The organism is Bradyrhizobium sp. SHOUNA76 (assembly GCF_023006445.1).
In the GTDB taxonomy this organism is placed as follows: Bacteria; Pseudomonadota; Alphaproteobacteria; order Rhizobiales; family Xanthobacteraceae; genus Bradyrhizobium.
On record NZ_JALBHA010000005.1, the window covers coordinates 1 to 57,671 of the forward strand.

The 57,671-nt window shown below is 61.5% G+C and carries 47 protein-coding genes and 1 pseudogene (1 of these 48 running past the window's edge); 25 read left to right on the forward strand and 23 right to left on the reverse strand.

All coding sequences use genetic code 11. From position 1 onward, the window contains the following. On the forward strand, positions 1–709 hold a 709-nt coding region (locus tag MOV74_RS01675), incomplete at its 5' end, for an AMP-binding enzyme (RefSeq protein WP_246917003.1). Here the strand turns inward: MOV74_RS01675 and MOV74_RS01680 are convergent. Then, positions 706–1,593, reverse strand: a complete 888-nt coding sequence (locus tag MOV74_RS01680; RefSeq protein WP_246917006.1) for an RNA polymerase sigma factor — start codon at positions 1,591–1,593, stop codon at positions 706–708. The two genes, MOV74_RS01675 and MOV74_RS01680, sit on opposite strands and share 4 nt — an antisense overlap. 410 nt (positions 1,594–2,003) lie before the next feature. On the opposite strand from MOV74_RS01680, the gene MOV74_RS01685 reads away from it, so the two are divergent. Beyond that, a complete protein-coding gene (locus MOV74_RS01685; RefSeq protein WP_246917008.1) occupies positions 2,004–2,717 on the forward strand; it encodes a TetR/AcrR family transcriptional regulator in 714 nt (237 codons plus the stop codon). A 353-nt stretch (positions 2,718–3,070) separates the two neighbouring features. Continuing rightward, positions 3,071–4,552: an NCS1 family nucleobase:cation symporter-1 gene (locus MOV74_RS01690; protein WP_246917010.1), complete on the forward strand. Its 1,482-nt coding sequence runs from the start codon at positions 3,071–3,073 to the stop codon at positions 4,550–4,552. 121 nt (positions 4,553–4,673) lie between these two features. Here MOV74_RS01690 and MOV74_RS01695 read toward each other — a convergent pair whose 3' ends face one another. After that, positions 4,674–5,180 carry a hypothetical protein gene (locus MOV74_RS01695; protein ID WP_246917013.1) on the reverse strand — a complete coding sequence of 169 codons (507 nt, stop codon included), beginning with the start codon at positions 5,178–5,180 and terminating at the stop codon, positions 4,674–4,676. A gap of 181 nt (positions 5,181–5,361) precedes the next feature. Here MOV74_RS01695 and MOV74_RS01700 point away from each other — a divergent pair, with 181 nt between their 5' ends. Beyond that, positions 5,362–6,267 (forward strand): helix-turn-helix domain-containing protein, encoded by a 906-nt coding sequence (locus tag MOV74_RS01700; protein WP_246917016.1) that lies wholly within the window; start codon positions 5,362–5,364, stop codon positions 6,265–6,267. 505 nt (positions 6,268–6,772) lie between these two features. Here MOV74_RS01700 and MOV74_RS01705 read toward each other — a convergent pair. Continuing rightward, positions 6,773–7,720: a LysR substrate-binding domain-containing protein gene (locus MOV74_RS01705; protein ID WP_246917020.1), complete on the reverse strand. Its 948-nt coding sequence runs from the start codon at positions 7,718–7,720 to the stop codon at positions 6,773–6,775. 141 nt (positions 7,721–7,861) lie between these two features. Between MOV74_RS01705 and MOV74_RS01710 the strand changes: the two genes are divergently transcribed. Together MOV74_RS01710 and MOV74_RS01715 are read left to right on the forward strand one after the other, a co-directional pair. Next, positions 7,862–8,959: a mandelate racemase/muconate lactonizing enzyme family protein gene (locus MOV74_RS01710; protein ID WP_246917023.1), complete on the forward strand. Its 1,098-nt coding sequence runs from the start codon at positions 7,862–7,864 to the stop codon at positions 8,957–8,959. Positions 8,960–8,986: 27 nt separating this feature from the next. Continuing rightward, positions 8,987–9,970 carry a tripartite tricarboxylate transporter substrate binding protein gene (locus tag MOV74_RS01715; RefSeq protein ID WP_246917026.1) on the forward strand — a complete coding sequence of 328 codons (984 nt, stop codon included), beginning with the start codon at positions 8,987–8,989 and terminating at the stop codon, positions 9,968–9,970. Between the two features lie 327 nt (positions 9,971–10,297). Here MOV74_RS01715 and MOV74_RS01720 read toward each other — a convergent pair. After that, positions 10,298–10,573: pseudogene (locus tag MOV74_RS01720) on the reverse strand (acyl-CoA dehydrogenase family protein); the annotation flags it as partial. Between the two features lie 569 nt (positions 10,574–11,142). Between MOV74_RS01720 and MOV74_RS01725 the strand changes: the two are divergent. The 7 genes from MOV74_RS01725 (at position 11,143) to MOV74_RS01750 (ending at position 19,020) form a co-directional block, all read left to right on the forward strand. Then, a complete protein-coding gene (locus MOV74_RS01725; protein WP_246917029.1) occupies positions 11,143–12,468 on the forward strand; it encodes a 4Fe-4S binding protein in 1,326 nt (441 codons plus the stop codon). Positions 12,469–12,520: 52 nt separating this feature from the next. Next, positions 12,521–12,820 carry an acetyl-CoA carboxylase biotin carboxyl carrier protein subunit gene (locus MOV74_RS01730; RefSeq protein WP_246917032.1) on the forward strand — a complete coding sequence of 100 codons (300 nt, stop codon included), beginning with the start codon at positions 12,521–12,523 and terminating at the stop codon, positions 12,818–12,820. A 21-nt stretch (positions 12,821–12,841) separates the two neighbouring features. Beyond that, positions 12,842–14,395 carry an acyl-CoA carboxylase subunit beta gene (locus MOV74_RS01735; protein WP_246917035.1) on the forward strand — a complete coding sequence of 518 codons (1,554 nt, stop codon included), beginning with the start codon at positions 12,842–12,844 and terminating at the stop codon, positions 14,393–14,395. A gap of 813 nt (positions 14,396–15,208) precedes the next feature. Next, on the forward strand, positions 15,209–15,343 hold the full coding sequence (locus tag MOV74_RS40720; RefSeq protein WP_258719479.1) for a hypothetical protein: 135 nt from the start codon (positions 15,209–15,211) through the stop codon (positions 15,341–15,343). A 2-nt stretch (positions 15,344–15,345) separates the two neighbouring features. Continuing rightward, entirely contained in the window at positions 15,346–16,590 is a 1,245-nt protein-coding gene (locus MOV74_RS01740) for an alpha-hydroxy-acid oxidizing protein (protein WP_246917038.1), read from the forward strand. A gap of 327 nt (positions 16,591–16,917) precedes the next feature. Beyond that, entirely contained in the window at positions 16,918–17,940 is a 1,023-nt protein-coding gene (locus MOV74_RS01745; RefSeq protein ID WP_246917041.1) for a fumarylacetoacetate hydrolase family protein, read from the forward strand. A 150-nt stretch (positions 17,941–18,090) separates the two neighbouring features. Then, positions 18,091–19,020 carry an enoyl-CoA hydratase-related protein gene (locus tag MOV74_RS01750; protein WP_246917045.1) on the forward strand — a complete coding sequence of 310 codons (930 nt, stop codon included), beginning with the start codon at positions 18,091–18,093 and terminating at the stop codon, positions 19,018–19,020. Positions 19,021–19,228: 208 nt separating this feature from the next. Here MOV74_RS01750 and MOV74_RS01755 read toward each other — a convergent pair whose 3' ends face one another. After that, positions 19,229–19,990, reverse strand: coding sequence for a GntR family transcriptional regulator (locus MOV74_RS01755; RefSeq protein ID WP_246917048.1), 762 nt, complete (start codon positions 19,988–19,990; stop codon positions 19,229–19,231). 81 nt (positions 19,991–20,071) lie between these two features. Between MOV74_RS01755 and MOV74_RS01760 the strand changes: the two genes are divergently transcribed. The 6 genes from MOV74_RS01760 to MOV74_RS01785 are packed head-to-tail and all read left to right on the forward strand — an operon-like array spanning position 20,072 to position 27,531. Then, positions 20,072–21,376, forward strand: a complete 1,305-nt coding sequence (locus MOV74_RS01760; protein WP_246917051.1) for a M20 family metallopeptidase — start codon at positions 20,072–20,074, stop codon at positions 21,374–21,376. 17 nt (positions 21,377–21,393) lie between these two features. Next, positions 21,394–22,941 carry an ABC transporter substrate-binding protein gene (locus MOV74_RS01765; RefSeq protein ID WP_246917054.1) on the forward strand — a complete coding sequence of 516 codons (1,548 nt, stop codon included), beginning with the start codon at positions 21,394–21,396 and terminating at the stop codon, positions 22,939–22,941. Positions 22,942–22,955: 14 nt separating this feature from the next. Beyond that, on the forward strand, positions 22,956–23,903 hold the full coding sequence (locus tag MOV74_RS01770) for an ABC transporter permease (RefSeq protein WP_246917056.1): 948 nt from the start codon (positions 22,956–22,958) through the stop codon (positions 23,901–23,903). Continuing rightward, complete coding sequence (locus MOV74_RS01775; RefSeq protein WP_246917059.1) at positions 23,896–24,726, forward strand: ABC transporter permease; 831 nt, start codon at positions 23,896–23,898, stop codon at positions 24,724–24,726. Before MOV74_RS01770 ends, MOV74_RS01775 begins: the two co-directional genes overlap by 8 nt. Further along, complete coding sequence (locus MOV74_RS01780) at positions 24,723–26,297, forward strand: ABC transporter ATP-binding protein (protein ID WP_246917062.1); 1,575 nt, start codon at positions 24,723–24,725, stop codon at positions 26,295–26,297. Before MOV74_RS01775 ends, MOV74_RS01780 begins: the two co-directional genes overlap by 4 nt. A 19-nt stretch (positions 26,298–26,316) precedes the next feature. Continuing rightward, positions 26,317–27,531, forward strand: coding sequence for a M20 family metallopeptidase (locus tag MOV74_RS01785; protein WP_246917065.1), 1,215 nt, complete (start codon positions 26,317–26,319; stop codon positions 27,529–27,531). A gap of 25 nt (positions 27,532–27,556) precedes the next feature. Here MOV74_RS01785 and MOV74_RS01790 read toward each other — a convergent pair whose 3' ends face one another. After that, a complete protein-coding gene (locus tag MOV74_RS01790; RefSeq protein WP_246917068.1) occupies positions 27,557–27,811 on the reverse strand; it encodes a hypothetical protein in 255 nt (84 codons plus the stop codon). Here MOV74_RS01790 and MOV74_RS01795 point away from each other — a divergent pair. Beyond that, entirely contained in the window at positions 27,795–28,034 is a 240-nt protein-coding gene (locus MOV74_RS01795; protein ID WP_246917071.1) for a hypothetical protein, read from the forward strand. The genes MOV74_RS01790 and MOV74_RS01795 overlap by 17 nt on opposite strands. 119 nt (positions 28,035–28,153) lie before the next feature. Here the strand turns inward: MOV74_RS01795 and MOV74_RS01800 are convergent, their stop codons facing one another. From MOV74_RS01800 to MOV74_RS01840, 9 genes are all read right to left on the reverse strand, one after another. Further along, positions 28,154–29,449: an FAD-binding oxidoreductase gene (locus MOV74_RS01800; protein WP_246917074.1), complete on the reverse strand. Its 1,296-nt coding sequence runs from the start codon at positions 29,447–29,449 to the stop codon at positions 28,154–28,156. Between the two features lie 27 nt (positions 29,450–29,476). Continuing rightward, complete coding sequence (locus MOV74_RS01805) at positions 29,477–30,268, reverse strand: amino acid ABC transporter ATP-binding protein (protein ID WP_309486767.1); 792 nt, start codon at positions 30,266–30,268, stop codon at positions 29,477–29,479. A 36-nt stretch (positions 30,269–30,304) separates the two neighbouring features. Then, positions 30,305–30,964: an amino acid ABC transporter permease gene (locus MOV74_RS01810; protein ID WP_246917077.1), complete on the reverse strand. Its 660-nt coding sequence runs from the start codon at positions 30,962–30,964 to the stop codon at positions 30,305–30,307. A gap of 5 nt (positions 30,965–30,969) precedes the next feature. Then, entirely contained in the window at positions 30,970–31,683 is a 714-nt protein-coding gene (locus MOV74_RS01815; RefSeq protein ID WP_258719480.1) for an aspartate/glutamate racemase family protein, read from the reverse strand. A gap of 85 nt (positions 31,684–31,768) precedes the next feature. Then, complete coding sequence (locus tag MOV74_RS01820; protein ID WP_246917083.1) at positions 31,769–32,623, reverse strand: transporter substrate-binding domain-containing protein; 855 nt, start codon at positions 32,621–32,623, stop codon at positions 31,769–31,771. A gap of 78 nt (positions 32,624–32,701) precedes the next feature. Next, on the reverse strand, positions 32,702–33,862 hold the full coding sequence (locus MOV74_RS01825) for a saccharopine dehydrogenase family protein (RefSeq protein WP_246917086.1): 1,161 nt from the start codon (positions 33,860–33,862) through the stop codon (positions 32,702–32,704). A gap of 11 nt (positions 33,863–33,873) precedes the next feature. Continuing rightward, the gene (locus MOV74_RS01830) at positions 33,874–35,655 is read right to left on the reverse strand and encodes a thiamine pyrophosphate-binding protein (RefSeq protein ID WP_246917088.1); all 1,782 of its coding nucleotides are present in this window, start codon (positions 35,653–35,655) and stop codon (positions 33,874–33,876) included. A 188-nt stretch (positions 35,656–35,843) separates the two neighbouring features. Continuing rightward, positions 35,844–36,284: an Lrp/AsnC family transcriptional regulator gene (locus tag MOV74_RS01835; protein ID WP_246917091.1), complete on the reverse strand. Its 441-nt coding sequence runs from the start codon at positions 36,282–36,284 to the stop codon at positions 35,844–35,846. Between the two features lie 81 nt (positions 36,285–36,365). Beyond that, positions 36,366–37,268 (reverse strand): LysR family transcriptional regulator, encoded by a 903-nt coding sequence (locus tag MOV74_RS01840; RefSeq protein WP_246917094.1) that lies wholly within the window; start codon positions 37,266–37,268, stop codon positions 36,366–36,368. A 148-nt stretch (positions 37,269–37,416) separates the two neighbouring features. Here MOV74_RS01840 and MOV74_RS01845 point away from each other — a divergent pair, with 148 nt between their 5' ends. The 3 genes from MOV74_RS01845 to MOV74_RS01855 are packed head-to-tail and all read left to right on the forward strand — an operon-like array spanning position 37,417 to position 41,653. Further along, positions 37,417–38,814 carry a VOC family protein gene (locus MOV74_RS01845; protein WP_246917097.1) on the forward strand — a complete coding sequence of 466 codons (1,398 nt, stop codon included), beginning with the start codon at positions 37,417–37,419 and terminating at the stop codon, positions 38,812–38,814. A gap of 35 nt (positions 38,815–38,849) precedes the next feature. Further along, a complete protein-coding gene (locus tag MOV74_RS01850) occupies positions 38,850–40,412 on the forward strand; it encodes an aldehyde dehydrogenase family protein (protein WP_246917100.1) in 1,563 nt (520 codons plus the stop codon). 11 nt (positions 40,413–40,423) lie between these two features. Continuing rightward, the gene (locus MOV74_RS01855) at positions 40,424–41,653 is read left to right on the forward strand and encodes a pyridoxal phosphate-dependent aminotransferase (protein ID WP_249797416.1); all 1,230 of its coding nucleotides are present in this window, start codon (positions 40,424–40,426) and stop codon (positions 41,651–41,653) included. Positions 41,654–41,749: 96 nt separating this feature from the next. Here MOV74_RS01855 and MOV74_RS01860 read toward each other — a convergent pair whose 3' ends face one another. Further along, complete coding sequence (locus MOV74_RS01860) at positions 41,750–42,433, reverse strand: GntR family transcriptional regulator (protein WP_246917103.1); 684 nt, start codon at positions 42,431–42,433, stop codon at positions 41,750–41,752. A gap of 170 nt (positions 42,434–42,603) precedes the next feature. On the opposite strand from MOV74_RS01860, the gene MOV74_RS01865 reads away from it, so the two are divergent. Next, positions 42,604–46,008 (forward strand): molybdopterin-dependent oxidoreductase, encoded by a 3,405-nt coding sequence (locus tag MOV74_RS01865; RefSeq protein WP_258719481.1) that lies wholly within the window; start codon positions 42,604–42,606, stop codon positions 46,006–46,008. 49 nt (positions 46,009–46,057) lie between these two features. Beyond that, complete coding sequence (locus MOV74_RS01870; protein WP_246917109.1) at positions 46,058–47,512, forward strand: short-chain fatty acid transporter; 1,455 nt, start codon at positions 46,058–46,060, stop codon at positions 47,510–47,512. Between the two features lie 696 nt (positions 47,513–48,208). On the opposite strand, the gene phaC is transcribed toward MOV74_RS01870, so the two are convergent. The 7 genes from phaC to MOV74_RS01905 all read right to left on the reverse strand — a co-directional run. Beyond that, positions 48,209–49,927 (reverse strand): class I poly(R)-hydroxyalkanoic acid synthase, encoded by a 1,719-nt coding sequence (gene phaC, locus MOV74_RS01875; protein ID WP_246917112.1) that lies wholly within the window; start codon positions 49,925–49,927, stop codon positions 48,209–48,211. Positions 49,928–50,080: 153 nt separating this feature from the next. Beyond that, positions 50,081–51,451, reverse strand: a complete 1,371-nt coding sequence (locus MOV74_RS01880) for a sigma-54 dependent transcriptional regulator (RefSeq protein WP_246917115.1) — start codon at positions 51,449–51,451, stop codon at positions 50,081–50,083. After that, the gene (locus MOV74_RS01885; protein ID WP_309486768.1) at positions 51,441–53,141 is read right to left on the reverse strand and encodes an ATP-binding protein; all 1,701 of its coding nucleotides are present in this window, start codon (positions 53,139–53,141) and stop codon (positions 51,441–51,443) included. The genes MOV74_RS01880 and MOV74_RS01885 overlap by 11 nt, the downstream gene beginning before the upstream one ends. Positions 53,142–53,328: 187 nt before the next feature. Next, on the reverse strand, positions 53,329–54,333 hold the full coding sequence (locus MOV74_RS01890) for a cytochrome d ubiquinol oxidase subunit II (RefSeq protein ID WP_246917117.1): 1,005 nt from the start codon (positions 54,331–54,333) through the stop codon (positions 53,329–53,331). Continuing rightward, positions 54,330–55,721 carry a cytochrome ubiquinol oxidase subunit I gene (locus MOV74_RS01895; RefSeq protein WP_246917120.1) on the reverse strand — a complete coding sequence of 464 codons (1,392 nt, stop codon included), beginning with the start codon at positions 55,719–55,721 and terminating at the stop codon, positions 54,330–54,332. The genes MOV74_RS01890 and MOV74_RS01895 overlap by 4 nt, the downstream gene beginning before the upstream one ends. A 44-nt stretch (positions 55,722–55,765) precedes the next feature. Then, positions 55,766–57,088 (reverse strand): NAD(P)/FAD-dependent oxidoreductase, encoded by a 1,323-nt coding sequence (locus MOV74_RS01900; protein ID WP_246917123.1) that lies wholly within the window; start codon positions 57,086–57,088, stop codon positions 55,766–55,768. 50 nt (positions 57,089–57,138) lie between these two features. Beyond that, positions 57,139–57,671, reverse strand: partial view of an NADP-dependent malic enzyme gene (locus tag MOV74_RS01905; protein ID WP_246917126.1) — the final stretch only. 1,744 nt of this gene lie beyond the right edge of the window; 533 of the gene's 2,277 nt are visible here — the last part of the coding sequence; its start codon lies off the right edge, out of view; it ends in the stop codon at positions 57,139–57,141.

The following is a 57,671-nucleotide window of genomic DNA, read 5'->3' on the forward strand; positions in this document are numbered from 1 at the left end:
CGCGGTGCTCGAAGGCGCCGAAAGCATCGGCATCAAGCTGACGCATGTCTACGGCCTGACCGAGGTCTATGGCCCCGCTTCGGTCTGTGCCGAGCAGCCCGGCTGGGACGAGCTTCCCGCTCCCGAACGGGCGCGCATGAAGCGCCGGCAGGGCGTGCCCTACCCGCTCGAGGAGGGCGTCACCGTCATCAATCCGCAGACCATGCAGGAGGTCCCGCGCGACGGCAAAACCATCGGCGAGGTCATGTTCCGCGGCAACATCGTGATGAAGGGCTACCTCAAGAACGAGAAGGCCACCAAGGAAGCGTTCGAAGGCGGCTGGTTTCACACCGGCGATCTCGGCGTGCTCGACGAGCACGGCTACGTCATCATCAAGGATCGATCCAAGGACATCATCATTTCCGGGGGCGAGAACATCTCCTCCGTCGAGGTCGAGGACATCCTCTACAAGCACCCGGCCGTGCTGTTCGCCGCCGTGGTCGCAAAGCCCGATTCGAAATGGGGCGAAGTGCCCTGCGCCTTCGTCGAGCTGAAGGACGGCGCCAGCGCCAGCGAAGCCGACATCATCGCGTTCTGCCGCAGCCACATGTCGGGCTTCAAGACGCCCAAGGCGATCGTGTTCGGACCGATTCCGAAGACGTCCACGGGCAAGATCCAGAAGTTTCTGCTGCGCAATGAAGTGGGCTCGACCAAAGCGATCTCGGCCTAAATTGATCCCGCCTCGATCCGGCGGACCATCCTGCTCAGCCTTTGCGAAGCTCCAGTCCCGCCTTCGGGCCTTGCAGGACGGTCGTCACGCCGTTGCAGCGGTGGACGCCGTTGACGCCGCCGACCAGTGCAACTCTGCCGCCGACGGAGCGGCAGGTGCCTGCGAAGTCGCCGACCTCCCGGTTCCCAAGGCCCAGCCGTCGAGACGGCCGACGCCGGATTGAGATCAATGGTGTTATCCCAAACTGATCGAGCGTCCTGGCGAGTTGGGATTGGAGATGCCGTCACTGTTCGCATCCGGCTAGATCCGGAAGCCGCTCCACAACGCATCGTTCTGCTTGAGCTCACCAAGAAGAGATCGACTGCGAGAAAAAAACATTCGCTTTCGCGCAGGCGCTTGGCACAGTGCACGAGCGCCTGACGAAGGTGTTTTTCAACCATATTCCGGCTGATATTCATACGCTTGGCGATCTCGTCAGGATCCAGGTCGTCGAATCGCCGCAGCACGAAGCAATCGCGGCACCGCGGCGGCAGCTCGGACACTGCCTTGGTCAATAGCGCCAGCCGCTGTCGCGCCATCAGCTGCCGCTCCGTGTCGGCCGTCTCGTCGACGACATCGATATGATCGGAAGGCTGGGCGGACGCGCCGAGCCTTGTCCGTTCGCGGCGCTGTTGGTCGATGACGAGATTGCGCACGAGGCGATAGAGGTAGGCCCGCGGGTTGCCGATCCTATCGTCGCCCAAACTGGCAAACCGCAACCAGGCTTCCTGCACCACATCTTCGGCAACAACCGGATTGCGGAGCTTGCGGGAGGCGTAAGAACGCAGCTCTCCGTAATACGCCTCGATGAGCGCTGGGATCGGAGCAATCACTACGTCGGACATTGCGAACCCGAGGCATACGGCGTCCACACAACCGGCGCGCGGACGGGGATGTCTTACAGGGATGATGATTATCTGCTCAACATCAATATGTTAGAGGACGTCCAAGTTGCGGCCTATGGTCCGCATAGGTCCGCGATAATCGCATGCACTGGAGATCAACGAGCGTGACGCGGACGCTTCTGATTGTAGTTCGTCCATCTTCGGGTTTGCTGTCGACAGATTTTTCCTGACCTTCCTGTGCGCAGGTCATGCACACGGCGCCTCCTAACGCATTGAGGAGCCCCTGCTCGTCCAAATTGCTTGATAAAGCTGGACAGGCAGGGCAATTTCCAGCGGGAATCGCCGAGATCAATCCGGCGAACCATCCCGCTCAGCCTTCGCGCGAAGGCAAAGCTTCCCATTGAGGCTCTATGGCAGCCACGTCGGCCGACAAGCTGAAACTTTTTCGCATCCGCCGCGCGCCAAAAGGCGGCCGCAAGGCCGCGCCGGGTCCCGACATCGAAGGAAAAATCCTCGACGCGGCGGAGTTCGTTTTTGGGCATTTCGGCTTCCGGGGAGCGACGACGGCGCTGATCGCCAAAAAGGCCTCGATTGCAAAACCGCACATCTATTACTACTTCGAGGACAAGGAAGATCTGTATCGCGCGGTGCTCGAACGCGCGATGAACATGTGGGCACGAGACATGGACAGTCTCGACATGACGGCCGACGTCGAGACCATCCTCGTCCGCTACATCAACAAGAAGATCGATTTCTCGCGAGATCACCCGCATCTGTCGCGCATCTATGCCAACGAAATCATCAGCGGCGCGCAATTCATCAGCAGCTTTATTGAAAAAGTCTCGACCCCGTTGCTGCTCGACAAGGTCAAGACACTCGACCAATGGGCCGCGAGCGGTGCAATTCGGCCGATCAGCGCTGTCGATCTTTTCTTCTGCATCTGGGCGATGACGCAGGCCTATGCCGATTATTCCAGCCAGATGATCATCATGAAGGGCAAGAGACAGCTCGAAGAGGCTGACTACGCCGCGGCCAAGGCGACGATCGTCCAGCTCGTTCTCGGCGGACTTGGCCTTCAGGATTACGACAGATCAGAGCACCGGGCGCGCCCCGCAAAGCGGTAGAATACCAGGCGCGGCACCTAGCCCCTTGTTTGGTCGCGCTTTTGGGCGCGAAAAGGCTTTCATCGGACCCAGCCTGCTTTCACAGCTGGCGCGGGAATGATGGCCGCCGATTCTGTTATCAACCCCTAATTGTGCCACAAACTCTCGCACCAACATCGCCTCGCGTCAAATCGCAAATTCGTGTTTGTAAAAGTATTTTATCGATCGTAAAATTATTTTATCGATCGTTATAACAATGGCATGTCGCTTGCTTCGATCCGATCGTCTCGCGCGGTGCGGGACATCAACGGCAGGGGCCGCGGTTTCCAACGCGCGCGGTTGTTCCTGCGCCAGCAACATTCGAGGTAGAGGACATGTCATCCAAGAGCGGCGGCGTTCCCACGCTGATCATTACCGGCGCCCATCCGAAGCTCTATAACCACGACCTTGCTCCGACCGCGCCCGAGGGACGAACCTGGGGTGTATTCAGCCTGTTTGCGATGTGGATGTCGGACGTCCACTCAGTCGGCGGCTATACGTTCGCCGCAAGCCTGTTTTTTCTCGGCTTGACCGGATGGCAGGTCCTCGTCTCGATGACGGTGGGCATCACAGCGGTCTATTTCCTGATGAACCTCATCGGCCGCCCATCCCAACGCTACGGCATACCCTTCCCGGTCATGGCGCGCGTGTCGTTCGGGGTGATGGGAGCCAATCTTGCCGCCACGGTGCGGGGCATCGTCGGCATCGTCTGGTACGGGGTGCAGACCTACTTCGCCTCGAAGGCGGTTCAGATCCTCGTCGTCACCATGTTTCCCTCCGCCGCCGATCTGACACATAACAGCATCGTTGGCCTGTCTACCCTCGCCTGGTTCAGCTTTCTCTTCATGTGGCTGTTCCAACTCATCATCTTCCTGAGCGGAATGGAGCGCATCCGCAGCTTCATCGATTTCTGCGGGCCGGTGGTTTACGTCATCATGTTTGCCCTTGCGATCTGGATGCTGTGGCAGAGCGGTCTTTCGAGCCTGTCACTTCAGCTCAGTCCTCCCGCGGCTTCGAACGCGGCAACGGTTGGAGTGATGGCGAATGCCGCGATGCTGATCGTCGCCTATTTCTCGGCTCTCCTGCTCAACTTCGGTGACTTCGCCCGCTTCGCGAAGGACGAGGACACCATGAGGAAGGGAAATCTGCTCGGCCTGCCGGTCAATTTCCTGGTGTTTTCGATCATCACGGTGATCGTGACAGCTGGTACGCTGAAGGTTTTCGGAGAAGCGATCATGGATCCGGTCCTGATCGTCGAGAAAATCGGCAATCCGATTGTGGTCGTCGTCGGCTCGATTACGTTCATCGTCGCAACCATGGGCATTAACATCGTCGCCAACTTCGTATCGCCGGCCTACGATATCTCCAACCTCAATCCCGAGCGTATCAATTTCAGGATGGGCGGCCTTATCACGTCAATTCTGTCGGTACTGGTCTGCCCCTGGCTGTTCGTCGCGAGCCCCTCGGCCATCACGCTGTTCGTCAGCGTCTTCGGCTCAACGCTCGGACCGATGTTCGGCATCATGATCGCCGACTACTATCTCGTGAAAAAGCAGATCGTGACGGTCGAGGACCTCTACACGATGTCGCCGAGCGGGGCGTTCAACTACGAAGGGGGCTGGAATCACAGGGCGCTGATCGCGCTCGCCCTATCCGGCACGCTGTCCATCGGATTGTCCCTGTTCGGTGCCTATGGACTGATCTTCAATGTCGGCGACTGGGGATGGCTCATCGGTGCCAGCGTTGGCGGATTGATCTACCGAGCCCTCTCGAAAGAGCAAAGGCCAGTCTCCGTCATTGTCGGAGCGGGCGAATGACGTCCGCAGTTGCGGGTCTACCGCCATATTGGCAGCGCTCCCGCAACATTCTGGGCATGCGCGTTCGGTCGAACGCGCATGCAAGCCCGGTGCAACGTCACAGCGATCGTTGGAGATGCCGCTACGGGCAAGCTCCCCCTTCTGGGTGCAGGTCTACGATCGCCTCTTCCAGTATGGTGGCAACCTCCAGCAGTGAGATCACCAGGCGCGGCATCCGCCTGAGCCTCTCGTCGGCCACGACGGCGAACAAATCGTTCCGCTTCCGGCTACCGAGCAATCGCCATCGGCCAAAAGTGATCTTGTGGACATTACCGGAGACAAATCCGACCGATGCCCACAATTGCTTCGATTCGAACAAGAGCTCCCCGGCCATGCGATCCATCACTGTGGCGATCGCAATTAGATCCCCGGTCGCGCCTCCTAGACCGCATACACGGCTGCCAGCGCCGTCTTCGTGGGAATGCCGCTCGCTCGACGTCTTGGGTGACGGGCTGGCTTGTAATTCAGAGAGTCTTTCCACGAGCGCGGCGAACCGAGAGCGGGCAGCGCGGACGAGATCTTCCAGTAGCGCCAGATTGGCCTGCGCCGACCCCGACATGACCTGTGGTTTTATCGTCGTGAAATGCATCAAATGCTCCGAGTAACCGACGTGAAAGTTGAAGCGTCGCTAAAATCTAGGGTCAGGCAAACCGTGGCGCTTGAACGTCCCGAGCCACAATTGATCAAAACGAGCCAAGGAAATCAGGCAAGGCATCAAACCCGAGTGCAAATCGAACCGATCGGATTCGACCGCTCATTGGGAGCGAAACATGACCAATGACCATCTTTTCGGCGATCGGCTTGTGAAGCTATTTCCAATGATCCGGGAGCCGAGCTCGGGCCTCGTCAAGTCGCTACAGAAAGGAACGTTCGCCGCAGTGCGATTGGCTTACTCCGGACCGGTCGGAGATCCGACGTTGCCGTCACCGCCCGACGAGGCTTTTGCGCTTTGCCTTCGGCTGCAGACTCAGAGGGCCGACACATGGCTCGATGGGCGTCACGTGCCGAAGGGCGCCTTAAAGGACGAGACGAGCATCTACGATCTGCGATGCGAAACGATCGTTCACTTCTACGACCCGTTCGATTTTCTTTATCTGCACCTGCCTCATAACGCACTAAGCGAGCTGGCAAACGAGCTTGACGTTGGTCGCGTTGAATATGACGTCGTCGGAGGTACGAACTCCCTCGATCCCATCCTGGCTCATCTGGGCGGTTGTCTTCTGCCGATGCTCGAAAGACCACATGAGGCCAACGAGCTGTTCGTAGGTCATGTCGCCATGGCGCTAAATATTCATTTCCTTAGGAAATACGCCGTCAGCCAACCCCGCAATCGCTCCTACCGCAGCGGATTGGCGCCATGGCAACTTCGGACGGCAAAGTCATTAATGCGCGAGAATCTCAATGGCGAAATCGCGTTGGCACGGATTGCCAGCGAATGTGGCGTGTCAACCGCCCACTTCAGTCGCGCTTTCAGAGTAAGCACTGGTACACCGCCGCATCGCTGGCTGATGAATCAACGGATCGAGCAAAGCAAAGCTCTGCTGATAAACTCAACATCGTCACTCACGGAAATTGCGATCAAATGCGGCTTCTCCGACCAAAGTCACTTCACGAGAGTATTCTCGGCGGCGGTGGGTACCACACCGGGTCGATGGCGGTTGATCCGGAAGGACTAAGCTACGGTCCAGACTCATCAGGTCTGCCATGCTGAAATTTTCTTGATCTTCCAGTGCACACACCGTGCACAAGCCGCCTTCTAAGCGATTGAAAAACCTGAGCTCTCGCTCCAATCCATCATGGGCGCCACGGAAAAACACCAGTAATTACGCGTACTTAGCTCGTTCAATCAAGGTATTCCTAAAGTCGTAAGACCCTGATCCGTCACGCTTTTATTTGGGGCGGAAACCGTTTGCCGCCACCGGTACAGATTTTCTGTACCGCGCGGGCGAAATCTGTACCAGGGCTAGAGATTGGCCGCGTTTTGCTTTTCTTTTCCGCAGTTGGCAATGCCGGTCGGTCCCGTCGCTCGGACGTGCCGGGATTCGGGCTGCGGGATGCGGCGGAATCGTACTACCTAACGTGGCAAGTATTTACCGGGGCGTGAATACTTGAAATTGAAAGTAAACAGGAAAATCGATGATGGATCGTGATCAGGTGCTGATCGATCGCCGCCGCCGCTGCCTATGAATTTCTCTCACTGTGGGACGATGGCATGGTGACGAGAGTTGCCGTTGGCCGGCGGAAGGCGCTGTCTTGGGTCGCTATCACGTCATTCAGGGTTTCGATGAATTCGTGCGCCAGACGAGACGGCAACAAATGACGAGACCGTACGAGCTTCCCAGCGATCTTGATCGAAGGATGAAACGGCCGCATCACCAGATCCGTTGAAGGCGTTCCCATCATCGCCAACCCGTCCAACAGCGCGAGCCCTGCGCCGGCACGTACCAACGCGCAAGCAACGGTGGATTGCGACACCTCGATTGCAACCTTCAGCGGAACGTCGGCGTCGGCAAAGATGCGGACGGCTTGGATTCCCAGGGGAAGATGCCGGCTCAGACATATCAGCGGTTCGTGCTCGATATCCGCGGGCACGACGTGATCCTTCGATGCCAATGGATGCGTGTGCGGCATGGCGCATCCGAACTCGGTCGCCCAGAGATCGCTCACCGACACACCGGGCGCAGCAATGGAGTCGATGACTAATCCGAGGTCCGCCTGGTGGTTGGCGACATGGGCGGTGACTTGGTGCGCACTCATCGACTGGAGCGTGATTGTGACATCAGGGCGTGAGCGGCGGAATTGTGCCACCGTGTCCGGCAGCAATGCATTTGCGAAAGCTGAAATCGCCGCGATGTTGAGCACGCCCGCTCGCCCCGACCGCAGGTCGACGGCGCGCTTCTGGACGACGTCGAAGGCTGCGAACGCGTTGACGGTTTCGGGAAACAGCGATTGCGCTTCGGGTGTCGCCAACAGCCGCTTCTTTCGCCGCAGAAATAGCGCAAATCCCAGCCGCCGCTCGGCCTGCTGAAGTGTTCGGCTGACGGCCGGCTGCGAAATATGAAGCATTTCGGCAGCGGCAGTGATGGTGCCCAATTCCATGACGCGCCGAAACACCTCGAGTTCGCGCACACTTAACATCATAACCCCAGAACATGATTGGTACAGCTTTTGGCATTTTGAACACATGTATCCCGAGGCCACAATGGGAGCGGCGGTCGGTCTCGGAGCCACACCGTTCAACTAAGCCAGCTTCGTCCAAGGAACCCATCGATGAACTCACCGCGAATTGCCACGATTACGGCATTTCCACTTGGGATTCCGTTCGACCATTGGGCCGCACCGCCGATGTTCGCCGGCCGGCCGCGCACCAGCCTCGATACCGTCCTGGTGAGAGTAACGACCGATCAGGAGACGGTAGGATGGGGCGAAGCTTATGGCAGCTTTTCGTCCGCCGTCGCTGCGGCCATCGAGCAATGGATTGCACCGCTGGCGATCGGGCAAAGCGTCAACGACGTTGGACTGCCGGCGCGGATTGAACGGACATTGCACAATCTCGGCCGTGCGGGTGCCACGATCCACGCTATCAGCGGCCTCGACATCGCGCTGTGGGACATCAGGGGCAAGATCGCGGGGGTGCCGGTCTCAACCCTGCTGGGCGGGCGGCGGCGCGACCGCATCGAGGTCTACGCATCGCTGCTGCAATACAACGGCAATACCGATGAGATCAGCCGCGTTGTGGATCGTGCGCTCGGCGAGGGCTTTCGCCAGATCAAGCTGCACGAGCGCACGGCGAAAGCCGTCGCCGCTGCCCGCGTCGCGGCGGGTCCGAACGTGCCGTTGATGGTGGATACCAATTGCGCCTGGCTGCCGGCGGAGGCGACCGCCGCCGTTACGGAAATGGCGCCATTTGATCTGCGATGGGTCGAAGAACCGATCTGGCCGCCGGAGGATTTCGCCTCGCTTGCGGCTCTCAGGCAATCGACGCGCGTTCCGACCGCCATCGGAGAGAATGCCGGCAATGCACTGGATTTCAAGAAGATGCTCGCCGCGGCGTGCGTCGATTATGTCCAGCCCAGCGCGATCAAGATCGGCGGTCTGACCGCGCTTTGGCAAATCTGCACCGAATCGGAAGTGGCCGGAGCAACCTGCGTGCCCCACTCGCCTTATTTCGGACCGGGCTATCTCGCCACCATTCACGTGCTGGCGGCCAAGGCGAAGGTGAGCGCCCTGGAGCGATTTTACTGCGACCTAGCCTTCGACCCCTGCGGCGCCTTCGTTCCGATCGAAGCAGGCTTCCTCGCCGTGCCCGATACCCCGGGGCTCGGAGGCGATCCGAACATGGCATTGATCGAACGATACCGGCTCTGACGGTCCCAAAAACAGGGAGGGAAATTCATGGAAAGCATCAACCGGCGTTCGCTGCTGATCGGACTGACGTCCGCCGCGTCAATGTCGCTCTCTGGCGCGCACGCGCAGCAGCAAGCCTATCCGCAGCGTCCCGTCCGCGTTGTCGTTCCCTATGCGGCCGGCGGCGCGTCTGATATCGTGGCTCGTCTCGTCGCCGCCGCCATGGCGGAGCAGCTCGGCCAGTCTCTGTTCGTCGATAACCGCGGTGGCGGGGCAAGCATGATCGGCACCCAGGCGATCGCCACGGCCGCGCCCGACGGCTACACTATCGGCGTTGTCGACAGCGCGTTCACCATCAATCCCAGCCTGTTCGGCGCCAAATTGCCGTATGATACCAAAAAGGATTTCACGCCAGTGTCGCTGCTGGCGCGGACCTCGCTGGTGCTGGTCGTCCCGGAAGCTCTTCCCGTCAACAACGTCAAGGAACTGATCACGCTCGCCAAATCCAAGCCCGGCGCGCTCAGCATGGCGACCGCCGGCCTCGGTACGGCGGTCCACCTCGGCTGCGAACAGTTCCGGCAGGAGGCCGGCATCGACGTTGTCGCGGTGCCTTATCGCGGCGGCGGGCCATCGATCGTCGACCTGCTCGGCGGCAAGGTCGATTTTACGTTCAGCACCATCCCCGCCGTTCTCGAGCATGTTCGCGGCAACAAGCTGAAGGCGCTGGGAATTACGACGGGACGTAGCGCGCACCTACCTGACGTGCCCAGCATGGCAGAGGCCGGTCTGCCAAAGGTAGATGCCGCGCCGGACTTTGGAATCGTGGGGCCCGCCAATCTGCCGCCGGCGATCCTCTCCCAACTCGCCGCCGCCGCGCAGGGCGCGCTCCAATCTGACGATCTGCGCCGGCGGTTCGATGAAATCGGTTACCAATCCGTCGGCTCCACGACACAGGAATATGTTGCTCATATCGATGCATCGATCGAGAAATGGCGTCACATCGTGACCGCCGGCAACATCAAGCCGGAGTAGCGCAGAAGGACTGAAGATCCTGGACTAGCAGCCGACGTTAGAGACTTCGAATCCGGTGTGCCGGTGATCGGAATGGCGCGATCGGGCGGTCTCGCGGAGTAAATTTGCGTGCCCGTTGGAGACCTTTTTTGGTGAGACCGGATGGCATCGGGCCCGAGGTTGGCGTGTCGTTTTTCGCTGACTATCTCACGGCGCTCTATTCGCTTCAGGTACAGGGGACACTAGGTGCCCCCTCCGGCGCTATTCCGGCCTTACCCTTCAATCTCCCCCTTCTTGAGGGAGGGGCGCTTCTGGGGAGTCTTCGCCGTCCTTGCGTCAGTAGGCGGCTCACACCGCATCCCGCAGTATGAGGCGCGCGATGTTGAGCTGGTGAATCTGGCTGGTCCCCTCGTAGAGGCGGAACAGCCGCACGTCTCTGCACCAGCGCTCGATCGAGGAGTGATCGGCGATGTAGCCGGCACCGCCGAACATCTGCACGCAACGATCGGCCACGCGGCCGCACATCTCGGTCGCGAAATACTTGCACATCGACGCTTCGAGCGCGACGTCCTCGCCCCTGTCGCGCTTCCGCGCGGTCTCGAGGATCATGGATCTGCAGCGCGCCCTCGCTGATCGAGCAGCCATAGGTCGCCGCTGCCAGGAACGCCGCATCGCGCTGCACTGGACCACCGTCGTCGGACAGGCTCCGCGTAGCTCGATCTACATGGACACGCACGCATCACCGAACGGGGTCGAGCAACTTCGTTCGAGGGCACCTGGATCTCGGATTGAAGGAGCGGAAGGCTATTGCATGCGCGGCAAGTCAGGGGCTTGGCTTTTCCCGGTCAGCCCCACTGCCGAATGGCGCTTTTTTGTTTGCACATGGATGTAGACACCCAAGGCGACGCGGGAGCAAATATATAGTTCCTTTTTTAGACCCGACAAGCACCCAACTATTCCTGCCCCCATCTAGATTTTCTACATCCAACAAAGGCAGTCGAATTATACCTGAAATTCCCTTATTTTTCTCATACTTACAAGCGATCGACCAAGCGAACGACGCGGGTCCAGCAACTATCTGTCAGTTCGTTTTTTGAATTGCTGTTGGTGAAGTGGCCATTTCTCGTTATAACCCTCACACAAGGCACGGAGGGAAGCGATGACGAGCCATTCTATCGAGATAGGGGATCGCCTTGAGCCTTGAAGATCACCCCACGGTGAAGAGCGTCCGCTCCCGCAGCCGTCAGCAAGTTGCCGACATCCCCGTTTCTGCGAGTCTGATCAAGCAGATCGCGCGCGACTGCGGCGCTGATGATGCAGGCATCATCGAGATCAATCGCGCCGCGATCGCACCTCAGGTAAAAGTCATCCGGAAGGTCTACGGCCGCACGCGGTCCTTGCTCGCGATCGCTTGCAGCATGAACCGTGAGCCGGTCCGTTCCCCAGCCCGTTCGGTCGCCAACGAGGAATTCCACGGCACCTATGATCATGCGAACGAAACTGCGCGCGCGATCGTCCGCGCGCTCGAAGAGCACGGCATCCCGGCCTGCAATTCGGTGGCCGCCTTTCCGATGGAGATGGATCTGCCACGGGTCATGATGGTCCAGCACAAGCCGATCGCGGTGGAGGCCGGGCTCGGTCGCATGGGAATCCATCGCAGCATCATCCATCCGAAGTTCGGAAGCTTCATGGTGCTCGGCACGATTCTGCTTGGACGGGAGGTCGACGCCTATGATCAGCCGATCGACTACAATCCCTGCCTGGAATGCAAATTGTGCGTCGCCGCCTGCCCGGTCGGGGCGATCAAACCGGACGGCGGCTTCGATTTCCTGTCCTGCCAGACCCACAACTATCACGACTTTCTCGGCAACTTTGCGCAGTGGGTCGAGAACGTTGCCGATTCGAAAGATGCCAAGGACTATCGCTCACGCGTGCCCCGCACGGAAACACTGAACATCTGGCAGTCGCTCTCATTCAAACCGGGCTACAAGGCCGCCTATTGCATCGCGGCCTGTCCGGCCGGCGAAGATGTCATCGGCCCCTTCCTGGAGAACCGCGACGCCCACTTTGCGGAGGTGGTCAAGCCGCTGATCGATAAAGACGAGTTCGTCTACGTGATCCGGGACACCGATGCCGAGGACACGGTCACACGGCGCTTCCCTCACAAGAAGGTCCAGTATGTCACCTCGGGCCGCTATAGCGCCAACATTCAGGGCTACCTCTTCTCCCTGTCGCTTGGTTTCCAGCGCGGCAGGGCCAAAGGGTTGGACCTTGTGACACATCTGAGCTTCACGGGGACGACCACGCTCGATGCGACGGTCGTCATCAAGGACCGGAAGCTGGAGGTCGTTCCCGACCGCCATGTCGGTGACGCGGGATTGAAGGTCACGGCGGATTCCAAGGCATGGTTGAGCGTTACCAACCATGATCTCGACCTTGCCGAAGCGATCGGATCCAAACTGGTGAGCCCGAGCGATGAAAAGCTGTTTGCCGCCTTCATTCGCTGCTTCCCGATCTGAATCCGGTCGCCAAGCAGAGGTCGGCTTTCACTGAGCCGAGGTTCGGCCCCGAATGAAGCCGGTCAGCTGGCAGTGTCATCCCGTCCGCCGATTAGTGCGCGCTGAAGATTGGAATGAAAGGCTGCAAATGAGCGAAACAACGATACGGGCGGAATTGGCGGGACGGCTCTTGAGCTTCAGCGTGAGCGAGGGCGATCTGCTGGAGGCTGGTCAGGACTTCGCACTGCTCGAAGCCATGAAGATGGAGATACCGCTGACCAGCCCTGCCCGTGGTACGGTTGCAAGGCTATTGCGGCAGCCCGACGATACGCTGGCAGAGGGCGATCCGGTCATGGTGATCGTGTCAGCATGAACCAGAGGGCAATCATGGCCGATGAGCAGCCGCAGGACCGAGCAAGCCGAGATCAACGAACGGCGGCGGCTCGGCAAGCTCCAGGGCGGCGACGAAGCCGTTCGCAAGCAGCATGCGAGAGGCAAGCTCACGATTCGGGAGCGGATCCTGGGCGTGCTTGACGCCGAATCTTTCAGCGAGATCGGCCCCCTGGCGGGATCAAGCGAAAGAAGCGACGCCGGGGAACTCATCTTCACACCGGCCAATTTCGTGCTGGGATTCGGCCGCATCGGCGGCCGTCGCTGCATCGCTGCGGGCGAAGATTTCACGATGAATGCCGGCTCGCCCAATCCGGCGGGGCTGCGGAAGAGCATCTATACCGAGGAAGTTGCTTTGAGATACCGACTTCCGCTGGTGCGCCTGCATGAAGGATCGGGAGCAAGCATCACGGGCAGCGGCGGCAAGAATGCTCCTACCTTGCCGGAGCCGGTCTATGCTCCCAATCGTTTCGAGTCGATGGCAAGATGCCTAAACGCCGTCCCCGTCGTCAGCGCGGCTCTAGGGGCGGTGGCCGGCCTTCCAGCCGGGCGCCTGGCGGCCTCGCACTACACCGTGATGACGCGGTCGGCGCAAATCCTTGCAGGTGGCCCGGCGCTGGTCGAGCGAGCCCTGGGCGTCAAGGTGACCAAGGAGGAATTGGGCGGGCCCGATATTCACGCGCGCAGTGGGCTCGTCGACGACGTGGTCGAGGATGAAAAGGCCGCGTTCGAGCGGATCCGACAATTTCTGTCCTACCTGCCGCATAACGTCTGGGAACTGCCGCCGAAAGCACCGCCGCGGGATCCACTGGCGGAGGCAGCTGGGGCGCTCGAGACCATCGTGCCGTCAAACCGGCGACGAACATACGACGTGCGCAAGGTCATGGACGGCATCTTCGATCAGTTCTCGGTCTTCGAAATGGGCCGACGTTTCGGTCCAGGCCAGATCACCGCATTCGCCCGGTTGTGCGGTCATTCGGTCGGCGTCTTCGCGAGTGACCCGCGTCATTATGCGGGATCGTTGACCGCCGAAGGGGCGCAAAAGGTCAGGCGCTTTGTAGACTTGTGCCAACTATTTCATGTGCCGATCGTCACCTTGGTCGACGAGCCCGGATTCATGATCGGCCCGGAGGCGGAAGCTGCCGCGACCATCCGGCACGGCGCTGCGGCACTCGCTGCGGTCGCGCTTTCAACTGTGCCGTGGGCGTCGGTCATCATCCGCAAGTCGATGGGTCTTGGCGCTTACGCCCACAAACCGACGGGCACGTTCGTTCTCGCTTGGCCCTCGGCAGAGAGCGGCGCCATCCCGGTGGAAGGGGGCGTCGCCATCGCTTTCAAGCGCGAGATTGACGCCGCTCCGGACCCGGGTGCGAAACGGGCCGAGTTGGAGGAGCAGTTCGCCACACTGCAATCGCCATTTCGTCAGGCTGAAGCCTTTGCCTTTCACGACATCATCCATCCAGTCGAAACAAGGGCGCGCCTCGCCGAGTGGATCGACATGGCCGGACCGAAACTCGCGGGCGAATTGGGACCTCCCCGCTTCGGCTTCCGTCCTTGAGACTTGCTGAAGCGGGTGAAGGCACGTTGATCACAAGGCCGTCTTGGGAGGAGCGAAAGCGACGAAGCAATCCAATTTCTCCGCCTGGCGCGTTGGATTTCGTCGCTTCGCTCGCAATGACGATCCGCCCCTCATCTCGATTCTAGTGCGGAGAGTAGTCGGCGAGCGCGCGGCGACGGATGGCGATACGTCGTGCCGCACCACTTTTTCCTTCGAGTTCGCAGCTCCGGGCCGGATAGTTGATGACCAGGGTATCGGGCCCCGGGGGAACGGCTCTCGTCCGGCGCCAGCTCCCGGAGCGGTCAAATCCCCTCCAGCATTCCATCGATGTGAAACAGCCGAACGGCCGCTGGCCGCCGTGTTTAGAAGTGAGGACGTCGGGGGCGAACTTGACAAGTCGGCGCGCCGTATTGATGCGCTTTTCCCGTCTGTTGGCCCAGCCTTGGTTTCCCTTCCGGATACAGTGACACAACGGATGCTCCCGCGTCGATCATCGCGCGGCGGAGCAACTCGGTTGACAACCGCGAGTCACTTCAATTAACTTACTTACTAGTCAATAATTAACATCACAACTTCTTGGGAGCCATACCGAGCGGACCCGAGCGACGCCATTGGAGGAAGCAACATCGAGCGAGCTGCCATCCCACCGTCTGTTCGAATCTTCATTTCGACCAGTGGCTGATCGAAGCCTTCGCGAAGGGTTCGGCCCGATACGTAGAGCTAGAGATTTGGCAGAAATGACGTTGATCAAACTGAAGAGCGGGCCAGGTCTATGGGACCTTTGGTTTGCCAAAGCAGGTCACGGAGTGAAATTTGCTGGAAGCGCGCCTTGCGTGTGACAGCCTGCTGTTCGCCATTCAGATGGCCGGCCTAGGCGTCTTCTTGGCGCCCTTTCCTCTTCTGATTTCGCTCATCGCCAACAAGCGATTGGCGGCGGTGAAGGATTGAACATGATTTCTCGTCGGAATGTGCTTTTTGGCATTGGCGGAGCGGCAGTGGGAGGGGCACTTGCCAACTCGCCAGGAGGGACGACGTTTTTCAACTATGGAGACGCTCCAGTAAACGCTCTTGACTATCGCGAGCTGGCGAGGGCCCGTTTGCCAAAAATTGTTTTTGACTACCTTGAGGGTGGTGCGGGAGGCGAATGGTCCTTGTTGCACAACAGGGAAATATTCGAACGCCTTGTTTTCCGTCCCAAACGGCTGCTCGACATCAGCAAACGAGACATTTCGACTGTCTTGTTTGGAAAGAAGTATGATGCACCGATCATTATTGCCCCGACCGGCTTGAATGGCGCGTTCTGGCCTAACGGGGACATCGCGTTGGCGCGAGCCGCTGAGAAGGCCAACATTCCATTTGCCTTGTCGACCGCTTCAACAGTGTCCATTGAGGACGTGGCGCAAAATGCCGGCGGAGACAAGTGGTTCCAGCTCTATGTGTTGAACAAGACGTTGTCGCAACAATTGGTAGAGCGGGCCAAGGCAGCAGGCTACTCAAAGCTCATTCTCACGGTCGATCTCGGGGTGGACGGGCTCAGAGAGCGCGACAATCGCAATGGCTTCAAGTTGCCGTTGAATTACTCATCGAGCTTGCTCGTCGATGGCCTGACGCATCCAAGCTGGGCACTCGACTTCGCAAAGCACGGCATGCCGAAGGTGGCGAACTTTACCAGAAGTGACGCTTCGGATACGGCAAGCCAGGCTGGGCAAATGAGACGAGGCCTGAACACGACCTTCAGCTGGAAAGATCTGAAGTGGTTGCGTTCCATCTGGCCTCATCAGCTATTGGTCAAGGGAGTGTTGCGGCCGGACGATGCCGTGCGATGCGTCGCTGAGGGCGCGGACGGCGTAATCCTGTCAAATCACGGAGGTCGGCAGCTGGGGGACGCGATCTCCCCGCTTCAAGTCTTGGCCGAAACAAGAAGCAAGATCACACAACCGATCCTCATCGACAGCGGTTTCCGCCGCGGCGCAGATATCGTGAAGGCGCTCGCTCTTGGAGCAAACGCGGTTCAACTTGGTCGCGCGACACTCTACGGGTTGGCGGCTCGGGGCGAAATTGGCGTAACGGAGGTCCTCAACATGATGTTCGCAGAGATCGACAACACCATGGCACAAATTGGTTGCCCCTCGATTGCGGACCTCAGCACGGATTGCATCGCTGAAGATGGATTGCCTCTGGGCGCGCGCTCATGACTGGACGATCCCAGATGACTGGACGATCCCAGATGACTGGACGATCCCAGCTCATCTTCTGCCGCTATTTACACCCGCGGCATGACCTTCGGCAGACATATGGATCTGTAAGCGGAACCATTCTCCGATGAATAGCGCCTAGCCGAATTAGCCGGAGCGCGTGCGATACGTCCATCCTATTGTTCTCATGACAAACTCGTTGGAGCCGCGAGGAACTGCCCGGCCCACAAGTCCCTTCGATCTACCCCGTGACGTAACCTACCGCTGAGCAGCCACAGCGAAAACAACTTCAGTCGCCTCACCAACAATACATCCAAGGAGACTATCATGCACTCACGCCGAAAGCTGATGAAAGCAGGCCTTGCCGCGGCCGCCCTTGCCACTACTAAGGTCAGTGCGCAAGCTGCGGGTGAAACGGCGTCGCGGAGCAACGGGAGCGATGAACTGCCTCGCAAGCTCACTATATTGTCGATACGCCAGGACGACGGGCGCGAAACCATGGGAGTGAAGACCGCCGCCGGCGTACTCGACGTGGCCGCCGCGACCAAGCTCCTCGGATTATCGGCACCGCTCACTTTGGAGGCGCTCCTCGTTAACGGCGGCAATGCCGAGCTGAAAACCCTCGTAGATACTGCTCTCAAGGCGCCCAACGCAAAAGCTGCATTCCTCGATGAATCGAAGATCAAGTTCGGGCGTCTATTCACGAAGCCTGGAAAGATCGTCTGCCTCGGCCTCAATTACCGAGAACACGTCGAGGAAACGGGCCAGAAACTGCCTCCTCTACCTATCCTCTTCAACAAGTACAACAACTCGCTTGCACCGCACATGGTGACGGTGCAACTTCCGCCGCGAGACGTCTGCTACAAGTTCGACTATGAGACCGAGCTGGTCGTCGTGATTGGCCGCAAGGCGCGCAATGTCCGCGCTGAGGATGCTCTGTCATACGTCGCCGGATACGCCGTAGGCAACGATTTTACGTCGCGAGACCTGCAGCTGGAGGTTCCCGGCGGCCAGTGGATGGTCGGCAAGACGCTCGATGATTTCGCCCCCATCGGCCCATATTTCGTTTCCGCCGATCAGATCGATCCCAACAATCTGGACCTCGAGACTCGCGTGAACGGAGAAGTGCGGCAATCGTCGAACACGACGAAACTGATCTTCAATCCTCAGAAGATCATCGCGTACGCCTCCCGGCTGCTCGCTCTCGAACCGGGGGACATCATCTTCACCGGAACGCCTTCTGGCGTGATCACGGGATATCCCAAGGAGAAGCAAATTTGGTTGAAAGCCGGCGACAAGATCGAAAGCACGATCCAGGGACTTGGGACGCTATCGTTCACACTCGCCTGATGATGTGTTTGCGCTCGCCGATCATAGGATGAGTGTCCATTGAGCCATTGAGCCAGACACCGATATCGGTCCTGCAGCCAGGTGCGTCAGAGCTCTTGGCCACTCATTCCAATTCCAGCAGATACCCTCGCTTCTCCGGGAGAGATCAAGATGTTTCGTTTCGACAGAGTGACGGTCTCGCTTGCGGTCGTCCTGCTTTGGCTGTCGCCCTTGCACGCGCAACAGACCGGAGGCGCGCCGTCCACGTCAGCACAAAATGATCGGACGGCTCGCATGGCCGAAATTCCATACAGCCCTCAGACGAAGATCACGGTCGAACGCCAGGGACAGGTCGTATTGATCGGCATCAACCGGCCCTACATCGACAACCGCATCGACCCAGAGGCGCTGGAAGGACTGGCGAGAGCATACTATGACTATGATCAGGACCCATCGCTTCGTGCCGCGGTGCTGTTCGGCCATGGCGATCGCTTCTCCAAAGGCATCGATGTTGATGCCACCAAATCGTTCACCCAGTCGGGTCGGAAACTTCTGGATGGACCAGGCTTCATCGACCCGACGGGTCGGGGCAAACCAAGCCTCACGAAGCCGCTCGTCATTGCCGTCCATGGCGACACCTGGAACTTGGCCCATGAGATCTTCCTTGCTGCCGACATACGCGTCGCTTCGGAAGACACGGAGTTCGGCCAGGATGAAAATACGCATGGTCGATTTCCTGGAGGCGGTGCCACGATCCGCTTTCCCAGAGAAGCCGGTTGGGGAAACGCCATGCGATACATTCTGACGGGAGATCATTGGGGAGCCAAAGAGGCCTTCCGAATGGGGACCGTTCAGATTTTGGCCCCAAACCGGGAGGCGGCTCTCACGAAGGCGATCGAAATTGCGAACAAGATCGCTGCGTCCTCTCCGCTCGGCACCAAAGCCTCTCTAGCCAGCTCCCGCATGGCACTCGAAGAATCGGAGAGTGCGGCCATGGCGAAGCTCGGCGAACAATATTTCGCGCTGCTCAAGACCCGAGATTTCCAGGAAGGCCGGGATGCCGAGGCTCAAAAGCGTCGACCGGTTTACGAAGGGCGCTGATTGCGTCGCTCTCTCCTAGGCCGGCTGCTTTATGCAATCGCTGATGGTACTTCAGCTGTCACGACCCGGTTTCCTGCGCCGAACCGGATCACGACATCGTCCGCACGTTCTAGCCTTGACCTCAGCCCGGATTGCATCGCCGAAGATGGATTGCCTCAGGGCGCGCGCTCATGACTGGACGATCCCAGCTGATCGGGTCATGCGCGTCTCAGCTGATCTCATTCACGTAGTGATGATGCTTTGTCGTCGCGCGGTGCTCGCTGAGCAGCGTCAACACGCCCGCCTGGTCGTAAGCTTCCTCGCGGATCACGAGGACGGCATTTGGGGAGGGCAGCACTAGCAGGCGACGGTCGTGTTTGTCGGCAAGTTCAGCCGTGAGCTTCTCACGCACCGCCGCAATCCGAATACCGTAAGCATCGAGCAAATGGAGGTAGAGAAGCGCGGGTACCCGGGCCGCCACATCCGGGAAATCGGTAACACGGCGCGCAACCAGGCGAATCCGCGAATGCATCACGGGTGCTCTGCCAACCAATCGGATGCGGTGCAGACGGATAAGTGGCTCGCCAACAGGCTCTGCAAAGAGCGCGGCCTCTTCAGGATCGGCAGGTCCAATCTGCACCGACAGGACCTTGGGCGTGGAATGCCGCAAGGTTCCGTCCTCGCCATGCAGGCGAAAATACTGAAAGAAGAAGCGAAGACTGTGCTGCGGCGCGCGGCCGGTCACGACCGTTCCGGTCTTGCGACGGCGCACCAGCATGCCGTCAGCCGTCAGATCGGCCAGCGCGCGGCGCATGGTGCCGACCGCAACTCCATACCGTGCGGCCAGCGCGACCTCGCCCGGCAAGACAGTGCCTGGGGATAATTCCCCGATGAGGATCGCCTCGGCGATCTGCCGCTTTACGTGCTCGTACAGCGGAACCGGCAGGCTCGAGGGGCCGCCGGTCGCTGCCTTTGCCTGTTTGCCGGTCACATGTGCCTCATTCTTTGGAATTGACAGCAGTCGGCGTCCATCGTCTATTTCTTTATAGAATATAGAAATCGACGACCGCAAATGATTTCACCTCCATCGCTCACCGGGCCTCTGGCCGACAGCTTCGCCGAAATCGAACGCACTGCTGAAAGTGCGATCGACGATCTCGCGCGGATGATCGCAGTGGACACAAGTTTTCCGCCCGGCGCGGGATACGGTGCATTTGCCGCTCTGATGGAGAGCGTGTTCGCAACCCTCCGCCTGGAATGTCGGCGCGTCGACGTACCCGATCATTTGTGGCGCGTCGCCGGCGGCCCAGCGCATGGTACGCGCACCAATCTCATCGCACGCCGCCGCTCCGGCAAACCGGCCCTGGGGTTGTATTTTCACATCGATACCGTGCCTGCTTCGCCCGGCTGGACAACCGATCCGCGGCGTTTGACGCGCGATGGCGATCGCCTGATCGGCCTTGGCGCCGCCGATATGAAGGGCACCATCGCCGCCGTGCTGCTGGCGCTGCGCGCCGCCGACAGATCGGGCCTGCAGCTTGGCTACGATCCAATGCTGCTGCTCTGCACCGACGAGGAAGGCGGGCTCTATCCCGGAGTACGTTATCTCGCCGAGCAGGGCCTGCTCGAAGGGCACATCCTCAACTTCAACGGCACCGCAGCGCCACGGATCTGGGCCGGGTGCTTCGGTCTTTTCACGCTGCTGGTGAAGGTCCATGGCCGGACGGTTCATGCGAGCGAGGCCGCGCGCGCCGGAGCCGGCGCCAATGCCATCGAGGCCGCATTGCCGATCCTCAATGCGCTCGCCGCACTAAAGCCGGAGATCGCAAAGCGCATCTCCGCCCTGCCCGCCCCGCCAGGCGCGACGGGTCCGCTCGCCTCGCAGCTCGACATTTCCGCCGCGCATGGCGGCCAATGCGGCGGCCAGATTCCCTCGCAGTTCGAGATCCTCATCTGCCGCCGCTACGCACCGGAGGAGGACTTCCTCGCAGCACGCAGCGAAATCGAAAGCGCGATCCGCACGGCCGCCCCCCACGCTGCGATCGAGATTGTCCTCACGGGGCACCTGATGCCGACGTCGGATCCGACCGGTCCTCATTGGCCGCGCTGGCAGGACGCACTGTCGGCCGGGTTCGGCTACGCACCCGACGAATTCGCCAAATGGGGCGCGACGAGCTGTTCCGACTTCGGGTGGGTGCAGGCGACCGGCATGCAGGAGATTCTTCTCACGGGCCTTGGTCGCACGAACAGCCGCATTCACGCGCCCGGCGAATTCACGACGCTCACCGACATCGTCGCGCTCGCGAAGTCGGTCCTCGCCTATCTGGCCGCCGAATTCCGTCCCGATCTCTCGCCCGAAGCAACCGCCATTCGCTAACTCGAGGAGCCTCTCCCATGCTGTCCGTTACCCGTCGCGTGTTTCTTGCCGGCACGGCCATCAGCCTCGTCACTCTCCCCAGGACTGCCGGCGCCGATACCCCCAAGCGCGGCGGCGTGCTGCGGATGTCGCTCGACCAGGCCGCGTCGGTGATTCACCCGATGCTGGCGCGGGTCAATCCGGAATATCTCGTCACCGAGTTGCTCTATTCCAACCTGACCCGGCTGAAGCCTGACATGACGGTCGAGCCGGACCTCGCGCTATCCTGGGAGCCAAACGAGACGCGCACCGAGTGGATCTTCAAGCTGCGCCCGGGTGTGACGTTCCACGATGGTTCGCCGCTCACGTCCGAAGACGTCGTCGCCAGCATCACAGCTATCCTCGATCCGAAAACGGCCTCCCCCGGGCGAACCAATGTCGGGCCGATCAAGGAGGTTGCGGCGATCGATCCGCTGGCCGTCAAGTTCACGCTCTCCGGTGCCTACGCCGACCTACCGGTGGCCCTCACTTACCTCAACGCGCGGATCGTCCCGGCGAAGGTCATCGCGTCCGACCTCGCCAGCCTGTCCACCAGGGCGAACGGCACGGGGCCCTTCAAGCTGGTATCCTATGAGCCCGATCGAAAGATCGTGGTCGAACGCAACGCCGCCTACTACGACCCGACGCGGCCTTACCTCGACAGCGTGGAACTGATCGTCTATCCCGATCGCACGGCCGAAGCCTCGGCAATGATCTCAGGCGAGATCGACCTGCTTCTGACGACGACGCCTGGCGAATATGAGCGACTTGCGAAGACCGGTGGCGTCAAGGCGCTGCGCGTCCCGTCCGGCCAATTCCTCAATATCATCCTTGGATGCGATCAGAAGCCCTTCAACGACATCAGGGTTCGCCAGGCGCTCGCCCTGGCAGTCGACCGCGAGGCGACCGTCGGTTTCGTCGCCGGCGGGTACGGCACGCCGGGCAACGACACCCCCCTGAACTCCGCCTATCACTTCTACAAAAACATTTCGATGAAGAAGCCCGACATCGCCAAGGCGAAGCAGCTTCTGGCCGAGGCCGGTTATCCCAACGGTATCGATCTGACGCTGATCGCGTCCGACAAGCCGGCGACCCGCACCCAACTCGGCGTCGCGGTTCGCGAGATGGCCGCTGCGGCCGGCTTCCGCATCAACCTGCAGACAATGCCGCACGCGACCTATCTCGACCAGGTCTGGAAGAAGGGGAACTTCTACGTCGGCTTCTACAACATGCAGCCGACGGCGGATGCGATCTTCAACCTGCTTTTTACTTCCAACGCGACCTGGAACGAGACACGCTGGAACAACAGCACTTTCGACACAGTCGTCAATGCGGCCCGTGTCGAGACCGACGAGGCGAAGCGTGCCGCGCTCTATGCGAAGGCGCAGGAGATGATGAATATGGAAGTGCCCTCCGTGATCTCGGCATTCTTTGATCTTCTTGCTGCGCAGCGAGCCTATGTCGAGGGCTACACGTTGCATCCGCGCGGTTCGGTATTCCGTCTCGATCTCGTGTCGCTCGGCGCCGGTGCGCCGAAGCGCGGCTGACGCGGAGACTTCGAGTGTCGCTCGTCTGGTTTGGCCGCCGTCTGCTGCTGATGGTTTACACCGTCATCGTGGTCTCGATGCTGGTGTTCGCCATCACGCAGATTCTGCCGGCCGACGCGGCCCAGTCGCTGCTTGGCGAGAACGCGACGCCGGAGATGCTGGCTGCGCTCAGGGCGAGGCTTGGGCTCGACGCTCCGGCCTGGCAGCAATATCTACGCTGGGCCGGCCACGTTTTCACCGGCGATTTCGGCATCTCGATGCGGACCAGCCAGCCCGTCGGACCGGAAATGCTGAGCGCACTGTCGCGTTCGCTGCTGCTCGCGGCATCGTCCATCCTGGTCACGCTGGTCGTCGCCGTACCGCTCGGCGTGGTGGCGGCGCTGCGGCAAGGCAGGTTCGCCGACACAGGCCTCAGCCTGATCGCATATCTCGGTGTCTCGTTGCCCGAATTCGTTACTGCAACGCTGCTTGCGCTCCTGCTGGCCGACACGTTGCATTGGTTGCCCGCGACGGGCTACGTCTCGCCGCTGGAACATTTGGGCGAGGGCATTTCTCATCTGGCGCTGCCCGTGCTGACGATTTCGGTGATCCTCATCGCGCATGTGATGCGCATGATGCGCTCCGAGACGCTGGACGTGCTGAAATCGGACTATATTCGCGCTGCCCGTTTGAAGGGCCTGCCGGAACGCAGCGTGCTGTTTCGTCACGCGCTGCGCAACGCGCTGTTGCCGGTGGTGACGATCATCGCGCTCGATGTCGGCTACCTGCTCGGCGGCATCATCGTGATCGAGGAGATCTTCGCTATTCCCGGCATCGGACGGGCCCTGATGGTCGCAATCACCACGCGCGACCTGCCGTCGATCCAGGCCGGCGCTTTGATCATGGCGGCGACCTATGCGGTCACCAACACGCTTGCCGACATGGCCTATGCCCTTCTCGACCCGCGGATCCGCTATGATTGAGCTGTTCGTCCGCCTGATCCGAAGACCGCAGGGGCTCGTCGGCGTCACCCTCCTGGCGCTCATCGCCATTGCATGTCTGTTCGGGCCGTCGCTTGCCCCGTACGCGCCCGAGAAAATCGATTTTCTTGGCCGGTTTCGTCCACCCGGCTGGCAGAACTGGCTCGGCGCGGACCAATTCGGCCGCGACATCCTGAGCCGCCTGATGGTCGGCGCCCGGTCGACCGTGCCAATGGCTCTGATCGCCACCTTTGTCGGCAGCGCGGCCGGCGCCATCATCGGCGTCGGCTCGGCCTATCTCGGCGGCCGAACCGACGAGGCCATCATGCGCACGAACGACGCGGTGATGGCGATCCCCGGCCTTCTGCTGGCCCTGTTGCTGGTCTCGACGCTCGGCAATGGCGCCGGCAACGCCGTCATCGCCATTGCGGTGGCTTTTGCACCCGGCATGGCGCGCGTCACGCGTTCGGTTGCACTCAACGTGCGCAATCAGGACTACGTCAAGGCGGCCATCGCGCGTGGCGAGGGCGCAGGCTGGATCATCTTCCGCGAGATGCTGCCCAACGTCATGGCGCCGATCGTGATCGAATCCACCATGCGCGTGTCCTTTGCCGTAATGCTGTTCGCAACGCTCAGCTTCCTCGGTGTCGGCGCCCAGCCGCCCGCATCCGAATGGGGGCTCATGGTGGCGGATGCCCGGCAGTACATGTACCAGGCGCCGTGGGGCCTGATCGTGCCTGCCGCGGCGATCGCGCTCACCGCCATTGCCTTCAACTTGCTGGGCGATGGCCTTCGCGACGCCCTCAATCCGAAGGACGAGCGGTGATGCCGGCCCTTGCCGTCAAGAACTATACGCTGGACTACGCGACGGCTGCGGGGCCTGTGCGCGTACTGCACGACATCTCGCTCGAGATCGCACCGGGCGAGGTGCTGGGCCTCGTCGGCGAATCCGGCTCGGGCAAGAGTTCGCTCGCCTGGGCTTTGATGCGCCACTTGCCGGACAATGCCCGCGAAATCGCAGGCTCCCTCCATCTCGGCGATACCGACCTCCAAGGCCTGAGCCCGCGGGAACTGACCAGGATCCGGGGACGCCGGCTCGGCATGGTGTTCCAGGATCCCTCGACCTCGCTCAACCCGACCCTCACCATCGGTCGGCAGGTCACGGAGACGCTGATCAGGCATCGCGGCGTGGGGCGCCGCGAAGCTGACGCCCTGGCCGTCGACCTGCTCGGACATGTCGAACTGCGCGATCCCGCCGCGATCATGCGCCGATATCCACACGAGATCTCCGGCGGCGAAAAACAGCGCGTCATCATTGCCACGGCATTCGGCTGCCGCCCCGACATCATCCTCTTCGACGAGCCGACCACCGCGCTTGACGTCATCACCGGTGCGCGCATCCTCGAGCTGTTCGCCCGGCTGCGGCAGGAAACCGGCGTTGCCGCACTTTATATATCCCACGACCTCGCGCTGGTGACGCGGGTCGCCGACCGGGTCGCAGTGCTGAAACGCGGCCGTCTGGTGGAGCAGGCCCCAGCCGCCGATATCTTCCGTACCCCACGCCATGCCGATACGCAGGTCCTCGTGCAGGCGGTGCCGAGACCCGAGCGGCGCCTGGTTCATGACAAGTCCAGTGACGAGATTCTTCTCTCGGCCTCGGACATCGAAGTCCAATACGGCCGCGCCGGCCTTTTCAGCCATGTGCCGGCGCCCGCGACCAGGAGCATCGGGCTCGATGTGCGGGCCGGAGAAATCCTTGGTCTTGTCGGTGAATCCGGGTCGGGCAAATCGTCGGTGGCGCGCGCGCTCACCGGTCTTGCTCGCTTCTCAGGCAAGGTCTGCTTCGCCAATCAGGTGATCACGGGCGCCCGCGACATGAGCGAGGCCTATCGCCGCGATGTGCAGATCATCTTCCAGCATCCGGACTCTTCGCTCAACCCGCGCCACAAGATCGGCGAGATTCTGTCGCGCCCGCTGAAGGTCTATGGCGGAAACGTCGCCGAGATTCCCCGCCTGCTCGAGCAGGTCCGCCTGCCGACCTCCTACGCCGGCCGGTGGCCGCACCAGCTCTCAGGTGGCGAGAAGCAGCGCGTCGCCATCGCGCGGGCTTTCGCCGCGCGACCGAAGCTCGTGATCTGCGACGAGATCACCGCGCCGCTGGACGTCTCGGTGCAGGCACAGATCATCGAACTGCTGCTGGCGCTGCGCGCCGCGACTGGAACCGCCTTTCTCTTCATCACCCACGATCTCAACCTCATCCGTCAGATCGCCCACCGCATCGCCGTGATGCGCCGCGGTGAACTGGTCGACCTGTTGCCGGCCGAGGATTTCGACGCAGATCACGTTCATCCCTACACGCGCGAACTGATGGCCGCCTCCCCCGTGCCAGTCGGCTGACGACAAGGATCTTTTCCCCATGGATCACAACACACTTCTCGCGCGGATCGATGTGCCTGCCGCCCTCGACCTTTTGTCACGTATGGTGCAGCACAAGAGCTACTCGAAGTCGGACGGCGAGAAGCAGCTTGCAGCGTTCATGGCCGGTCGCATGCGCGAGATCGGCCTCGACACCGAGCTCTCGCCATTCGGCGACGAGGGCCGCGTCAACGCCGTCGGCCGCTGGAAAGGCTTGGGCGGCGGCAAGAGCCTGATGTTCAACGGCCATCTCGACACCAACCCGGTGACCGAAGGCTGGACTGTCGATCCCTGGGCCGGCAAGGTCGACGACCACTTCATCTATGGCATCGGCGTTTCCAACATGAAGGCCGGCGACGCCGCCTATTTCTGCGCCGTCAAGACGCTGATCGATGCCGGCGTCAAACTTCGGGGTGATGTCATCCTCACCTACGTCGTGGGCGAGCTGCAAGGCGGGGTCGGTACCTACTCGCTGGTCGAGCAGGGACTGTGCGCCGATTACTTCATCAATTCGGAGCCGACCGATCTGAAAGCGATGACCATGCACGCCGCGGCCTTCATGTTCATCATCGAGCTCACCGGCAACACCCGCCATCTGTCCAAGCGCGAAGAGGCGGTCGACGCGATCACGGCGGCCTGTGACCTCATCCCGCGCCTGAATGCGATGAAGTTTTCCGGCGCGCTCTCGCCGGAGCATGAACGGATCAATCGAGTCCATGTCGGCGTCGTCCACGGCGCGCTCGGACGCGAGCTGCACGAATGGCGTACGCCTCAGGTCGCGGACTTCGTGCGGATCAAGGGCTCAGGCCGCTATGCGCCGGGGCAGACCGAGGCCGGCGCGATGGCCGACATGCGCCGCGAACTCGACGCGCTCGAAGTAAGGTTTCCGGGCCTCAAGGCCGAAGTCAGGTCGGAGGACCGCTCTGGAGTTCCGACCATGCCGCCATTCGAGGTCTCGCGCACGAGCCCGATCGTGGCGGCGATCAATCGCGCCTATCGTACGGTGCGGGGCGAAGATCAGCCGACCGGCCCCGTTGCGCCGAGCTGCTTCTACGGCACCGATGCCGGACATTTGCACTATTCCGGCAAGATGGAAGGCATCGTCTGCGGTCCCGGCGGGCGTTACAACACCATGCCCGACGAACGGGTCGATATCGTCGATTTCGTCGACATGATCCGCATCTACATGCTCGCCATTCTGGAGATCTGCGGATAGACGCGCGCTCCGACGTTCCAATCCATCATGGGGACGTTTGAGCTAGCTCCAGCCAAGGAGATCGAGCAATCGTGATTTGCGTCATTTCAGCTCGCAGCACGTCGGTATCGAGCTCTTCTCGGCCGAAAATGCAGGTCGCCCGAAACTGCGCATCAGACTTCATGCCCCGGATCTGAACGGGGGCGTCGTCCCGCGACCAGCCGACGCCGCGAAAGTGACCGTCATTCATGTTATGCCCGCGCTCCGTGAAAACGTCGATGATCTTGCCCGGCGGCAGCATGGCGTGGATCAGCGGCGCCTGGATCAAGCTCGAGGTGAAAACAGGAACGTTTAATGCCGCGGCGATCTGCTTCCTGGAACGGAGCGAGGAAACCGCAGCTTGTCATGATCGCCTTGACGCCTTCGGCTTCCAGCTCCTGCGCTGCCACCGCGAACGGCTCCCGAAGGCTCGCATCCGGATGATCGCCCATGATCTTGGTCGCGTGCAGCGCACGGTCTTGTAGCGCACGGGAAAGTCATACGAGAACGCATTTCCGATGTCACCGCGCGGGGCGCGGAAACCTGGTGTCCAGCATCAGGATGCCGATCGTCTCTCCATAGTTGGTGTAGCCGCCTCGCAGTTTCATGATCGTCTCCAGGGGGCAATGGCAAAACGCGATACGGCGAATGGCCGGAGGTCGATGCCAGCCTCCCTGCCTGCAATGAGATCGGCAACGACGCGGCCTGTGATCGGGCCCGAAGCTAGGCCGACGTGCCCGTGTCCGAACGCGTGCAGAATATTGGGCGAAGCCGATGCCAGACCGATGACGGGACGCCCGTCCGGCGTCGATGGCCGGTGCCCCATCCAGCGATTGATCGTCAGGCTGGCGCGTGGTCCAAGGCCAGGATACGTCCGTAGAGCATGCGTGACGAGAATCTCGACGCGCGCCCAGTCCGGCTCGGCGTCGACTCGCGCGAGCTCCACTTGTCCCGAAAGGCGCAAGCCCGCCGGAGTCGGCGTGTTGGCCATTCGTCCATCGCTCGGCATAATCGGAAACTTCGGGCCTCTGGCGGGCGATGCAACCACGCCGTGATAGCCGCGCTCGCTCGCCAGCGGCACGCGATCGCCTGCGGCCTCAGCAAGGGCCTTTGACCAGATGCCGGCGCAGATCACGGCGCGATCGCATTCGATCGGGCCCTGATCGGTGACGACCGCCGCGAGACGGCCGTTGGTGACAACAAAGCCGCTTGCGCGCGCCTTGACCAGGTGTGCGCCGCGCGCACGCGCGGCATCAACGATGGCCCATACATATCCGCCCGGATCGGTGCAGTAGGCTCCTTCGTGGACGAAGGCGCCGAACTGATAGTTGGAGCTCAAATCCGGCTCTCGGCGGCGCAGCTCGTCGGCATCGAGCTCATTCCAATTGAGCCCATTGTCCTTGCGAAGCCGCCAGGCGATGGCCTCGTCGTCGAACGCCTGGCGATTGGGATAGGCATAGAGCAGACCCGTCTGGCGTATGTAATCCGGCTTCCCGATCTCCTGTGCGAGCACACCGTGCCGCGCCGGACCGTCGCGCAAGATCGAGGCGAGTAGGCGTGCGGTACGCTCAACCTTCGCAATGGTCCATCCGGCCGCAAGGAAACGAAGGAGCCAAGGCGCCAGCGCAGGCAGTGCCGTCCAGCGCAGCACCAGAGGCCCGTTCGGATCGAAGAGATAACCCGGCAGCTTGCGCCACAGGCCGGGCATGGACATCGGGATGATCGAGGCAGGGCTGATCCAGGCACCGTTGCCATAGCTTGCCGCCTGGGGCCCGCCCGGCTCTCCCGGCTCGATCAGAGTAACGTCGTGTCCGTCCTTGATTAGCTCCCATGCAGCCGCAGCACCGACGATGCCTGCGCCGATCACAGCGATGCGCAAGGGCGCCCTATCCCGCTTCATCTTTCAATCCGACCGCAGACCGTCACGTCATCCGTTCGCCGCAACTGGCTGCAAGCCGCTGCTGTGGAAGTGGCTAAGGAAGGCCCGCGTTGCAGGCTGTCTCGGCGTGTCGATCACCTGCCGAGCCGGCCCCTCCTCCACGACGACGCCATCGCGCATGAAGACGACGCTATCGGCGACCTCGCGCGCAAACGCCATCTCATGGGTCACGAGCACCATGGTCATTCCTTCCGCCGCGAGTTGGCGGACAACCGCGAGGACCTCTCCGACCAACTCAGGATCGAGCGCGGACGTCGCCTCGTCGAACAGCATCACTTGCGGCTTCATCGCCAGGGCACGCGCGATCGCCACGCGCTGCTTCTGGCCGCCGGACAGCTTGTCGGGAGTGACGTCCGCCTTGTCCTTCAACCCCACCTTCTCCAGCAACCCAAGCGCCGTCTCGCGCGCCGCGTCCGGATTGGCCTTAAGAACCGTGACTGGTCCCTCCATCACGTTCCGGATGGTCGACATATGCGGAAACAAATTGAAATTCTGGAACACCATGCCCGTCCGCGCTCGGAATGCCGCGAGCTCCCTGTCTGCCGGCAGCTTGTGTCCATTGGTGAAATCCATGGTGCTTTCGCCGACCCGGATGAACCCGCTTTCCGGAATGGTCAGCAGATTGAGACACCTTAGCAACGTCGACTTGCCCGATCCGCTCGGACCGATCAGTGCGACGACGCCGCCGCGAGGCACCCGCAAGGATATGTCCTTCAGGACGCTGACGGGACCAAACGCCTTCTTCACATGAGCCAGTTCGATCATCGGGACATCAGACACGGGACCGCTTCCCTCTTTGATGGACATCGTTGTGCCTCACCGCGCCAGGCGCGCTTCTAGCACGCTCGCAGCGCGCGTCATCGGGAACAAGATGAGGAAGTAGATGACCGCGATCATGGTGTATGTCTCCAACGGCCGGTAGGTCGCGGACGTGATGAGCTGCCCCTGGTAAAGCAGATCAGGAACCGCCAGAACTGAGAGCAGCGAGGTGTTCTTCAGTTGCAGCACGGCCTGGTTGACGAGCGGGGGAATCATCTGCTTCAGGGCCTGCGGCATGACGATACGCTTCATCAGATCGAACCGGCGCATGCCCAGCGCGCGGCCGGCGTCCCATTGCCCCACATCGATCGACACGATGCCGCCGCGTATGATCTCCGAATAGAAGGCGCCGCCGTAGAAGCTCAGCGCGATGAACGCCGCAACGGCGGGGGATAGCTCGACGCCAATCAGCACCGGAAGCGCGTAATAGATCCACACCAGTTGAACCAGCACTGGCGTGCAGCGAAACACCTCGACCAGCATCACGAGAGGCGTGGAGACGAACCTCACCTTGGACAGGCTCGTGATGGCAACCACGCATCCGATCACGAACCCGCTCGCCGCGGTGAGGATGGTGAAGCCGATCGTGTAGGCGGTGCCGACACCGATCAATCTGCTGTATTGCAGAAGGAAGCCAAAACTCCAGTCATAATGCATCGCAGCTATCCCATGCTCGGCGATTGCGAATAGGCGCTCCGGATCAGTCCCGAATAGAACCAGCGTCCGAGCGTGATGATGTCGTAGACCGGCAATCCGAACTCGCGCGACACTTCCTGAGAGAACGGCGGAAGATTAGTGCATTCGAAGACGATCGCGCCAATGCCCGGATTGCAAGAAAGCAGCGCGCTGACGGCCCCGTGCACGTCACGCCGCAGTCCGTCTCGATCATAAGGGCGGCCGTGCTCAATATGTGCACGCAAGCTACCGTCGGGCGGAAGGCCGACGCGAGGCGTCCGTGGGTCGGCGCCTGCGCCTGCAAAATGCCCGTCCGTCAACGCCTCTGCGTCGTAGGTGACGACCCCTGCGCGGCGCCCGGACGTAAGGCATCGCTCCACCATGGGCAATTGCAAGAGGCTCGACGTCGCGAGCGGCAGGCTCATTCGCGCGGAAAGCCCGCTCTGACGAGATGCCAGAAAGCCGCATGACGTGATCAGGCCGATCGCGCCGTCTGCCCGCAACTCGTCGCCGGCCGCGACGAATGCGTCCATGAGGTCGACGTCGTCACCGTTCACGATCTTTCGCGCGGTCGCGCCCGGAACCGTCCTGAAGACGACGTCGAAGGGCCAACTTGCGGAATGCCCCACGTCTCCCGGCGGGCGCTCGATCGCGACGTCAAGCATGATGATGCCCAGCGGAGGATGTCGCTCATGTTGCATCGATCAGATGTTCCCTGTCTCGTCGAACGCCGGTCGGTCGAAAACGAAACTGCCCGCGTCAGCTGAAGACGCGGGCAGAACGAGATCAAAACTGAAGCCCGGGAGGAATGTCCTGCTCCTGAATATTGACCAGAGACAGGCTCGAGAGAATCCACTCGCGGAGCGCACCGAGCGAGCGGCTGTATTCCAGCCAGTTATCGACATAGGTGCGGAAACGAGTATCGACGTCCACCCGCACGCCGCAGCAGGTCGGTTGCGAGGCGACCGGAGTCGGGATGATAACCTTGCCCACCTTCGCATTTTTCTTGACCGTCACCAGCGAAAGCATCGCGACCTGGATAAGGCAATCCGCCCGCCCGGCCTGCACAGCCAGCACGGCCTCATCAGGCGTCTTGAGTGCGACAAGCGTTGCTTTGGGCAGCGTTCGGCGCGCGTAGAGATCGTGGGTGGAGCCGATATCGACGGCAACCCGCACTTCCGGCTTGTTGAGATCTTCCCATGTCTTCGGTTCGAAACCGGACTTGGCGATGACCGTGAAGGTGTTGTTCATGATCGGACGCGTGAACTCGACAATCAGGGCGCGCGAAGGCGTCGGGCTGAGGCCGAACATGATGTCGATCTTGTTGCTCTGAAGATCGAGGACCGAGTTGCCCCAGGTCGATTCGATGATCTCGACCTCGGCCTCCAGCGCCTTGGCGAGATCAGTAGCCATGCTCACGCAAAAGCCCGACCACTGCCCCGTGGCAATGTCCTTGTGATAATAGGGCTCGGTCCCGACGATTCCGGCGATGCGGAGCTTTTTCGTTCTGCGAATTTGAGCAAACGTGCTCTCGGCCGGCTGCGTCTGGGCGACGGCCTGGGACACGGCTGAGCCGGCCGCCATGGCCGCCGCGGCGGCGCCGAGCCCAACGAGTGATCCGATTTCACGACGATTGACCATATCAAGCTTCCCCTCTTCGGTTGAATTCGTCAAACCCCATGATGACGCTAGATCCGGTCTATCGGTCTCTGCGCGCACCTAAGCTGCTCTATTCGTGGAGAACGCTCCCGCAAAATCGTTCGTCTCGGAGCTGCGCGCCTCTCTGGCCAGCCGGCCGCCTTCGCGCGTGGCGAGAAAGTCGGCAAGGCTAGCATCCTCCTGCCGCACGAATCCCCTTGCGGGAAGCTTGCCCGAAAGAAACAGCTCGACCATCGCCACGCAGCCGGCGGCCGTGGTGAGCTGGATCGCGCCGAGCTCCGGCCGTCCGTCGTAACGCAGCACGATGCTGTCCTCCTCCATCCGCCCGTTGCGCTCGCCGATGCCGGTCACGAAGATCACGACGACGTCCTTTCGCGTAAACGGCGCGGCGCGGTTGAGGATGCGGCGCATGGTTTCGCGATCGTCGGCAAGTCCCAATCCCTGCAGCAGGAGCTTCATGATCTCGGCATGACCGGGATAGCGCAGTGTCTTGTAGCTCAGGTCGCGGACCTTGCCGGCCAGCGTCTCCGTCAGTGTACCGAGGCCGCCCGAGGTGTTGAACGCTTCATAGGCGACGCCGTCGATCATCACGCTCTCGATCCCCTCGAGCGCGGGCACTGATATCGGCTTGCCATCGAATACGATCTCGCAAGGATTGCAATATTCGTTGATGAGGCCGTCGACGGACCAAGTGACGTTGTAGCGCAAGGCATTGGTCGGATAGAGCGGCAGCGCACCGACCCGCATCTTGATGGCCCTCACCGTTTCGAAACGGGCCGCCATGTCGGCCCCGAGCACGCAGATGAACCCCGGAGCAAGCCCGCACTGCGGTGCCAGGATCACGTCGGCGGCTGCCGCGATCTCCTTGATGTAGGCCGTTGTCGCCACGTCCTCGGTCAGGTCGAAATAGTGCGTTCCGGTCTCCACAGCGACTCGCGCGATACCCTGATTGAGAAAATACGGACAGGCGCTGACGACGATGTCCTGATCCTTCAGAAAACCGCGCAGCGCATGGAGATCTCCAGCGTCCACGATCTTGGTAGCGAAAGTTTGCCCGGCGCTCAAGCCGAGTTGCGCCTGCGAAGCGTCAGCCAGCGTAACTTTGTGTCCCTGCTCCGCCAGCATCCCGGCGATCACGGCGCCGATCTGCCCGGCCCCCAGGACCGCGATCCTTTGCGGGGCGATCTCTGGCAGTGCGATCTTTGGCAATGAATGGTTCATCTCGAACCTCCCTAGAGAGCAGCCTGGACGCCAATCGCTGCCGGGTCGGCGCCCACCTTCTTCAGCCACGAAAACACCGGCGGCAGGCGATCCGCGATGGATTCGACCGCGACGTCGACGAAAACCGTCTCGCTAAGCGCGAAAGCCTCAAGCAAGGCCGCCTCAAGTTGTTCTGGCGTCTCGACGCGGAAGCTTCTGATACCGTAGACGGCGGCGAGCTTGCTCATGTCGTAACGGCCGAAATCGACGCTGAATGTCGGGTCGTTGACCGGTGCTGGCTCGCCGCGTCCGGAAGCCTTGCGGGCATGGTCCCGGTCGACGACCCTCTGGAGCGCCTTGATCCAGCCAAAGCATGCGTTGTTGAAATGAACCAACACCGCCGGGATCTGCAGCCGCGACAGCGTCTCCAGTTCACCCGCCGACATGCCGAGCGAGCCGTCGCCGAACAAGCCAACAGGCCTCAGATGCGGCGCTGCGAAATAGGCCCCGATGACCGCCGGGATGGCGTAGCCAAGCCCGCCATAGAAGCGGGGAATCACAAGCCTGGACTGCGGATCGCGCAGCCGCAGGAAGCGCGTTGCGTAGGGTGTCGGCGTGCCGGCATCCGACACCACGTTGCAGGGCGCAGGCATGCAACGGTTGAGCGTCTCGATGATCCGTTCGGGACGCAAGGGGACAGCGTCGCTCTCGAGATGCGGCGCCATCACGTCCCAGAACTCTGCACGGCGGCGGTTGATATCGCCGACCCATCCCACCGTGGTCGATACATGATCCTCAGATATCTTGGCAAGCAGGGCATCGATCACGGCACGTGCATCGCCCACGAGCGGATGGTCGATGGCGTAGGTATTGCCGATGACTTCCGGCTCGAGATCAATCTGGACGATGCGCGTCTCGCCATTCGGCACCGGCCATTGCCAGTTCATGGTGGCAACCGAGCCCATGCGGCAGCCTACATAGATGACGAGGTCGGCACGCCCGAGCGCCCACACCGCATGCGGATGGAAGCCGTTGTCGCCGATGATACCGATGCCGAGCTTGTGGTCGTCGCGAATGACGCCCTGCCCTGTGATCGTGGTGACGACGGGGATGCCGAGCCGCTCGCCAAACGCCGTGATGGAAGCCGCCGCGCCTGACCGATTGGCGCCACCGCCGGCGACGATCAGCGGACGCTGAGCTGCGAGAATGGCCTCGATTGCGGAATCGAGATCACTATCGGGCGGCCTGCTTCGGTATGATGGCGCCTGTCGACACTGCGGCTCGACATGCAGTGATACGGCCGCATCGGGAAGCTCCTGAAAGAGAACATCCTCCGGCAATGCGAGAACGACGGCACCCGGACGGCCGCCGGTCGCCTCACGGAAGGCACGGCGCACGAGTTCGGGCAATTTTCCGACATGACCTAGCGTCTCTGCGCGCTTGCTGACTGGTTTGAACACTTCCTCGACGGGCAGCTCCGTCAGAGTGCCGCGGCCGACGCCAGGCTGGGGAATATCGTTTACGAGGAGGATCAGCGGCACCGAAGATTTGTTTGCTTCGGCCACGCCCGGTAGACCGTAAAGCGCGCCGGCGCCACTCGGCACCTCCGCCACACCGGGCTTTCCGGACAAGCGCGCATAGCAGTCCGCCATGAACACCGCAGAGCGCTCATCGCGGCACAGGATGTGGCGCGGCGCATCCCTCGTCGTTCTCAAAGCCTCATAGAAGGCGACGTTCGTATCGCCGGGGACGCCAAAAATGACTTCGACGCCATATCCGGACAGCATGCTCACGAGAGCGGACGCACCATTCATTTTCAAATGCTCCTTGTATTGCTTTTATTCAGGAGCATAGGCGCGACATAAATATCCAAACCGTCGGCTATAGGAATAATATTGTTACAAACCGTTGGGTTAAATTCCATTCCGCTGGGAAATGAGAAATTTTGCCGGGAAATAGAGCAGCGACAACTGCTTTGAGGCAGTGTTTGCCTGTGCCCTGTTCACCTTTCGAATTTTCTGGCGAGAAGAATCGACGACGTGGTGCGGCGAACACCTTCCATCTCGGCGATCCAGTCGATGATCTCGTCAAGATGCGTTGACGTCCCGCAATTGATCTTCACGAACAGATCAAACGGACCGCTCAATGTGTAGCAATGAACCACTTCGGCCTTCTTGCGCAGGGCCGCAATGACGTTGCCTTGCTGCTTGACTTCCAGTTCGATCAGGATGATCGCCGAGATCGCGGTGACATGACCCTGCTTACCCAGCACCGCCGTATAGCCGGCGATCGTCCCCTCCTTCTCCAGCCTTGCCATGCGCCCCTGCGCTGTCGCACGAGATACGCCCAGCGCCTTGGCGATATCGGAAATCGACGTCCGCGCATTTGCGATAAGGATGTTGAGGAGATCCTGGTCCTTCCTGGCATCCGCCGGGCGCGCCATTTACAACTCTCCAAAGTGCCTGTTTCTGAACAAAACGAAGGGAAATTATTGCGCTCTGTCGGAGAAAGGTCCAGCGCATCATCAGCGATCCGGTGCGGTCTCCGCGACCAGCCACTCCCGGAATGCCGCGAGTGGCGGGTACTTCGCCCGTTCGGCGGGCCAAACGAGATAATAGCGTTCGGGACTTTCCATAGGCAGGTTGATGGCGCGGACCAGCTTGCGGCGCGCAAGCTCATCCTGGATGAGGAAGGTCGGCAGCAGTGCCACGCCGAGGCCGGCGATCGCCGCTTGGGCTGCGGTCGCGAACTGGTCGAACACCATCCCCTGTGCGGTTCTGCCGGCCACATCGTGAACGGAGAACCACCGGTCCCACGCGTGAAAGCGGGTTGAGATGCTCAGCAGCGGAGCCTTTCGGAGATCGCCTGCAGCACGGAAGTGATATTGCCGCTTCACGCCGGGACTGCACGCAGGGACGACTTGTTCGGATCGCAAGAGAGCCATGTCGGCCCCGGGCCACTCCGGCTGACCGAAGTGAATCGCCGCGTCCAGGGACTCGGCCCGGAAATCGAAATAGGACAAGCGGGTCGTGAGATTGATGGTGATCCCGGGATTCGCAGCCAAGAACCCGGGCAAGCGCGGCGCGAGCCAGCGGGTACCGAACGTCGGCAGGATGGCGAGATTGAGGGTCCCGCCCCTCGGGTTCGCATGGAGATTGAAGGAGGCGGTGCTGATCTTGTGAAGCGCTTCGCGGACCTCGCGCGCATAGGCCTCGCCAACGACGGTCAGTCGAACGGTCTGGCGCTCGCGGATGAAGAGTTCGACCTCGAGCTGCTCCTCCAGCATCTTGATCTGTCGGCTCACGGCGCTTTGCGTCAGCCGAAGTTCGCGCGCCGCCAGCGTCATGCTGCCGGTCCGCGCGGTGGCCTCAAACGCCGACAGGACGGCGGTGGATGGAAGAAAGCGACGGGGTGTTTGCGGATCCATTCCCATCATTCCGTTTTAGAATGACCTTCTGAGCAAACATCGTTTGAATTGGCCGCCCAGGCAAGATTTAATCGCGGCGATCATGACCATAATTCATGAGCAAGGTCGGTCCGGATAGGACGGCCGATCCCCATCAAAGGAGATACCGATGCCGGCGCTGCGGGCAAACGCAGACGAGATCCGCACTCTGTTTTCCCGCGCCATGTCGGACATGTACCGGGCCGAAGTGCCCCAATACGGTACTCTGATAGACCTCGTCAACGACACCAATCGCGAAACGTTGCGGCGGCACGAGCAGCTCCGTGCAAGCCTCGAACAAAGCGATGAACTCGAGCGATTGAACGTCGAGCGTCACGGCGCCATTCGTTTGGGGCGCGCGGACGAATTGTTCAACATGCGTCGCATCTTTGCGGTGATGGGGATGCACCCGATCGGTTACTATGACCTGTCGCTCGCCGGCGTGCCCGTCCATGCCACGGCCTTCCGGCCGATCGACGATGCCGCCCTCCGCCACAACCCGTTCCGGGTGTTCACCTCGCTGCTGCGCCTCGACTTGATCGAGGACAACGCCCTTCGCACCGAAGCGGAGCGAATCCTTGGTGAGCGCCGCATCTTTACGCCGCGGGCGCTCGAGCTGGTGGGTATTTTCGAGACGGAGGGTCACCTGTCCGTCGCGCAGGCGGAGGAGTTTGTTCGCGAAGCTCTCGAGACTTTCCGCTGGCATAGCGAAGCGACGGTCAGCCTGGAGGTCTACAAGAGGCTGCATGACGCCCATCGGCTGATCGCCGACGTGGTGAGCTTCAAGGGCCCTCACATCAACCATCTGACACCGCGCACGCTGGACATCGATGCCGTCCAGGCCGGGATGCCACGACGCGGCATCGCTCCGAAGGCCGTCATCGAAGGGCCGCCGCGCCGCGACTGCCCGATCCTGCTGCGCCAAACCAGCTTCAAGGCGCTCGAAGAGCCGATCCTCTTCAGGCAGGCAGCCGCCACCGAGGTAAACGGGACGCATACGGCCCGCTTCGGCGAGATCGAGCAGCGCGGTGTCGCCCTCACGCCCAAGGGCCGCAAGCTCTACGACCAATTGCTCGTCTCCGTGCGGCAGGCAGGCGCAACCGCGCGCGACTACGACACAGAACTGACCGAGCGCTTCAAGGTGTTTCCGGACGATTGGTCGGAGCTTCGGTCGCAAGGGCTTGCCTTCTTCCGTTATTCGGCGACGCCCGCAGGCATTGAGGCATGCAAGAGGCATGCTCCGCCATCCAGCGTCGATGATTTGGTGGCGGCAGGTATTCTGCGCTACGATCCGATCGTCTACGAGGATTTCCTCCCTGTCAGCGCGGCTGGCATCTTCCAGTCGAATCTCGGCACCGACCAGCGGCAGAACTACGCCGCGCGTTCCAACCAGGTTGCGTTCGAAACCGCACTCGGTGCCGAGGTTCACGATGAAATGAAGCTGTACGCGGAGACGGAAAGGGATTCCCTGGAGCAAGCTTTGGTCCAGCTCGGGTCACCTCGCCTCGCACGCCGGGCGATGGCCTGATCGAACCGCCTTTCAACCATTTAAGAGAAACCGCCATGACGAACACAACCCAGATTTCAACGCGCGCCATCAAATCCCTGGCGGGCGAGGCGGACGCCCTCCTGAGCACACTCGGCGTCAAGCGCGGCCTCTACACCGGCGGCAAGCTGATTGCACGATCGCCGATCACCGGCGAGATCACGGGCCACGTCAACGAGATCGGTGCCGCTGACGCGCAGGCAGCAATCGACAAGGCACATGCGGCCTTCCTCGAATGGCGGCTTGTCCCCGCCCCGAAGCGCGGTGAACTCGTCCGCCTCCTTGGCGAGGAGCTGCGTACCAACAAGCACGCGCTCGGCAGGCTCGTATCGATCGAGGCCGGCAAGATTGCCTCCGAGGGCCTTGGCGAGGTTCAGGAGATGATCGATATCTGCGACTTCGCAGTGGGTCTGTCGCGCCAGCTCTATGGCCTGACCATCGCAACCGAGCGCAGCGAGCACCGGATGATGGAAAGCTGGCATCCGCTCGGCGTTACCGGGATCATCTCGGCGTTCAACTTTCCCGTCGCAGTATGGGCATGGAACGCGGCGCTGGCGCTGATTTGCGGCAACAGCATCGTCTGGAAGCCGTCCGAGAAAACACCGCTGACGGCGCTTGCGACGGAAGCGCTGTTCGATCGCGCGCTGGAGCGCTTCAAGGCGGAAGGCGGCACGGCGCCGGATGCGCTTTCAACCGTTCTCTTCGGTAGCCGCGACATCGGTGAAGTCCTCGTGGATCACGTCAAGGTCCCTCTGGTGTCGGCGACCGGCTCGACGGCGATGGGACGTACCGTCGGACCGCGGCTCGCAAAGCGTTTTGCGCGCGCGATCCTTGAGCTGGGCGGCAACAACGCCGCAATCGTCGCGCCAACGGCGGACCTCGACCTGACGCTGCGCGGAGTCGCGTTCGCCGCCATGGGCACGGCGGGTCAGCGCTGCACCACAATGCGGCGGCTCTTCGTTCACGAAAGCGTCTACGAGACGTTTCTGCCGCGTCTGAAGCGCGCCTATGAGTCCGTGACCATCGGCAACCCGCTCGAGGACGGCACCCTGGTCGGTCCGCTGATCGACGCGGCAGCGTTCACCTCGATGCAGAAAGCGCTGAGCGAGGCGCGGGCTGAGGGCGGCACGGTGTTCGGCGGTGAGCGGATCCTCTGCGACGGCGCCGATGAGGCCTACTATGTCCGCCCGGCGCTGGTCGAGATCGCAGAACAAGTCGGTCCCGTTGTGCACGAGACCTTTGCCCCCATTCTCTATGTGATCAAATATCGCGATTTCGATGCGGTGCTCGACCTGCACAATTCAGTCCCGCAGGGACTCTCGTCCTCGATCTTCACCAATGACCTGCGCGAAGCCGAAGCTTTCCTGTCCGTGCGTGGATCGGATTGCGGCATCGCCAACGTCAACATCGGCCCATCCGGCGCCGAAATCGGCGGCGCTTTCGGAGGCGAGAAGGAAACCGGCGGTGGACGCGAGTCGGGCTCGGATGCCTGGAAGGCTTACATGCGCCGCGCGACCAATACGATCAATTTTGGCCGCACATTGCCGCTCGCCCAGGGCGTCAAGTTCGACGTGGCATAAAGAAAAGATGCATGAACGTGCCCTTCCACAGCTCGACGCAATTCCGCGTCTCCGACCGCCTTTCGTCGATTGGCGTGTCGGAGATCCTGAAGATCAGCGGACTCGCGGCGGAGATGAAGCGCCAGGGCCGGGACGTTATCATCCTCGGTGCGGGCGAGCCTGACTTCGATACGCCGGACTCCATCAAGGATGCAGCCGAGCGCGCGATGCGCGCCGGCGCGACCAAATACACCGCTTTGGACGGCGCGCCTGAACTCAAGGCCGCTATTCGCGCAAAGTTCAAGCGCGATAACGGGCTCGAATTCGCGCAGGACGAGATCACCGTGTCAGCCGGCGCCAAGCAGGTGCTTTTCAACGCCATGATGGCCACCATCAACCCTGGCGACGAGGTCATCATCCCAACGCCGTTCTGGGTGACATATGCCGACATCGTCGCAATCGCCGGCGGCACGCCGGTGCTGGTGCCATGTTCCGAAGCCAATGGCTTTCGGCTTTCGACTGACGATCTTGAACGCGCCATCACGCCTCGCACGCGATGGGTCATGCTGAACTCGCCGTCAAATCCGTCCGGCGCGTCCTATTCAGAGGCCGCTTACCGACCGATCCTCGACGTACTCCTCGAGCATCCGCACGTCTGGCTGATGGTGGACGATATTTACGAGCATATCGTCTATGACGGCTTTCGCTTCGCCACGCCGGCGGCAATCGAGCCGGCCCTGCGCAACCGGACGCTGACCGTCAACGGCGTTTCGAAGGCCTACGCCATGACCGGCTGGCGCATCGGCTATGGCGGCGGACCTAGCGCTCTGATCCGGGCCATGGCCGTGGTCCAGAGCCAGTCGACCTCCTGCCCCTCGTCGGTCAGTCAGGCCGCCGCCATCGAGGCGCTGAATGGCCCGCAGGATTTCGTCCGCGATTGCTGCCGGTCGTTTCAAGAACGGCGCGATCTTGTCGTCGGCGCGTTGAACGGGATCCAAGGCATCACCTGTCGCGTGCCCAAGGGCGCCTTCTACACGTTTGCGAGCTGCGCCGGCGTGATGGGCAAAATCACTCCTGAGGGGCAAACGCTGGGGAGCGACAAAGACTTCGCCGAGTATCTCCTGCGCGCGGCGGGCGTCGCAGTCGTTCCGGGTTCGGCGTTCGGCCTCTCACCCTATTTCAGGATTTCCTACGCGACCTCCGCCACCGAACTCCAAGATGCGTGCCAGCGCATCGCATACGCAACTGCGGGACTTTCGTAAAAGCGCGAAGACGACGCTAAGGCCTCACCCGCGCCACTTCATTGCGATCACCAACATCCCAGGAAACCTTGGATCTGCTTCGATTTTGGCCGGTAATTACCGGCCATGATCGCGATTAGCGACGATCGGCTCGCGCGGATTCGTCATCCGCGATAGCGCCTCGACGAAGATTGGCTCCCACGCCCTGATGTGGCGCCTGAGAAGATTGGCAAGGGCCTCTTCCTCGCCGGCCATTGCGAGCTCGACGATCTGATAGTGCTCCGCGGCGGATTCATTCTGGCGGGCAAGACCTGCACGCGACTTGATACCGTAGAGCCGCATCTGGTCGCGCAATCCCATCACCATTTCGGTCAGGCGCGCATTGTCCGCCGCTGCCGTCAGCAATTGGTGAAAGCTTCGATCGGCTTCGAGATAGAGGCCGATGTCCTCCATCTTGACTGCGCGGGCAACCTCATCGGCAAAACGGACAAGCTGCTTGAGATTTTTCTTGGGCTTACGCGCAACGATCGCCGCCGCATGGAGCTCCAGCACCTCGCGGAGATCGAACAGGTTGCGCAGTTCGGTCAAGGTCGGCTCGACCACCTTGAAGCCGCGATTGCGCATCGGCTCGATCAGCCCGCTGCGCGCCAATTCGAGCAGCGCTTCCCTGACCGGTGTCGTCGATACACCCAGGCTCGCCGCCAGTGTCGGCACGGAATACATCGATCCCGGCATGCTCTGCCCGGAGATAATCTCGGCGCGCACCTGCTGCAGCACCTGCTCCCTTAAATTCTGATCCATCCCGTTCCCGCTTGGTCGGCTCCGGAATCATCCGGTCCGTCCGCGGCACAATAGTCAGGTTTGGTCGCGGCACAATAAATAGGCTTGACGAAGAATACGGCAGGGACAATGCTATGTAACGCTTTACTGTAACGCACTACTATCGAACCTTCGGACGGTGTGGCACCCCTATGGCGCAGCGCGTACCCGGCTATTGCACGCTTTGCCGATCCCGATGCGGGTCGACCATGGTCGTCGAAAATGGCCGGCTGATTGCAGTCAAAACCCTGCCCGGACATCCGACCGGCGGAGCATTGTGCGCGAAGGGTCGGGCCGCGCCCGAGATGGTGCACAGTCCGCGCCGCCTGACGAAACCGCTTCGCCGGACCGCGCCCAGGGATGCGGCCGATCCCGGCTGGATCGAAATTTCCTGGGATGAGGCGCTGGAAGACATCGCCAACAAGCTCGGCGACATTCGCAAAACATCTGGAGCCGAAGCGGTGGCCTTTGCCGTCACCACGCCGAGCGGCACGCCAATGGTCGACAGCTTCGAATGGGTCGAGCGCTTCATTCGGTGCTTCGGCAGCCCCAACCTGATCTACGCGGTCGAAGTCTGCGGCTGGCACAAGGACTATGCCCATGCTCTGACTTTCGGACGCGGCATCGGCGTTCCCGACTATGACCGGGCCGACGCCATCGTGCTGTGGGGACATAATCCGGCCCGCACCTGGCTTGCCCAGGCAACGCGCGTCGCAGACGCACGGCGGCGCGGGGCGCGGGTTGCGGTGGTCGATCCCAAACCGAACGGCTCCGGGCAGCAAGCCGATATCTGGATGCGTATCCGTCCGGGTGCGGACGGCGCGCTGGCGATGGGCGCAATCCGGCACCTCATCACCACGAACTCATACGACGCGGACTTTGCAACGCGCTGGACCAACGGGCCGCTGCTGATCGACACCGACACGGGCCGCTTCGTTCGCGCGAGTGAACTCTGGGCCCATCAATCAGACGACAACTTCGTCGTGCTGGATCGGTCCGGAGCGGCACGCGCCTTCAATCCAGGCCTCGCGGCGCTCGACCCCGCCTCCTGCGAGTTGGATGGCGGTGCAACACTCAGTGCGCGGGATGGACGTGTGATTGCCGCCGCGACCGCCTTCCGTCTGTTGACTGCCGAAGCCGCTCCCTACACGCCCGCCCGCGTCGCCGAACTGACTTGGCTCGACGAGGTCAAACTCGCGAACTTCTACCAACTGTTCGAGAACCGCCCGCGGCTCGCGTATCATTCCTGGACCGGCGTGGGCCAGCACACCAATGCGACGATGATCGAGCGGGCGATTGCAACGCTCTATGCACTCACCGGTGCTTGTGACCGGCCCGGCGGCAATGTTTGGCCGGCGCCTCCTCCGACACGCACTGTCAACGATTATTCCTTGTTGCCGCCGGGGCAAAGGGCCAAGGCGCTCGGTCTCGGCGAATTGCCGCTCGGCCCGCCGAGCCGGGGATGGATCACGGCTCGGGACTTCAGCCGCGCGGTCCTGACCGGCGAACCCTACCAGGTACGGGCGCTGATGAGCTTCGGTACCAATTTCATCGTCTCGCAGGGGCACTCGTCGCGCAATCGTGAGGCGCTGCGCGCGCTCGACTTCCACGTCCACGTCGACATGTTCATGAATCCGACGGCGGAGAATGCCGACATCGTGCTGCCGGCCAACATGCCGTGGGAACGGGACGCTCTGAAGATCGGCTTCGAAATCACCCAGGAAGCCGTCGAGACGGTCCAGTTCCGTGCGCAGGCGTTGCCGCCGCTCGGCGCTTCCAAGGCGGACTATGAAATTGCCATCGAGCTTGCGGTCAGGCTGGGCCTTGCCGATCAATTCTTCGGCGGCGACATCCGCGCGGGCTGGAATTATCAGCTCGCGCCGCTCGGCGTGACGGTCGACGAATTGCGCCGCCATCCCCTGGGCATGCGTTTCCCTCAGCTCCTTGAGCATGAGAAATACACGCTGGTGCAGCCGGACGGTACAATTGCCGGCTTTACCACCGCCACCCGTCGCGTCGAGATCTATTCGGAACTGATGCTCGAACATGGCTATGCGCCGTTGCCGGGGCACATCGAGCCTGCCGAAAGTCCGCTCGCCGACCACGCCGACAGCCGGTTTCCACTGGTGCTCACGACGGCCAAGAGCGGCTGGTTTGTCCACTCTTCGCATCGTCACGTCGCCTCCCTTCGCAAGAAGACGCCCGATCCGGCGATCGAGATCAACCCAACGCTCGCAGCCGCGCGCGGCCTCAGGGACGGTGACTGGGCGATCGTCAAAACCTCGGCCGGAGAGGTCCGGCTACGCGTGCGGCTGAACGAGGCGCTCGACGATCGCGTAGCCGTCGCCGAGTTCGGCTGGTGGGAGGATTGTCCGCCGCTCGGACGCGACGCGATCCAGCCTGCAGGATTGCCGACCTCCAATATGAATGATGCGCTCAGCGACGCGACCCGCGATCCCGTGAGCGGCTCGGTGCCACTCCGCGCTACGAGTTGCGACATTCGCAAGGATGAGACCGCGAGCCGCGGCCACTGGACCGGCAAGCGCGACTTCGCGGTCTCGGCCGTTCATCGCGAGACCGACGACGTTGTCGCGCTCGAGCTTTTGCCGCGCGACGGCGGCGCGATTCCCGCATTCCGCCCCGGACAGCACGTCCTGCTGAGCCTGCCGGGACTCGATGTTGCCCGCGCCTATTCGCTGACCGGCCATAACGGCCGCGATGTTCTGTCGATCGCGGTCAGCAAGCGCCGGGCCCGCGCTTCAGGACTCGCCAACGATACGGTTCACCTTTCCGATCACGTTCATCGTCTGGCGGTCGGCGATGATGTTCGGATCGAGGCGCCGAAGGGCATTTTCACGCCGCCGCTGCAAGGACGCCGGCCGCTAATTTTTCTTGCCGCCGGAATCGGCATCACGCCGTTTGTCGGTCATCTCGAAGCCCTGGCGAGACTGCAGCCCGCCGAACGCGTCGCCCGAGTGCTGCTGCTCTATGGTTGCCGCAATGGCGACGAACATGCATTTGCCGGTCGGTTGCGAGAGCTCGCAGACCTGCTACCAGAGCTCGATCTCGTCACGGCGTATTCGGTGCCGCGCGCAAAAGATCGTTGTCCCGGGGATTACGACTACACGGGGCGGCTGGACCTGTCGGCGATTGATCCGTTGCTGCCACAAAGGCCCCTCGCCTATCTCTGCGGTTCGCCGGACTTCACGACGTCGATGATAGCCCGACTGATCGAACGGGGCGTCCCGCGCTTCGACGTCTTCTCGGAAGCTTTCACCTCGCCGCCGGTCGTGCCGCGCACACTGAAGCCGCAAACCGTCCACATCGCCGATAGCGGCAAGAGCTTCACCTGGACGCCGCAGCTCGGGACCCTTCTCGATGCGGCCCAAGCAGCCGGTCTGTCCCTGCCCAGCGGCTGCCGTGTCGGCCAGTGCGAGAGCTGCCTCATGCGCGTCGTCGATGGCGATGTCGCACAGGTCGGCGGCGGCGACAGCGCGCCCGACCAGTGCCTGACTTGCCAATCCGTTCCGCTCTCGGAACTCACGCTTGCACTCTGACCGGCAGTGACAAAACGAACGCAACACCAACGCGACTATGGGGGCCGCAATGACCGACACGACGGATAAAGCCATCTTCCTGGATGAGACGCCGACACAGGACAACGTGCTTGCAAGATTCTCGCAGCACATGGTCAGCTTCGCCGAGCGCTGGTTCCCCGATGCTTATGTGTTCGTTCTGGTGGCCGTGGTGGTGATCGCGCTCGGCACCATCGCGCATGGCGGCTCGCCGCTCGCAGTCAGCCGCGCCTTTGGCGACGGCTTCTGGAATCTCATTCCCTTCACGATGCAGTTGGCGCTGGCCGCGGTCGCCGGCTATGTGGTCGCGATGTCGCCACCTGTCTCGGCCCTCATGCGACGGCTGGCCAACGTACCCTCGACGGCGCGCGGCGCCGTGGTCTTCGTGGGCGTGCTCAGCATTGCCGCGTCGTTGCTGAACTGGAGCCTGAGCCTGATTTTTTCGGGCCTGCTGGTCCGCGAGATCGCACGGCGCAAGGACATCAAGCTCGACTATCGCGCAGCCGGTGCGGCCGGATATCTCGGCCTCGGCTGTGGCTTCACGCTCGGCATCACCTCATCGGTCGCCCAGCTTCAGGCCAACGCGGCAAGCATTCCGAGTTCGCTGATGCCGATCACCGGCGTCATCAGCTTCTCCGAGACGATCCTGACGTGGCAAAACCTGGTGACGATCATCGTCGTGACCGCACTGTCCGCGGCGGTCTGCTACCTGACGGTACCAAATGAGGCGCTGACCAGAACCGCAGAGGATCTCGGCGTGTCTCTCGACGACGACCGGATCGAGCCAAAAAAGCCGACCCGGCCGGGTGACTTTCTCGAGTTCAGCCCCGTTCTGACCATTCTGACCGTCGCACTGGCGTCGGGCTGGCTCTGGCAGACCTTCCAATCCGGCAATCCGCTGATCACACTGTCAGGCCTGAACACCTATAACTTCGTGTTTCTGGTGCTTGGCATTCTCCTGCACTGGCGTCCCCGCAGCCTGCTCGAGGCTTTTTCCAAGGGAACGCCGAGCATCTCCGGCCTGCTGTTACAGTTTCCGTTCTATGCCGGCATCGCCCACATGCTGACCAAGGTGCCGAATGCCAGCGGGCTGACGCTGTCCGATACCGTCGCTCACTGGTTCGCCAACGTCTCGGTCAACTCGACCGTGTTCTCGTTCCTGATCGGGATCTATTCCGCGACGCTTGGCTTCTTCATCCCGTCGGCCGGCGGCAAATGGATGATCGAGGCGCCCTACATCATGAAGGCGGCCAACGAAGTCGGGGCTCATCTGGGCTGGACCACTATGGTCTACAACATCGCCGAGACGCTGCCGAACTTCATCAACCCATTCTGGATGTTGCCATTGCTTGGCGTGCTTGGTTTGAAGTCAAAGGACTTGATCGGCTACACGTCCGTGCAATTCTTCGTGCACTTTCCGATCGTCATGATCCTGGCTGCGATCTTGATGGCGACTTTCACCTACCATCCACCAATTCTGCCTTGACCGGACATCGGACCTGAAAATCCGGGATGTCGGGACCCCACCGCCGACATCCCGAATCGCGCTCAAGTCCGAAACGACTTGAGCTTCAAATCGTTACGAATCTTGTTCCGGATTGTCCGGTTTGCGCGCCCAGGTATCCTAAGTCTGGTTCTCAGGCAAGTTCAGAGCACCTCCCAACTAAAAGGTCCGTTCTGATGCGAAACCGCGGTAGTCCTTGCAAGGAGTGGTAGGCGCACCAGGCCTCGAACCCGGGACCCGCTGAAGAGTTAGTTGGTGCGTATGGATGCGCCAGGTCGCGGGCGCAGGTACACAAATGCGCAGCGAAGAAGTGACGCTTTCCAAGACTGATCTACCGTTTCAGAGAACCTTGCTTACGCTGGCTGTCGCGATCTCTTTTGATCTCCCGGTGCACACGTCGTGCACACACCGCCCCTCAAGCAATTGAAACGATTGAACTCTTGCTCCAATCCACCATGGGCCAATTTGAGCTAGTGCAGGGGAGCGTCGTCAAAGGAAATCAAGCAGCGAGCCTGTGCTCGAACGACTTGAGAAGCGGCAAATGGGCCCAAATCGTAGGACCTGCAACCGTCTCAAATTGCTATTTGAGTTAGTCGCTTGGCGCTGACTCCGACGGCAACGATCACGCGCTCAAATCGTGTCGGGCGCTCCAATTTTCCTTGTTTTGCGGCTCACTCTTCAGCCCACCCTCACCTTCACATATCGACCGGGTGCAGACTCGCCCGGAGGATGAAGGTTGCTGCCGAGTTGCGTGCGGGCCGGCAGCTTCTTTTCCGCCTGCGGCTTGAGCCAGCCGATCCAGTCGTTCCACCAACTGCCCGGCTTTTCTTCGGCGCCTGCTAGCCATTTTGCCGGTTCATCCCAGGAATCGGCCGATACCCAATAGCTTCTCTTGTTCTTGGAGGCGGGATTAATCACGCCGGCAATGTGCCCGCTCGCTCCCAGGACGAAGCGAGTGCGGCCGCCGAACAGGCCCGTGGTCCGATAGGCGGATCGCCAGGGCACGATGTGATCTTCGACGGCCGCCAGAACATAGGCAGGCAGGTCGACCCGCCCGAGATCCACTGGCGTACCGCACATTGTCAACTTGTTCGGCTGCCGAAGGTTATTTTCCAGGTACATGTTCCTGATGTACCAGCAATACATCGGCCCCGGCAGATTGGTGACGTCGGCGTTCCAGAACAGAAGGTCGAAGCGCTCGGGCGGCTTACCTTTCAGATAATTGTTGATCACATTCGGCCATATCAGCTCTCTCGAACGGAGGGTCTGGAAGACGAAGCCGAGTTCGGCGCCGCGATAGATGCCGCCATTGCCGATCGCATGTTCCCGCTGCCGCACGCTCTCTTCGTCCACAAACACGCCGAGATCGCCCGGCTCGCGGAAATCGAGCATCGTCGTCAGCAATGTGACGCTGGCAACCGACTCATCGCCTCGCGCCCGCAAAATCGCAAGCGCCGACGACAGGATGGTTCCCCCGACGCACCAGCCGACGACATTGACCTTGTCGGCACCCGAGATCGATTGAGCAATCTCAATGCCGCGCATCGCACCCTGCTCGACGTAGTCATCCCATCGGATATGGCCGCAAGACTCATCCGGATTGCGCCACGACACCATGAAGACCGTCAGGCCATGCTCAATCGCAAAGCGGACAAAGGAATTGGCCGGCTGGAGGTCAAGGATATAAAACTTGTTGATACACGGCGGGACGATCAGCAGAGGTCGCGCGGCCACCTCTGCCGTCGCGGGCTCATATTGAATCAGCTGAAACAGGTCGTTTTCGAACACGACCGCGCCCTTCGAAGTGGCGACGTCCTTGCCGACCTCGAACGCGCTCTCGTCCGTGATCGTCAGGTTGCCCTTGCCCAGATCCGCCATCAAATTGTCAAGGCCCGCCTTGAGGCTTTGACCCTCGGTATCGGTCGCGAGCTTGATCACGTCAGGATTGGTGGCGATAAAATTCGTCGGACTCATCGCCTCGACGAACTGACGGGTGAAGAAGCGCAGGCGGTGCTTTTCCTTCTCGTCCATATCCAGCGCTTCGACGAAGTCGGTGCAATAGCGCGCGTTCAGCAGGTAGTATTGCTTTAATATGCTGTAGAGCGAATTCTCCCGCCATTCGGTGCCATTGAACCGGCGGTCGCCGCGCGGGGTTTCGACGCCCCCTTCACTCTGCCCGCCTGCTGCCGATTTGATGATGTGTTCCGAAAGTTGGTACAAACCTTTCAGATAGTCGGCCTGCAATTCGGCGATGCGCCTCGACGAACCCAGAGGTGAGCTGGCCGCCGCGCCGTCACATTCGCCATTCTCCGCCAACCCCAGCGACCGCCACAGGCTCGCTCCTGCCTTCATGAATCCGTCGACAAACTCGTCCGGCATATTGAATGGCCGATTCATCAGCTATCCCTCACTCAGCAAATAGGGTGCAGTGTTGCGTTTCCTGTTGCAGCTTCTTCTTTCAGCCCTTCATTCTCGTACGCCGTGAGCATGCCATGTCCGGCAGCACGGCGCCGCCCAGCGGCGTCACGGTGTTACTCGCCTTCGTCAGATTCAGGGGCGAACGATCGCGCCTTCGCGGATTCCGTCAACGTTCACGGCAAGACGCTTGATCTTGTCGTACAGGGTTTGCTTCGGGATGCCCAATAGCGCAGCGGTTGCCTGCACGTCGCCCTGCTTGCGCCGCAGCGCATCCTCGATGATCGATCGCTCGATATTTTCGAGTTGTCGAGGCAACGACAGGTCCAACGTGCCGAACCCGGACTTGTTGATGGCCTTGCCATCGAGCACACCAAGCACAAAACGGTCAGCGACGTTGCGAAGCTCACGCACGTTCCCCGGCCACGAATAAGAAAGCAACGCCGACATCGTCTGCTCGCCCAGTATCGGCGCATCCCGCTCGAACCGTCGGGCGGCATCCAGAGTGAAGTGCTCGAACAGCAGCGGGATATCTTCGCGCCGCTCCCGAAGCGGCGGCAGCTCGATGAACGCCACGCCGAGACGATAATAGAGATCTGCGCGAAACAGCTTCTTTTCGCTCAGCTCGAGCAAATTTGTCTTGCTTGCCGCCACCACGCGACAGTCCACTGAAATCGGCTTGTTGGTTCCGACGCGCTCGATCGACCGGTCCTGCAGTGACCGAAGCAATTTCACCTGCACGCTCGGCGGCATGCTCTCGATTTCGTCGAGAAACAGCGTTCCGCCATTTGCATACTCGATCTTGCCAATACGCTGGCGGGTGGCGCCGGTGAATGCCCCAACTTCGTGGCCGAACAGCTCGCTCTCGACCAGCGACTCAGGCAGGCCTCCGCAATTTACCGCGACATAATTCCCGGCGCGGCGGCCGCTGTGATTGTGCAAGCAACGCGCGACGACATCCTTGCCGGTTCCGGTCTCGCCATAGATGGTGACGTCGACATTGGTCGCGGCCAATGTGGATACGAGCCGGCGTACTTCCTGGATCTGCGGGGATCGGCCGAGCAGGCTGGCCTCGATTCCCTGGCGGTCCGCCAACGCGGATCGCAATGAGCGCACTTCCAAGGTAAGGCGCCGCTTTTCCACCGCCCGGCGTACCACCGAGATCAGCTGCTCCGAGGAGCAGGGCTTCTCGATGAAGTCGTAGGCGCCGTTCCGCATCGCCTGCACGGCCATGGAAATATCGCCATGGCCGGTGATCAGGATGACCGGCAGATCCTGATCCAGCCTGCGCAGATCGGATTGCCATTCCAGGCCGCTCTTGCCGCGCAAACGGACGTCGCAGACCACGACAAAAGGCATGTCGGATCGCACTGATACGTTGGCGGCCTCAACCGAAGCAAATCCCGAGACCGACAGCCCGGCAAGTTCGAGTGCCTGAATGCCGCCGATGCGGACATCCTCGTCGTCCTCGACGTAGATTACGCCAATCGATTGCTCATCGCCCATGCGAAACCGCCTCTGTAATCTCGGCCATCGGAAGGATCACGACAAATTCGGCACCGCCCGGAAGATTTCGTCCCCGCAATTCGCCGCCAAAGGAACGCGCGATGTGGTTGGACAGCATCAGGCCAAGGCCGAGGCCCTTGCCCGCGGGCTTGGTCGTCACGAAAGGTTCGAACATCCGTTGGAGAACATCGGATGCGATCGCGGGACCAGTGTTGCTGATGGCAATGCGGCAGCGTGCGGCCTGCCCCTCATCGCGCGTCGCCCGGATCACGATCGACTTCTGCTCGACGCTCTCCACAGCATCCAATGCATTGGCCAGAACGTTGCAGAACAGCTGCTCAAGCCGCGTCTGATCGGCAACGACGCTGAGGTCAGCGTCGACATCCGTTTCGACTGCAACACCGCCCTCCTTGACACGCGCGGCGAGTATCTTGAGCGATTCAGCCACGGCATGTTCGACAGAGACGGCGTCAAGCGGGCTGCTCGACTTGTATGCGAAAACCCGCAGCTGCCCGGTCAGGCGTCCGAGCCGCCGCACCAGTTCGCCAATCCGTGTGAGGTTTCCGCGGGCATCGCCGATCGACCCGCGATCGACCAGCAACACCGCATTGTCGGCCGCAGTCTGCAGCGCCGCCAAGGGCTGATTCAATTCATGCACGATCCCGGCGGACATCTGGCCGAGGGCAGCCAGCTTGCCGGCATGAACCAATTCATCCTGCGCGGCCCGCAGCTCGGAGGTACGTTCCTGCACCCTGCTCTCGAGCATGTCGTTCGCCGCCTGCAGCGCCGCCTGGTTGGCTAGCCTCTGCCTGATCGCTCTCCGGCGCTGAACCACGAGGCCAAGCGCCAGCAAGGCAACCACGGAAGCGAGGCCCGACAACGCGCCGATGATCAGAGCGGTCTGTCGGGTCGGCGCCTCGTCATCCAGAAGGACGAGTTTCCAGAAGCCACGATTGATCGGAAACTCGCTGACGGTATAGGCGGTTCCGCGCTCGCTGATGATGCGTGAGGCAACGCCCTCGGATTGAGCCAGCACGGTCCACCCGAGCGGCGTCAGGTCGTGATTCCCGTACGGTCTCGACCGAGCAATGTCGTCGCGCGTTCCAGGCGACAGCACCGCCATCGGGCGATAGCGCCATTCGTCGCGGGAGGCGAGTATCGTGACCCCACGTTCGTCGACGAGAAGAATGTCGCCTGCAATATCACGCCACCCGCGCTCGAACGAATCCAGATTGACCTTCGCGGCGGCGATACCTTTCGTGACCCCGCCATCCTTCAACGCATAGGAGAGATAGTAACCGGCGCGCGCGCTGGTGATACCGACACCGAAGAACGCGCCTCGGCCGCTCGCGAGAGCCTCGCTCACATACGGGCGATACGACAGATTTCGGCCAACCGGTGTGCCCGCGTCCTCGAAATCGGCCGCGGCCAACGCTTCGCCCGAGGTGCTCAGGACGTAGAGGTTGTCAGCCCCGGCAAGCAGATTGATCGACTTCAAATACAGGCTGACCGATTGCTGCAGCGCGGCATCAGCGGGATCGCCGAGCAACCGAAACACGCTCGGGGACGTCTCAAGCAACGACGGCAAATATTCAAACCTGGAGAGGTGACCGTCGAGCCGGGCTGCCTCCACCGCAAGTCGCTGCTGAGCGGCAACATGCAAATGGTCCAGTCCGCGCTGAAAGGCCACGGCATATCCGAGCCACGAAGCGGCAGCGACCAGCGCCAGCGCAGCTGTTCCGCGAACAAGCCAACGCAAGGAGCCCCATTCCATCGACCTGATTTGGGGGCTCCTCTTGAAGTTCACCAGGGTTGGAAGCTCCGTCATCGTGTGAACCAGCACAAACCGAGGCGCGTCGGCCACCGCTGACGACCCCTCACGCATAGTCTAACTCTATGGTCTTGCCCCGAAATACGCGATAGGAAAATCCGGTATAAGCGATGATGACAGGGAGCGTGACGCAAACCCCGATCAGGATGACCTTGAGCGAGTCGGGGCTGCTGGCGGCCTCCCAGACCGTAAGCCTGTCGATTACCACGAAGGGGTAGATGCTGTAGCTCAGGCCAAGGAAGCTCAGGAGGAAGACCAGCACAAGCAGCGCGAATGGCAGCCAGCACAGGCCGCCGCGCACGGCGGGCGAACCGAGCAGGACGCGCACCGCCACGAGCGCGATCCCTGCAGTGATCGGGATCGATGCCACAGCAATGATCGCCGGCAAGGTGAACCATCGCACGCGGACGGTCTCGCTGATCCAGGGCGTTGCCATCGAAATCAGGATCAGGCCGAGGACCATGGGCGGCCAGGCGATCTTGCTCCACGCGATCGCCTTGTCCTGCAGCGGACCATCCGTCTTCATCACCAGCCATGTAGCGCCGAGCAGCGCGTAGGCCATCGGCAGCGCGACCGCAATGGCGCCGGCAAAGATCGGATAGTTCCAGCCCTCGCCGAAGCCGCTGATATAGCGGCCGAGCATCCACCCCTGACAGATGGAGGCAAGCATCGATCCTGCGATGAACAGATGGTCCCACATCGTCTTGCGACCGGCCTTGGCCTTGACCCTGAAATCAAAGGCCGCGCCGCGCAAAATCAGACCGACCAGCATGAGCGCGGTCGGCAGGTACAATTCCGATAGGACCAGCCCGTGCGCCTTGGGGAACGCAATCAGGAGAAGGCCGACGCCAAGGACCAGCCACGTTTCGTTGGCATCCCAGAACGGGCCAATGGATGCGACCATGGTATCCCGCTCCTTGGGTGTCGCCCTGTGCATCAGCATGCCGACCCCGAGATCGTACCCGTCGCTCACGACATAGATGAGCAGCGACAATCCCATCAGCCCGATGAAGATCAGCGGGAGCAGTTCGTCGAACGACATCGAAGTCATGCGAATTCTCCATGGCGCTGATATGGCTGCCGCTCACCTGCCGGATTCACCCGCATGATTCCGTCCATCTTCTTTTCGGCTGTTTCCGACATGAATTTGAGCACGCCGACATAGGCGACGAGCAACGCCAGATAGACCGCAGCATAGATGGCGAGTGTCACGGCAATGCTCGATGACGGCACCCGCGAGGCGACGTCGGCAGTTCGAATGAGGCCGGAAACGATGAAGGGTTGGCGCCCGATCTCGGTGACGTACCATCCGGCAATGGTCGCAACCCAGCCAGCAAAGGTCATCCCGGCGAATATCCTGAGCATCGGCCGCGGCATCCGGACGAAATCCCAGCCGTCGCGCCAGTGTTGCCAAAGGCCGATCCAGCTGACCAAGAGCATCAAGATTCCGGTCCCGACCATGATCCGAAATGACCAGAACAGCGGCAGGACCGGCGGATGGGCCGAGCGAAACTCATTCAGTCCCTTGAGCTCTCCGTCCGGATCGTGCCGGAGGATCAGACTTGCGAGCTTCGGCACCGCCACCTCGAAGCGGTTCGTTCTCGCCGCATCGTCCGGGATCGCGAACAGCAGCAGCGGCGCGCCGCGCGTCGTTTCCCAGATGCCTTCGACGGCCGCGATCTTCTGCGGCTGATGCTTCAGCGTATTGAGCCCGTGAAAATCGCCCGCCACCATCTGCGCCGGCGCGACCAGGGCAGCGAGGACGATCCCGGTCCGCAGCACACGGGACGCACTGGCCACAGCTACGCCCTTGAGGAGTTGCCAGGCGCTGATCCCGATCAGCAGGAACGCACAAGTCAGCGCGGACGCAAGCACCATATGAACCAAACGATACGGGAAAGACGGATTGAAGATGATCTCCAGCCAGCTACGCGCGTGAAACTGACCATTGACGATCTCGTATCCCGCCGGCGTCTGCATCCATGAATTGAGGGCAAGGATCCAGAATGCGCTCATCAACGTACCGAACGCGACGAGGACGGTGGCCCCCAGGTGCACGATCTCGCCGACCCGGCGGTGGCCAAACAGCATGACACCGAGAAAGCCCGCTTCCAGGAAGAATGCGGTCAGCACCTCATAGCCGAGCAGCGGCCCGGCAATATTCCCGACGCGCTCCATGTAGCCGGGCCAGTTCGTGCCGAACTGGAAGCTCATGGTGACACCGCTGACGACGCCGAGCGCGAATGTCAGGGCGAACACCTTGGTCCACAGGCGGTAGGCGAGAAGCCAGTCGATCTTCTCTTGCGGATCGGTCGCACGCAGGTACTTGAACCTGAAGAACAGCAGCACCCAGCCCAGAGCGATCGAGATCGACGGAAACAGGATATGGAACGTGATGTTGGCGGCGAACTGTATGCGCGCAAGGAACACGGCGTCCATCAACATTCCTCCCGGTTCACGCCCTCGCCTAAATCAAGTATCCATCAATGCAGCTTCACATGCGGTTCAGTGCGCCGGGTAATCAGCCGCGCGAGTGTGTCGAGTGCAACCTTGACCGCACCATGCAGCGCATGTTCGTGCATCTTGTAGAGCGACAGGTACATCATCCTAGCGAAAATGCCTTCGAACACGAGGCTGCCGCCCACCAGTGCTCCCATCATCGAGCCGACCGTGCTGAATTCGCCGAGCGACACCAGGGACCCGAAATCCCTGTAACGATACTCCCTGAGCGGCTCGCCCCGCAGAAAGCGCGGAATTTGCGAATAGAGATGCGAGGCCTGCTGGTGAGCCGCCTGCGCGCGCGGCGGTACGTTGCCGCGCTCGCCCCAGGGGCAGGCCGAGCAGTCGCCGATGGCGAAGATGGCGTCGTCGCGTGTTGTTTGAAGCGTCGGCCGGACGACGAGCTGATTGATCCGGTTGCTCTCGAGTCCGGCGATATCCTTCAGGAAATCTGGCGCCTTGACGCCCGCCGCCCAGACGATCAGCTCGGCGGGGATCGTCCGGCCATCCGTCAGGCTCACGCGATCGGGACGGACTTCGGAGACCTTGGCGCCGACCAGCACGTTGACCCCGAGCCTCGCAAGCAGCTTCTCGGTCTCTTCCGAAACCCGTTCGGGCAGCGCAGGAAGCACCCGATCAGCGGCCTCGATCAGAGTGATCCTGATGTCCTTTTGGGGATCGACCTGGTCGAGGCCGTACGCCACCACTTCCCGCGTCGTCCTGTGCAGTTCGGCGGCAAGTTCGACACCGGTCGCACCGGCACCGATGATGGCGACCTTCAACTGATGAATTCCCAAGGGCGACGCCTGGGCATGGGCGCGGATGCAGGCATTGACCATGCGCTCGTGAAACCGCCGCGCATCGAGCTGCGATTCCAGCTTAATGGCATGATCAACGACGCCGGCAGTGCCAAAATCGTTGTTCTGGCTTCCGACGGCAACGACAAGGACGTCATAATTGAAGGTCCGCTTCGGGGTGACCTCGCGGCCTTCGGTGTCGAGATAGGGCGCCACCAGCACCTGGCGGCGATCCCGATCGATCCCGATCATCTCCCCGATCCGGTAGCGGAAGCCGTGCCAGTAGGATTGCGCGAGATAGTCGACCTCGTGCGCTGAAATATCCATGCTGCCGGCGGCAATCTCGTGCAGCTTCGGCTTCCACACGTGGGTGCGGCTGCGCTCGATCAACGTGATCTCGAACTTGCCCTTGCGGCCGTATTTGTCGCCAAGGCGGGTCGCCAGCTCCAATCCGCCGGCTCCGCCTCCGACAATCACGATTCGGGATTTTCCCAACTGCGGCTTACTCATGATGGCCTCGACCGATCGAGTTCACAACCCGCGCAAACGCATCCTGCCGATCAAGCCCTCTCGGAGACGGCGTCCGCGACCGCGACAGCCGCCATATTCACAATTCGCCGCACGGTGGACGACGGCGTGAGAATGTGGGCCGGCTTCGCCGCGCCGAGCAGGATTCCGCCGACCGTCAGTCCCTGCCCCGCCGCCATCCGCAACAAATTGTAGGAGATATTGGCGGCGTCGAGATTCGGCATCACCAGGACATTCGCCGGCCCCTCGAATCCGGAATCGGGAAACTCGTGGTGCAGCACCGATGGCGACAGTGCGGCGTCGCCGCGCATCTCGCCTTCGACCGCCAGATCGGGGGATCGCTCGAGGATGATCGCCCGCGCCTCCCGCATCTTGTGAGCTTCCGGGACCGCGGAGCTCCCGAAGCTCGAATGCGACAGCAACGCCACCCGCGGCGTAATGCCAAATCTGCTGACCTCCGCTGCCGCCATCAATGCGATGTCGGCGACCTGTTCGGCGGTCGGATTGAGATTGCAGTGGGTGTCGCAAATGAACAGCTGATGCTGCGGGAGGATGAGCATCTGCA

Coding starts and splice junctions, on each gene's coding strand:
- MOV74_RS01680 (WP_246917006.1), bottom strand. CDS start 1,593: ATGTCCGACGTAGTGATTGCTCCGATCCCAGCGCTCATCGAGGCGTAT.
- MOV74_RS01685 (WP_246917008.1), top strand. CDS start 2,004: ATGGCAGCCACGTCGGCCGACAAGCTGAAACTTTTTCGCATCCGCCGC.
- MOV74_RS01690 (WP_246917010.1), top strand. CDS start 3,071: ATGTCATCCAAGAGCGGCGGCGTTCCCACGCTGATCATTACCGGCGCC.
- MOV74_RS01695 (WP_246917013.1), bottom strand. CDS start 5,180: ATGCATTTCACGACGATAAAACCACAGGTCATGTCGGGGTCGGCGCAG.
- MOV74_RS01700 (WP_246917016.1), top strand. CDS start 5,362: ATGACCAATGACCATCTTTTCGGCGATCGGCTTGTGAAGCTATTTCCA.
- MOV74_RS01710 (WP_246917023.1), top strand. CDS start 7,862: ATGAACTCACCGCGAATTGCCACGATTACGGCATTTCCACTTGGGATT.
- MOV74_RS01715 (WP_246917026.1), top strand. CDS start 8,987: ATGGAAAGCATCAACCGGCGTTCGCTGCTGATCGGACTGACGTCCGCC.
- MOV74_RS01730 (WP_246917032.1), top strand. CDS start 12,521: ATGAAGCCGGTCAGCTGGCAGTGTCATCCCGTCCGCCGATTAGTGCGC.
- MOV74_RS01735 (WP_246917035.1), top strand. CDS start 12,842: ATGAGCAGCCGCAGGACCGAGCAAGCCGAGATCAACGAACGGCGGCGG.
- MOV74_RS01740 (WP_246917038.1), top strand. CDS start 15,346: ATGATTTCTCGTCGGAATGTGCTTTTTGGCATTGGCGGAGCGGCAGTG.
- MOV74_RS01745 (WP_246917041.1), top strand. CDS start 16,918: ATGCACTCACGCCGAAAGCTGATGAAAGCAGGCCTTGCCGCGGCCGCC.
- MOV74_RS01750 (WP_246917045.1), top strand. CDS start 18,091: ATGTTTCGTTTCGACAGAGTGACGGTCTCGCTTGCGGTCGTCCTGCTT.
- MOV74_RS01760 (WP_246917051.1), top strand. CDS start 20,072: ATGATTTCACCTCCATCGCTCACCGGGCCTCTGGCCGACAGCTTCGCC.
- MOV74_RS01765 (WP_246917054.1), top strand. CDS start 21,394: ATGCTGTCCGTTACCCGTCGCGTGTTTCTTGCCGGCACGGCCATCAGC.
- MOV74_RS01775 (WP_246917059.1), top strand. CDS start 23,896: ATGATTGAGCTGTTCGTCCGCCTGATCCGAAGACCGCAGGGGCTCGTC.
- MOV74_RS01785 (WP_246917065.1), top strand. CDS start 26,317: ATGGATCACAACACACTTCTCGCGCGGATCGATGTGCCTGCCGCCCTC.
- MOV74_RS01790 (WP_246917068.1), bottom strand. CDS start 27,811: ATGCTGCCGCCGGGCAAGATCATCGACGTTTTCACGGAGCGCGGGCAT.
- MOV74_RS01800 (WP_246917074.1), bottom strand. CDS start 29,449: ATGAAGCGGGATAGGGCGCCCTTGCGCATCGCTGTGATCGGCGCAGGC.
- MOV74_RS01810 (WP_246917077.1), bottom strand. CDS start 30,964: ATGCATTATGACTGGAGTTTTGGCTTCCTTCTGCAATACAGCAGATTG.
- MOV74_RS01815 (WP_258719480.1), bottom strand. CDS start 31,683: ATGCAACATGAGCGACATCCTCCGCTGGGCATCATCATGCTTGACGTC.
- MOV74_RS01820 (WP_246917083.1), bottom strand. CDS start 32,623: ATGGTCAATCGTCGTGAAATCGGATCACTCGTTGGGCTCGGCGCCGCC.
- MOV74_RS01825 (WP_246917086.1), bottom strand. CDS start 33,862: ATGAACCATTCATTGCCAAAGATCGCACTGCCAGAGATCGCCCCGCAA.
- MOV74_RS01830 (WP_246917088.1), bottom strand. CDS start 35,655: ATGAATGGTGCGTCCGCTCTCGTGAGCATGCTGTCCGGATATGGCGTC.
- MOV74_RS01835 (WP_246917091.1), bottom strand. CDS start 36,284: ATGGCGCGCCCGGCGGATGCCAGGAAGGACCAGGATCTCCTCAACATC.
- MOV74_RS01840 (WP_246917094.1), bottom strand. CDS start 37,268: ATGGATCCGCAAACACCCCGTCGCTTTCTTCCATCCACCGCCGTCCTG.
- MOV74_RS01845 (WP_246917097.1), top strand. CDS start 37,417: ATGCCGGCGCTGCGGGCAAACGCAGACGAGATCCGCACTCTGTTTTCC.
- MOV74_RS01850 (WP_246917100.1), top strand. CDS start 38,850: ATGACGAACACAACCCAGATTTCAACGCGCGCCATCAAATCCCTGGCG.
- MOV74_RS01855 (WP_249797416.1), top strand. CDS start 40,424: ATGAACGTGCCCTTCCACAGCTCGACGCAATTCCGCGTCTCCGACCGC.
- MOV74_RS01860 (WP_246917103.1), bottom strand. CDS start 42,433: ATGGATCAGAATTTAAGGGAGCAGGTGCTGCAGCAGGTGCGCGCCGAG.
- MOV74_RS01865 (WP_258719481.1), top strand. CDS start 42,604: ATGGCGCAGCGCGTACCCGGCTATTGCACGCTTTGCCGATCCCGATGC.
- MOV74_RS01870 (WP_246917109.1), top strand. CDS start 46,058: ATGACCGACACGACGGATAAAGCCATCTTCCTGGATGAGACGCCGACA.
- phaC (WP_246917112.1), bottom strand. CDS start 49,927: ATGAATCGGCCATTCAATATGCCGGACGAGTTTGTCGACGGATTCATG.
- MOV74_RS01880 (WP_246917115.1), bottom strand. CDS start 51,451: ATGGGCGATGAGCAATCGATTGGCGTAATCTACGTCGAGGACGACGAG.
- MOV74_RS01890 (WP_246917117.1), bottom strand. CDS start 54,333: ATGACTTCGATGTCGTTCGACGAACTGCTCCCGCTGATCTTCATCGGG.
- MOV74_RS01895 (WP_246917120.1), bottom strand. CDS start 55,721: ATGGACGCCGTGTTCCTTGCGCGCATACAGTTCGCCGCCAACATCACG.
- MOV74_RS01900 (WP_246917123.1), bottom strand. CDS start 57,088: ATGAGTAAGCCGCAGTTGGGAAAATCCCGAATCGTGATTGTCGGAGGC.